General features: G+C 63.0%; 52 protein-coding genes, 1 other RNA gene and 2 pseudogenes (2 of these 55 only partly in view). 23 read left to right on the plus strand and 32 right to left on the minus strand.

Annotated features, from left to right (window positions below; genetic code table 11):
- The 3 genes from modB to mepA form a co-directional block, all read right to left on the minus strand.
- Positions 1-644, minus strand: partial view of a molybdate ABC transporter permease subunit gene (gene modB / locus YH63_RS09195; protein WP_046827861.1) — the 5' portion only. Its footprint begins 52 nt before the window's first position; the window shows 644 of its 696 coding nt (coding positions 1-644); the start codon lies at positions 642-644; the stop codon falls past the left edge of the window.
- Between the two features lie 6 nt (positions 645-650).
- Positions 651-1,415, minus strand: a complete 765-nt coding sequence (gene modA, locus YH63_RS09200; RefSeq protein ID WP_246658130.1) for a molybdate ABC transporter substrate-binding protein — start codon at positions 1,413-1,415, stop codon at positions 651-653.
- Between the two features lie 233 nt (positions 1,416-1,648).
- Complete coding sequence (mepA, locus tag YH63_RS09205; RefSeq protein ID WP_046827860.1) at positions 1,649-2,587, minus strand: penicillin-insensitive murein endopeptidase; 939 nt, start codon at positions 2,585-2,587, stop codon at positions 1,649-1,651.
- A gap of 339 nt (positions 2,588-2,926) precedes the next feature.
- Between mepA and YH63_RS09210 the strand changes: the two genes are divergently transcribed.
- Entirely contained in the window at positions 2,927-5,137 is a 2,211-nt protein-coding gene (locus YH63_RS09210; protein WP_046827859.1) for a putative bifunctional diguanylate cyclase/phosphodiesterase, read from the plus strand.
- 141 nt (positions 5,138-5,278) lie between these two features.
- Here the strand turns inward: YH63_RS09210 and YH63_RS09215 are convergent.
- The 4 genes and pseudogenes from YH63_RS09215 to lepA all read right to left on the minus strand — a co-directional run.
- Positions 5,279-5,467 (minus strand): annotated as a pseudogene (locus YH63_RS09215) (YegP family protein); the annotation flags it as partial.
- A gap of 105 nt (positions 5,468-5,572) precedes the next feature.
- Positions 5,573-6,055 (minus strand): hypothetical protein, encoded by a 483-nt coding sequence (locus YH63_RS09220; protein WP_205717110.1) that lies wholly within the window; start codon positions 6,053-6,055, stop codon positions 5,573-5,575.
- Between the two features lie 548 nt (positions 6,056-6,603).
- Entirely contained in the window at positions 6,604-6,885 is a 282-nt protein-coding gene (locus tag YH63_RS09225) for a GIY-YIG nuclease family protein (protein ID WP_046827857.1), read from the minus strand.
- Between the two features lie 155 nt (positions 6,886-7,040).
- Entirely contained in the window at positions 7,041-8,846 is a 1,806-nt protein-coding gene (gene lepA / locus YH63_RS09230) for a translation elongation factor 4 (protein ID WP_046827856.1), read from the minus strand.
- Between the two features lie 162 nt (positions 8,847-9,008).
- Between lepA and YH63_RS09235 the strand changes: the two genes are divergently transcribed.
- Positions 9,009-10,721 carry a glycosyltransferase family 39 protein gene (locus YH63_RS09235; protein ID WP_046827855.1) on the plus strand — a complete coding sequence of 571 codons (1,713 nt, stop codon included), beginning with the start codon at positions 9,009-9,011 and terminating at the stop codon, positions 10,719-10,721.
- A 112-nt stretch (positions 10,722-10,833) separates the two neighbouring features.
- On the opposite strand, the gene YH63_RS09245 is transcribed toward YH63_RS09235, so the two are convergent.
- The 5 genes from YH63_RS09245 to YH63_RS09265 form a co-directional block, all read right to left on the minus strand.
- Entirely contained in the window at positions 10,834-11,148 is a 315-nt protein-coding gene (locus YH63_RS09245; protein WP_046827854.1) for an HPr family phosphocarrier protein, read from the minus strand.
- Positions 11,145-11,546 (minus strand): PTS sugar transporter subunit IIA, encoded by a 402-nt coding sequence (locus tag YH63_RS09250; RefSeq protein ID WP_006022367.1) that lies wholly within the window; start codon positions 11,544-11,546, stop codon positions 11,145-11,147. Before YH63_RS09250 ends, YH63_RS09245 begins: the two co-directional genes overlap by 4 nt.
- Before the next feature lie 208 nt (positions 11,547-11,754).
- Positions 11,755-12,201, minus strand: coding sequence for an HPr kinase/phosphorylase (locus tag YH63_RS09255; protein ID WP_046827853.1), 447 nt, complete (start codon positions 12,199-12,201; stop codon positions 11,755-11,757).
- On the minus strand, positions 12,198-14,027 hold the full coding sequence (locus tag YH63_RS09260; protein ID WP_046827852.1) for a sensor histidine kinase: 1,830 nt from the start codon (positions 14,025-14,027) through the stop codon (positions 12,198-12,200). The genes YH63_RS09255 and YH63_RS09260 overlap by 4 nt, the downstream gene beginning before the upstream one ends.
- Before the next feature lie 100 nt (positions 14,028-14,127).
- Positions 14,128-14,829, minus strand: coding sequence for a response regulator transcription factor (locus YH63_RS09265; protein WP_046827851.1), 702 nt, complete (start codon positions 14,827-14,829; stop codon positions 14,128-14,130).
- Between the two features lie 229 nt (positions 14,830-15,058).
- On the opposite strand from YH63_RS09265, the gene YH63_RS09270 reads away from it, so the two are divergent.
- Positions 15,059-15,790 carry a HugZ family protein gene (locus tag YH63_RS09270; RefSeq protein ID WP_046827850.1) on the plus strand — a complete coding sequence of 244 codons (732 nt, stop codon included), beginning with the start codon at positions 15,059-15,061 and terminating at the stop codon, positions 15,788-15,790.
- Positions 15,791-15,823: 33 nt separating this feature from the next.
- Here YH63_RS09270 and YH63_RS09275 read toward each other — a convergent pair whose 3' ends face one another.
- On the minus strand, positions 15,824-16,219 hold the full coding sequence (locus tag YH63_RS09275) for a RidA family protein (protein WP_246658033.1): 396 nt from the start codon (positions 16,217-16,219) through the stop codon (positions 15,824-15,826).
- 430 nt (positions 16,220-16,649) lie between these two features.
- Here YH63_RS09275 and YH63_RS09280 point away from each other — a divergent pair, with 430 nt between their 5' ends.
- The gene (locus YH63_RS09280) at positions 16,650-18,266 is read left to right on the plus strand and encodes a phosphoenolpyruvate carboxykinase (protein WP_046829636.1); all 1,617 of its coding nucleotides are present in this window, start codon (positions 16,650-16,652) and stop codon (positions 18,264-18,266) included.
- Positions 18,267-18,366: 100 nt separating this feature from the next.
- On the opposite strand, the gene YH63_RS09285 is transcribed toward YH63_RS09280, so the two are convergent.
- On the minus strand, positions 18,367-19,098 hold the full coding sequence (locus tag YH63_RS09285; RefSeq protein WP_046827849.1) for an adenylate/guanylate cyclase domain-containing protein: 732 nt from the start codon (positions 19,096-19,098) through the stop codon (positions 18,367-18,369).
- 191 nt (positions 19,099-19,289) lie between these two features.
- Between YH63_RS09285 and YH63_RS09290 the strand changes: the two genes are divergently transcribed.
- The 4 genes from YH63_RS09290 to YH63_RS09305 are packed head-to-tail and all read left to right on the plus strand — an operon-like array spanning position 19,290 to position 22,373.
- On the plus strand, positions 19,290-19,499 hold the full coding sequence (locus YH63_RS09290) for a TOBE domain-containing protein (RefSeq protein WP_046829635.1): 210 nt from the start codon (positions 19,290-19,292) through the stop codon (positions 19,497-19,499).
- Positions 19,500-19,507: 8 nt separating this feature from the next.
- Positions 19,508-20,581: an iron ABC transporter substrate-binding protein gene (locus YH63_RS09295; protein ID WP_046827848.1), complete on the plus strand. Its 1,074-nt coding sequence runs from the start codon at positions 19,508-19,510 to the stop codon at positions 20,579-20,581.
- Positions 20,578-21,600: a FecCD family ABC transporter permease gene (locus tag YH63_RS09300; RefSeq protein ID WP_046827847.1), complete on the plus strand. Its 1,023-nt coding sequence runs from the start codon at positions 20,578-20,580 to the stop codon at positions 21,598-21,600. The genes YH63_RS09295 and YH63_RS09300 overlap by 4 nt, the downstream gene beginning before the upstream one ends.
- On the plus strand, positions 21,600-22,373 hold the full coding sequence (locus tag YH63_RS09305) for an ABC transporter ATP-binding protein (RefSeq protein WP_046829634.1): 774 nt from the start codon (positions 21,600-21,602) through the stop codon (positions 22,371-22,373). Before YH63_RS09300 ends, YH63_RS09305 begins: the two co-directional genes overlap by 1 nt.
- 78 nt (positions 22,374-22,451) lie before the next feature.
- Here the strand turns inward: YH63_RS09305 and YH63_RS09310 are convergent, their stop codons facing one another.
- Together YH63_RS09310 and YH63_RS09315 are read right to left on the minus strand one after the other, a co-directional pair.
- Entirely contained in the window at positions 22,452-23,339 is an 888-nt protein-coding gene (locus YH63_RS09310; RefSeq protein WP_046827846.1) for a hypothetical protein, read from the minus strand.
- 173 nt (positions 23,340-23,512) lie between these two features.
- Entirely contained in the window at positions 23,513-24,355 is an 843-nt protein-coding gene (locus YH63_RS09315; RefSeq protein ID WP_046829633.1) for an acyl-CoA thioesterase, read from the minus strand.
- A 144-nt stretch (positions 24,356-24,499) separates the two neighbouring features.
- Between YH63_RS09315 and YH63_RS09320 the strand changes: the two genes are divergently transcribed.
- Both YH63_RS09320 and YH63_RS09325 read left to right on the plus strand, forming a co-directional pair.
- Positions 24,500-24,949, plus strand: a complete 450-nt coding sequence (locus YH63_RS09320) for an SgcJ/EcaC family oxidoreductase (protein WP_170978675.1) — start codon at positions 24,500-24,502, stop codon at positions 24,947-24,949.
- Between the two features lie 130 nt (positions 24,950-25,079).
- Complete coding sequence (locus tag YH63_RS09325) at positions 25,080-25,511, plus strand: hypothetical protein (RefSeq protein ID WP_046827844.1); 432 nt, start codon at positions 25,080-25,082, stop codon at positions 25,509-25,511.
- Positions 25,512-25,712: 201 nt separating this feature from the next.
- On the opposite strand, the gene YH63_RS09330 is transcribed toward YH63_RS09325, so the two are convergent.
- The 4 genes from YH63_RS09330 to pyrE form a co-directional block, all read right to left on the minus strand.
- Positions 25,713-26,489: a DUF2865 domain-containing protein gene (locus YH63_RS09330; RefSeq protein ID WP_046827843.1), complete on the minus strand. Its 777-nt coding sequence runs from the start codon at positions 26,487-26,489 to the stop codon at positions 25,713-25,715.
- A gap of 129 nt (positions 26,490-26,618) precedes the next feature.
- Positions 26,619-27,524 (minus strand): ketopantoate reductase family protein, encoded by a 906-nt coding sequence (locus YH63_RS09335; RefSeq protein WP_046829632.1) that lies wholly within the window; start codon positions 27,522-27,524, stop codon positions 26,619-26,621.
- A 54-nt stretch (positions 27,525-27,578) separates the two neighbouring features.
- Positions 27,579-29,060, minus strand: a complete 1,482-nt coding sequence (locus YH63_RS09340) for a sodium:proton antiporter (RefSeq protein ID WP_433995094.1) — start codon at positions 29,058-29,060, stop codon at positions 27,579-27,581.
- Between the two features lie 91 nt (positions 29,061-29,151).
- Positions 29,152-29,715, minus strand: a complete 564-nt coding sequence (gene pyrE / locus YH63_RS09345) for an orotate phosphoribosyltransferase (protein WP_046827841.1) — start codon at positions 29,713-29,715, stop codon at positions 29,152-29,154.
- A 108-nt stretch (positions 29,716-29,823) separates the two neighbouring features.
- Between pyrE and YH63_RS09350 the strand changes: the two genes are divergently transcribed.
- Positions 29,824-30,450, plus strand: a complete 627-nt coding sequence (locus YH63_RS09350; RefSeq protein ID WP_046827840.1) for a glutathione S-transferase family protein — start codon at positions 29,824-29,826, stop codon at positions 30,448-30,450.
- Positions 30,451-30,626: 176 nt separating this feature from the next.
- Here YH63_RS09350 and polA read toward each other — a convergent pair whose 3' ends face one another.
- Both polA and YH63_RS09360 read right to left on the minus strand, forming a co-directional pair.
- On the minus strand, positions 30,627-33,695 hold the full coding sequence (gene polA / locus YH63_RS09355) for a DNA polymerase I (protein WP_046827839.1): 3,069 nt from the start codon (positions 33,693-33,695) through the stop codon (positions 30,627-30,629).
- A gap of 69 nt (positions 33,696-33,764) precedes the next feature.
- Positions 33,765-34,823 carry an acyltransferase family protein gene (locus YH63_RS09360; protein WP_046827838.1) on the minus strand — a complete coding sequence of 353 codons (1,059 nt, stop codon included), beginning with the start codon at positions 34,821-34,823 and terminating at the stop codon, positions 33,765-33,767.
- A gap of 147 nt (positions 34,824-34,970) precedes the next feature.
- Here YH63_RS09360 and YH63_RS09365 point away from each other — a divergent pair, with 147 nt between their 5' ends.
- From YH63_RS09365 to YH63_RS09375, 3 genes are all read left to right on the plus strand, one after another.
- On the plus strand, positions 34,971-36,281 hold the full coding sequence (locus YH63_RS09365; protein ID WP_046827837.1) for a UDP-glucose dehydrogenase family protein: 1,311 nt from the start codon (positions 34,971-34,973) through the stop codon (positions 36,279-36,281).
- 302 nt (positions 36,282-36,583) lie between these two features.
- A complete protein-coding gene (hrpB, locus tag YH63_RS09370) occupies positions 36,584-39,187 on the plus strand; it encodes an ATP-dependent helicase HrpB (RefSeq protein ID WP_046827836.1) in 2,604 nt (867 codons plus the stop codon).
- Between the two features lie 161 nt (positions 39,188-39,348).
- A complete protein-coding gene (locus YH63_RS09375) occupies positions 39,349-39,888 on the plus strand; it encodes a TIGR02281 family clan AA aspartic protease (protein ID WP_046827835.1) in 540 nt (179 codons plus the stop codon).
- Between the two features lie 9 nt (positions 39,889-39,897).
- Here the strand turns inward: YH63_RS09375 and YH63_RS09380 are convergent, their stop codons facing one another.
- Positions 39,898-40,500, minus strand: coding sequence for a DUF938 domain-containing protein (locus YH63_RS09380; RefSeq protein WP_046827834.1), 603 nt, complete (start codon positions 40,498-40,500; stop codon positions 39,898-39,900).
- Between the two features lie 149 nt (positions 40,501-40,649).
- On the opposite strand from YH63_RS09380, the gene YH63_RS09385 reads away from it, so the two are divergent.
- Positions 40,650-42,149, plus strand: coding sequence for a phosphomannomutase/phosphoglucomutase (locus YH63_RS09385; protein ID WP_046827833.1), 1,500 nt, complete (start codon positions 40,650-40,652; stop codon positions 42,147-42,149).
- Positions 42,150-42,214: 65 nt separating this feature from the next.
- On the opposite strand, the gene YH63_RS09390 is transcribed toward YH63_RS09385, so the two are convergent.
- The 4 genes from YH63_RS09390 to YH63_RS09405 all read right to left on the minus strand — a co-directional run bounded on the left by YH63_RS09390 (position 42,215) and on the right by YH63_RS09405 (position 45,288).
- A complete protein-coding gene (locus YH63_RS09390) occupies positions 42,215-42,724 on the minus strand; it encodes an Lrp/AsnC family transcriptional regulator (RefSeq protein WP_046827832.1) in 510 nt (169 codons plus the stop codon).
- Positions 42,725-42,816: 92 nt separating this feature from the next.
- Entirely contained in the window at positions 42,817-43,767 is a 951-nt protein-coding gene (locus YH63_RS09395) for a sugar kinase (RefSeq protein WP_046827831.1), read from the minus strand.
- An 82-nt stretch (positions 43,768-43,849) separates the two neighbouring features.
- Positions 43,850-44,791, minus strand: a complete 942-nt coding sequence (nudC, locus tag YH63_RS09400) for an NAD(+) diphosphatase (RefSeq protein WP_046827830.1) — start codon at positions 44,789-44,791, stop codon at positions 43,850-43,852.
- A gap of 74 nt (positions 44,792-44,865) precedes the next feature.
- The gene (locus YH63_RS09405; RefSeq protein ID WP_046827829.1) at positions 44,866-45,288 is read right to left on the minus strand and encodes an HIT domain-containing protein; all 423 of its coding nucleotides are present in this window, start codon (positions 45,286-45,288) and stop codon (positions 44,866-44,868) included.
- A 202-nt stretch (positions 45,289-45,490) separates the two neighbouring features.
- Between YH63_RS09405 and ffs the strand changes: the two genes are divergently transcribed.
- The 5 genes and pseudogenes from ffs (at position 45,491) to YH63_RS09430 (ending at position 48,958) form a co-directional block, all read left to right on the plus strand.
- Positions 45,491-45,587: signal recognition particle sRNA small type (gene ffs, locus YH63_RS09410), an RNA gene on the plus strand.
- 89 nt (positions 45,588-45,676) lie between these two features.
- Complete coding sequence (locus YH63_RS09415) at positions 45,677-47,560, plus strand: DNA polymerase III subunit gamma/tau (protein ID WP_046827828.1); 1,884 nt, start codon at positions 45,677-45,679, stop codon at positions 47,558-47,560.
- Positions 47,561-47,577: 17 nt separating this feature from the next.
- Positions 47,578-47,904, plus strand: a pseudogene (locus YH63_RS09420) (YbaB/EbfC family nucleoid-associated protein); the annotation flags it as partial.
- Between the two features lies 1 nt (position 47,905).
- Entirely contained in the window at positions 47,906-48,511 is a 606-nt protein-coding gene (gene recR, locus YH63_RS09425) for a recombination mediator RecR (RefSeq protein ID WP_046827826.1), read from the plus strand.
- Between the two features lie 36 nt (positions 48,512-48,547).
- Positions 48,548-48,958 (plus strand): hypothetical protein, encoded by a 411-nt coding sequence (locus YH63_RS09430; RefSeq protein WP_046827825.1) that lies wholly within the window; start codon positions 48,548-48,550, stop codon positions 48,956-48,958.
- Here YH63_RS09430 and YH63_RS09435 read toward each other — a convergent pair.
- Positions 48,955-50,331: an AmpG family muropeptide MFS transporter gene (locus tag YH63_RS09435; protein WP_046827824.1), complete on the minus strand. Its 1,377-nt coding sequence runs from the start codon at positions 50,329-50,331 to the stop codon at positions 48,955-48,957. The genes YH63_RS09430 and YH63_RS09435 overlap by 4 nt on opposite strands.
- A 209-nt stretch (positions 50,332-50,540) precedes the next feature.
- Positions 50,541-51,755: a DNA recombination protein RmuC gene (locus tag YH63_RS09440; protein ID WP_046827823.1), complete on the minus strand. Its 1,215-nt coding sequence runs from the start codon at positions 51,753-51,755 to the stop codon at positions 50,541-50,543.
- 171 nt (positions 51,756-51,926) lie between these two features.
- On the opposite strand from YH63_RS09440, the gene def reads away from it, so the two are divergent.
- Genes def through truA form a run of 3 tightly spaced genes read left to right on the plus strand, consistent with a single transcriptional unit; the run spans position 51,927 to position 54,141 of the window.
- Entirely contained in the window at positions 51,927-52,442 is a 516-nt protein-coding gene (gene def / locus YH63_RS09445; RefSeq protein ID WP_046827822.1) for a peptide deformylase, read from the plus strand.
- Positions 52,443-52,468: 26 nt separating this feature from the next.
- Complete coding sequence (fmt, locus tag YH63_RS09450) at positions 52,469-53,404, plus strand: methionyl-tRNA formyltransferase (RefSeq protein ID WP_046827821.1); 936 nt, start codon at positions 52,469-52,471, stop codon at positions 53,402-53,404.
- Positions 53,404-54,141 (plus strand): tRNA pseudouridine(38-40) synthase TruA, encoded by a 738-nt coding sequence (gene truA / locus YH63_RS09455; protein WP_046827820.1) that lies wholly within the window; start codon positions 53,404-53,406, stop codon positions 54,139-54,141. Before fmt ends, truA begins: the two co-directional genes overlap by 1 nt.
- 205 nt (positions 54,142-54,346) lie before the next feature.
- Here the strand turns inward: truA and YH63_RS09460 are convergent, their stop codons facing one another.
- The 3 genes in view from YH63_RS09460 to dapE are tightly spaced (at most 12 nt apart) and all read right to left on the minus strand, a layout consistent with a single transcriptional unit that may run on beyond the window.
- Positions 54,347-54,727 (minus strand): RidA family protein, encoded by a 381-nt coding sequence (locus YH63_RS09460; protein WP_046827819.1) that lies wholly within the window; start codon positions 54,725-54,727, stop codon positions 54,347-54,349.
- Positions 54,728-54,739: 12 nt separating this feature from the next.
- Positions 54,740-55,297 (minus strand): 5'-methylthioadenosine nucleosidase, encoded by a 558-nt coding sequence (locus tag YH63_RS09465; protein WP_170978738.1) that lies wholly within the window; start codon positions 55,295-55,297, stop codon positions 54,740-54,742.
- Positions 55,298-55,308: 11 nt separating this feature from the next.
- On the minus strand, positions 55,309-55,651 hold the 3' portion of the coding sequence (dapE, locus tag YH63_RS09470) for a succinyl-diaminopimelate desuccinylase (protein ID WP_046827817.1). 815 nt of this gene lie beyond the right edge of the window; the window shows 343 of its 1,158 coding nt (coding positions 816-1,158); its start codon lies off the right edge, out of view; the stop codon is at positions 55,309-55,311.

Below are 55,651 nucleotides of genomic sequence, written 5' to 3' on the forward strand. Positions count from 1 at the left end.
ATCAATGCGGCCATGGCAATCGCAATCGATACGATCACCAGCCGCAGCGCGGCGGTGTCGCCATCTGGCGTCTGGGTCAGCGAGTAGATCGCCGCCGAAATGGTCTGTGTTTCACCCGGAATGTTGGACACGAATGTAATGGTCGCGCCGAATTCGCCGATGGCCTTGGCGAAGCCGAGCACCATGCCGGCGACGATGCCCGGCAGCGCGAGCGGCAGCGTTACGGTCAGGAACACGCGCCACGGCGCCGCGCCGAGCGTACTGGCGGCCTGTTCGAGTTTGCGGTCCACGGCTTCGATCGACAGCCGGATCGGGCGCACGAGCAGCGGAAACGACATCACGCCGCACGCCAGCGCAGCGCCGGTCCAGCGGAACGCGAACACGATGCCGAGCGTATCGGCGAGCCACGCGCCGACCAGTCCCTTGCGTCCGAATGTCAGCAGCAGCAGATAGCCGGTGACGACGGGCGGCAACACCAGCGGCAGATAGACCAGCGCATCGAGCGCGGCCTTGCCCCAGAAATCGCGCCGCGCCAGCAGCCACGCCACGGCGATGCCGAGCGGCGTGGCAATCAATGTAGCGACGGCGGCGACCCGCAATGAAAGCAGGATCGCCGTCCAGTCCTCGGGAGAGAGCTCGAACATGCGGCCTTAGGAGATAGGCTTGATCAGGAACGTGAAGCCGTACTTCTCGAAAATCGCCTTGGCCGCTCCCGAGCGCAGAAAAGCGAGATAGCCGTTCGCGTCGGCTTTCGCGTTCGTTGTCGCGGCGACCGGATAGATGATCGCGGGATGCGAATCCGCCGGGAAGGCGCCGACGATCTTCACGCCGGGTTCGACCTTGGCATCGGTCTCGTACACGATGCCAACATTGGCTTCTCCACGAGCCACCAGTGCGAGTGCCGCACGTACACTTTCAGCCATGGCGAATTTCGGCTCCGCCGCCTGCCACGCGCCGAGCTTTTCCAGCGCCGCCTTGGCGTACTTGCCGACCGGCACGGCCTTGACGTCGCCGGTTGCAATCCTGCCGTCGCCCGCGAGCTTGGCGAGATCGAAGCCCGGTCCGATCATGACGTTCGCGATCTTGGAATCCTTCGGCGCGATCAGCACGATCTTGTTGCCGAGCAGATTGACCCGCGACGGCTCGCTGATGGTCTTCTTTCCGGCGGAGTAATCCATCCAGTCGGTGTCGGCGGAGATGAAGATGTCAGCGGGTGCGCCCTGTTCGAGCTGCTTGGCGAGCGCCGAACTGGCGGCGTAGCTCACGACGATCTTGGTGCCGTATTTCGCGGTGTAGGCGGCATCGACATCATCGAGCGCGTTCTTCATGGACGCGGCTGCAAAGATCGTGAGGGTCTTGTCCTGAACCGCGGCTGGCGACGCGCCTGATGGCTTGGCGTCCTGTGCGTGAGCCATCGAGAAAAGCGGCGCGCACACAAGCGCGGTCAGCACGAAAAAACGGGGCATAAAAGTCATGGGGCGCTCCATACCGCGCGCGAGGCGCACGTGTTCGTCAACCTGGATTGTTCATGACGACAAGCGGAAGCGCCGTTCCGGCAACCCCGACAGCGCGCAGCATGACGGAGCATCGTTGGCCGCGACCATATCAGGCGTGGCTTCTGCGTAAAGTCCTGGAATCTGGCTTTCTGCTAAGGCGCCATCAGAACCTGCCGGCATTCGGCGGGCAGATTTGCAAGCGTCATCGGAGGCTTCGGCTTGGGCGGCTTCACCGGCGGCTTCGGATGCAGCACCGCGTCACTGAACCAGTAGGCGAGATCGCCCGTGCTGCAGCCCTCGCCGTTGTTCGGCGGCGGTTGGGCCTCGCAGTTGGTGCTGCCCGGCGGACACTTCATGCGGATGTGGAAATGGTAGTCGTGTCCGTACATCGGGCGCACTTTCGACAACCAACTCCGGTCGCCGTTCGCTTCCCGGCACAACGCCTTCTTGATCGCGGCATTGACGAAAATCCGCTCGACCTGCGGCTCCTGCGCGGCGGCGCGGATCACCGGAAGATGTGTCGGCGTCCACGTGGCTGAATCGATGTCGAGCCGGTCCTTGCGCACCATCATCACTGCCGAGGTTTCCTCGCGCTCCTCGCGCGAAAGCTGCCGGTTCGGCATCGGCGTCAGCCAGATGTCGGCGTCGAGGCCAATCTGGTGGCTGGCATGGCCGGTCAGCATCGGCCCGCCGCGCGGCTGCGACATGTCGCCGACCAGCAGTCCCGGCCAGCCTGCTGTCTTCTGAGCCTTGGTGGCGACTCGTTCCAGCAAGGCGATCAGATCCGGATGTCCCCAGTTGCGGTTGCGCGATAGCCGCATGACCTGCCATGCCGGTCCGTTGATCGGCAATGCGACCGCGCCCGCGATGCAGCCCTTGGCGTAAAAGCCGATCGGCTGCGGCGCGAGTTTTGCGGGCAGCGGCTTGCGGCCGAACAGCTCCTTGGCGGCGACATTGGGATCGTTGGGATTGGCGAGCGGCGGAAGCGGCTTGGGACTGACGCTTCCCTTGTCCTGCGCTGACGCCGGACTTGCCATCGACACGACGGCTGAGATCAGGGCGAGCGCGAGAATCAGACGGTGTCGCTTCATGGCGCCTCTTATAGCGGAAGGCCGCACCGGCGACGAGACGGCGCGATCCTTAACACGACGTTAGCCATGCTGGAGAGTGACGCAAATTGGTGCGGAATGCTATTTCCGGGCGCATTGTTGAGCGTTCAGCGTGCGATGGCCGCGATAGCCCGGTAGCAAATGGCGGTATCTGGCGCTGCGATCCGCCATTCTGGTCCCGGCAAAGCCTTGCAATTGAGCATTTTTGTTTGCCCGGCATGCATCAATTCCGGCCGGAGTCTGACGCAGGCGCCGAGAGATACCATTTTTTCAGACACTTATAGCAAGACTGCTGCCCGCAGAATGCGAGGATGCGAGGAAATGCCGATCAATCGGCCAAAATCAAAAACCAGGACCGCAAAGTCAGCACATACACGGGGTAGGTTGTCGGTTCGCCGGCCAAAGGCCGTGCCGAAGCTGTTGAGCAAGGGCCGCAAGATTTCCGAAATCGGCGAGATCGTGCGCACGCGCGCGGAAGCCGAAGCGGCGATCGCGGATGCCGCGCGATCCAATGCGCGCCTGCGCGAAGCGATCGATATCCTGCCGCAGGGCATCGTGTTTCTCGACGCCGATGGCCGCTACATTCTCTGGAACAAGAAATACGCCGAGATCTACAGCAAGAGCGCCGACCTTTTCGAAGAAGGCGCGATGCTGCACGATACGTTGAAAGTCGGCGTTGCGCGCGGCGATTATCCCGAAGCCGTCGGCCGCGAAGACGAGTGGATCACCGAGCGGCTCGAGAAGCTCTATCATCCCGGTCACCGCCACGAGCAGACGCTGTCCGACGGCCGCTGCATCCTGATCGAGGAACGTCTCACCGGCGATGGCGGTGTGATCGGTCTGCGCGTCGACATTACCGAACTGAAACAGCGTGAAGCCTCGTTCCGGTTGCTGTTCGACGGCAATCCGGTGCCGATGATCGTCTGCTCTCAGGACGCCGAGCGCATCATCAGTGTCAACGACGCGGCAGTCGCGCATTACGGCTATTCGCGGGAAGACTTCGAGAGGCTGAGAATCTCGGACGTGCAGGCCTTCGATCAGGCTGCGCCATGGACCGGCGACCAGACCACCGAGGAACGCGCCGCGCGGACCTGGAAGCACGTCAAGGCCGACGGCTCGCTGATCGACGTCGCGATCTACTCGCGCCTTCTGGTCTTCGAGGGCCAGCCGGCGATGCTGCTGGCGCTGATGGACATCACCGAGCGCAAGCGCGCCGAGGCGCGGCTCGCCTTCATGGCGCAGCACGACGGCCTGACCGGATTGCCGAACCGCATCCTGCTGCGCCAGCGGCTGGACGAATTGCTGGCACACACGCGCCGCAGCGGTGACAAGGTCGCGGTGCTGTTTCTCGATCTCGACAATTTCAAAGGCATCAACGACACGCTGGGTCATGCCATCGGCGACAAGCTGCTGAAGGGCGTGACCAAACGCCTGCGTTCGTCACTGCGCGAGGAGGACGCCATCGCGCGCCTCGGCTCCGACGAATTCGCCATCGTCCAGGCCGGCGTGAGCCGCCCTGAAGAAGTGGCGTTCCTCGCCCGGCGCCTGATCGACGCCATCAGCGAGCCCTATCTGCTCGACGGCCACACCATCATCAGCGGCGCCTGCATCGGCATTGCGATCGCGCCCGGCGATGGCGACGACGCCGAGAAACTGCTGAAGAACGCCGACATGGCGCTGTCGCGCGCCAAGAGCGAGGGCCACGGCACGTTCGGCTTTTTTGAGTCGGAAATGGACGCCCGCGCCCAGACGCGCCGCCGCATCGAGATCGATCTGCGCGCCGCCATCGAAAACAACGTGCTTCAGCCGCACTATCAGCCGCTGGTCGATCTCAAGAGCGGATCGATCACCGGATTCGAGGCGCTGGTGCGCTGGCCGGACAACGAACGCGGGATGATTCCGCCGTCGGAATTCATCCCGGTCGCGGAAGAAACCGGCCTGATCAACGCGGTCGGCGGACTGATGCTGCGGCGCGCCTGTATGGACGCGGCGCAATGGCCTGACGACGTGCGTGTCGCGGTCAACCTGTCGCCGCTGCAGTTCCGCGTCGGCAACCTGTTGTCGGTGGTGATGGACGCGCTGAAGACATCCGGCCTGTCGCCGAAACGGCTCGAACTGGAAATCACCGAAACCGTGCTGCTCGACAAGAGCGATCAGGTGCTGGCGACGCTGCATGCGCTGCGTGCGCTCGGCGTGCGGATTTCGATGGACGATTTCGGCACCGGATATTCGTCGTTGAGCTATCTGCGCAGCTTTCCGTTCGACAAGATCAAGATCGACCGTTCATTCGTGCAGGATCTCGATTCCAATCACGACGGGCAGGCGATCATTCGCTCGATCATCTCGCTCGGCATCGGTCTCGGCGTCACCATCACGGCGGAAGGCGTCGAAACCGAAGCCGAATTGAGCTGCCTGCGCGCCGAAGGCTGCCACGAAGGACAAGGTTTCCTGTTCAGCCGCGCGCGGCCGAATGCCGAGATCACCGCGCTGCTGCAGGCCCAGCGCAACGCGACTGAGGTTCGCGTGGCGTAACGCCGTCGATCCGTGTCCGCCACAAAACAAAAACCCCGGCTTTGAACCGGGGTTTTGCTTTTTGCGGCCGGGCCGCAGACATCACTTCTTCTTTTTGGACTTCGCCTTTTTCGCCTTCTTCGGCTTAGGCGCGGCCTTCACGGCCTTGGAGACGTCATCGATCTCGGCCTTGCCGACATTCTTGATGACCGACTTGATGGTGCTCTTGGCGGACGCCTTATTGGAATAACCTTCCGAGGCGAACATCTTCTCGCCATTCGGCGCGCGGAAGCGGAAACGGAATTCGCCGGACTTGTCTTTGTAGATTTCAAATTTGTAGGACGCTGCCATCATTGTCTCCGATGATTAAATAGGACGTGCGCACGTTATGCGTGCGGCGCACCGGAGACAAGTGCAGGTTGTGCGTTACCCTCAATGTGTTCGTTTCGGTTGGAATTATTCAATGACGATTTCGCCGGTCATGCCGTGATCGGCATGGGTTCGTCCGTCGCTCGCAGTGATGCCGCAACGCAGATCGTTGACGCGGCCGGCTGCGACCGGCACGAACCACCATTCGGCGGATTGTCCCGGATAAACCTCGATCTCGCGGATCGCGCCCTTGAACTCTGCGAGCGTGATCGTCTTGCCGTCGCGGCTCTGCGTCACCTGCACCTTGCGCGTCCAGATCATTTGCGAAAAGCCATGCGAGGTGAAGTAGTGCGGATCGTTGCTCGCATTGCGCAGCACCAGCTTGTAAAGTTTTCCGGTCTCGAAGCGCAGCTTGTTCGGCGTGAATTCGTGCTTGCCGGGTGAACCGAGATCGACCGTCACCTCAACCGGTGTCTGCTTCGACAGATCGCCCGCGGCAAGCGCTGCTGTGGCGAACGCGGCGAGCCAAAACGCCAGGCCGAATGCGAATGCTCGTGATGTCCGGCGCATATGATTTTCCCCGATGTGCCCTGTTGCGATTTCCAGTGAGGCTGCGCAGCGCCAGCGTTCACCGGCATGCTCAATTCGCCGAACAGTATTGCGAATGCAAATGAGTTGCAACTATCGCGTGGGTTGGTGCATCCGCTTCACTGGGGCGCGGACGACCCGGTCCCGTTTGCATTTCCTCTGCAAGAAGAAATGGAGCGCCGGGAGGCGCCAGGGGTTTGCGAGACCCCTCATGACGAACCTTGGCGAGAGGTTCGTCCGCGTGCCGTAACGAGAGCGGATTGCGAGTCCGTCTCGCGAGGCGCGCGCGTCATGCATCGATGGGGTTGCGAAGCCCACCGCGCGGACGCTGCGCCTCCCGGCGCTCCATCAGCCGCGCACCAAGTAGGTGGCGGCTGCGGGTTGATCCCTCCGCGTCATGAGCGGGGAAGGATAAAATAGGAATATATTCATCTTAGATTGAAGTCAAGCACATCGGTCAAAAACCAGAGGTGATGAGAGGAAGAATCTCGATGTCGTCCCCGCGCAGGCGGGGACCCATAACCCCTAAATTACCCGATCAAATCGGATCGATCACTCCAATCCGGATTCTCACTCTCGATAAGTCGAATCTTCCAGTCGCGATTCCATTTCTTCAATTGCTTCTCGCGCCGGATTGCAGCTTCGGGTGATTGGTGTTCTTCAAGATGCACGAGACGATGAATTTCATGCTTCTTGACGAACTCCGAGCCGTGGCCGGAGCGGTGCAAGTCCAGCCTTTGCTGGATGCTGTTGGTCACGCCGATGTACAGCGTGCCATGTTTGCCGCTAGCGAGAATGTAGACGTAGTACATGGCGCGGGGACCTGCTGCGCCTGCATGAAACCACTTTCACGATGTCCGGGAAAGCTAGGTTGCAGAAGGTCAATTTTTTTAGAGCGGAAAGCTGATCCAGGGGTTATGGGTCCCCGCCTTCGCGGGGACGACGCCGAGGGTATGACCGCAGTCGCTCAGCTATCCACCTTCAGCGCGGCAATGAATGCTTCCTGCGGGATGTCGACCTTGCCGAACTGCCGCATCTTCTTCTTGCCTTCCTTCTGCTTTTCCAGAAGTTTGCGCTTGCGGCTGATGTCGCCGCCGTAGCACTTCGCGGTGACGTCCTTGCGCAGCGCGCGGACCGTTTCGCGCGCGATCACCTTGCCGCCGATCGCCGCCTGGATCGGAATCACGAACATGTGCGGCGGGATCAATTCCTTCATCTTCTCGACCATGGCGCGGCCGCGGCCTTCGGCGCGCTGGCGATGCACCAGCATCGACAATGCGTCCACCGGCTCGCTGTTGACGAGGATCTGCATCTTCACCAGATCGGCCGGCTTGTAGTCGGTCAGGTGGTAGTCGAACGAGGCGTAGCCCTTCGAGACCGACTTCAGCCGGTCGTAGAAATCGAACACCACTTCGTTGAGCGGCAGTTCGTATTTCACCATGGCGCGGGCGCCGACGTAGGTCAGTTCCTTCTGGTTGCCGCGCCGCTCCTGACACAGCTTCAGCACGCTGCCGAGATATTCGTCGGGGGTCAGGATCGTCGCTTCGATCCACGGCTCGTGAATCTCGGCGATCTTGACCACGTCCGGCATGTCGATCGGATTGTGAATCTCGATCTCCTGTCCGTCGTTGAGGTGCATCTTGTAAATAACGCTCGGCGCGGTCGCGATCAGGTTGAGATTGAACTCGCGGCTCAGGCGCTCCTGAATGATTTCCAGATGCAGCAGGCCGAGGAAGCCGCAGCGGAAGCCGAAGCCCAGCGCGGCCGAGGTTTCCATTTCGAACGAGAAGCTGGCGTCGTTCAGCCGCAGCTTGCCCATGGCGGCGCGCAGCGTCTCGAAGTCGTCGGCATCGACGGGAAAGAGTCCGCAGAACACGACGGGAATGGCCGGCTTGAAGCCCGGCAGCATTTCGGTGACCGGCTTCTTGTCGTCGGTGATGGTGTCGCCGACGCGCGTATCAGCGACTTCCTTGATCGCCGCGGTGATGAAGCCGATCTCGCCGGGGCCGAGTTCGTCCACCTGCGTCATCTTGGGCGTGAAGAATCCGACGCGCTCGACGTCGTAGGCGGCACCCGTGCCCATCATGCGGATGCGCTGGCCCTTCTTCATCACGCCGTCGACGACTCGAATGAGAACCACAACGCCGAGATAGACGTCGTACCAGCTATCGACCAGCAGCGCCTTCAGCGTCGCGTCGCGGTCGCCTTTCGGCGGCGGCAAGCGGGTGACGATGGCTTCCAGTACGTCGGGAATGCCGAGGCCGGTTTTGGCCGAGATCATCACCGCGTCGGAGGCGTCGATGCCGATCACGTCCTCGATCTGCTGGCGCACCTGCTCGGGCTCGGCGGCGGGAAGATCGACCTTGTTCAGCACCGGTACGATTTCGAGGCCGGCATCAAGCGCGTGATAGACGTTGGCGAGGGTCTGCGCCTCGACGCCCTGCGACGCATCGACCACCAGCAGCGCGCCTTCGCATGCGGCCAGCGAGCGCGAGACTTCGTAGGCGAAGTCGACGTGGCCCGGCGTGTCCATCAGGTTGAAGATGTAGGTCTTGCCGTCCTTCGCCTTGTAATTGAGGCGGACGGTCTGTGCCTTGATGGTGATGCCGCGCTCGCGCTCGATGTCCATGGAATCGAGCACCTGCTCCTTCATCTCGCGCGCCTCCAGTCCGCCGGTGGTCTGGATCAGCCGGTCGGCGAGGGTGGACTTGCCATGGTCGATATGGGCGACAATGGAGAAGTTGCGGACGTTGGAAATAGGCGTGGTTGTCATGGGCGCGGGATAGCACCCGCGCTGCAAAGCGGCAACAAAATTGGGCTGTTCCGGGGCTGACTTCCGCAGAAATCGCAATGATTTGCTGTTGCCGCCGCGGGCTTCACGCTGCTAGCAACGGCGGCAGTATCTGGTGCCAGTTTCCGACACAGGTTGACCGCAATGTCCGATGCTTCATCGACCGAGAGTGGGCGCAGAACCGGAAAGAATCCCGGCCCGCGCACCGGATTGCGGTCCCGGCAAAAGGCGCGCCTGCGCCATGTGCCTGTCACCCGCCGCGTGGCGGCGTGGGTCGCCGCGGTGGCGCATGATCCCGGCACCAGCCTCAGATTCGTCATCGGCTTCGCTGTGGCGCATGCGTTGCTGTGGACCATCATCCTCACTGCGCTAAAGAGCGCGCAGGACGTCCATATGGACGTTGCTGAGGCCTATGCCTGGGGTCAGAAATTCTTTCTCGGCTACGGCAAGCATCCGCCGCTCGCGGGCTGGATCGCAGGCGTCTGGTTCCGGATCTTTCCGGTCACCGACTGGGCGACCTATGCACTGGCGATGACGGTCACAGGCTTTGGTCTGGTGATCTGCTGGCTGATCGCGGTGCGCGTGGTCGATCATCGCCGCGCGATGTTTTCGGTAGCGATGCTGGCGCTGTATCCGATCTTCACCTTCAAGGGCTTCAAGTACAATCCCGATCTCCTGCAGCTCGTGACGCTGCCGCTGTTCGTGCTGGCCTATCTCAACGCCTTCGAGAAGCGCACCGTGCGCTCGGGCATCTGGCTCGGGCTTGCGGCGGCGTTGGCGCTGATGACGAAATACTGGGTGCTGACCATGATCGGCGCCGCCGGTCTTGTAGCGCTGATTCATCCGGACCGGATGCGCTTCCTGCGCTCGCCCGCGCCGTGGGTGGCCTTCGTTGCATGTTTTGTCGGGATGCTGCCGCATCTGTGGTGGCTGAAGCAGGCAGACTTTCTGCCGCTGATCTATGCCGACGATGTCTATGGCGGGCGGACGCTCGGCGCCACGCTTAGGCTGGCGTGGATTTATCTCGCGCATAATATCGGATTGCTGCTGATCCCCGTGGCCTTCGCCTGCATCGCGCTGGCGTGGAAGCTGCAGTGGTGGAAGTCGTTGCGGCGAAGGGGACTGGTCCGCGAGTTCATCGCGTCGGCCAAGCGCCCGTGGGTGCGCGGTCCCAATCCCGGCGTGTACCTCACCCAGGCGCGCAACATCTGGGTCATCCAGATCATCGTCGGCCTGGTGCCGCCGCTCGCCGCTGTGGTGTTCGGCATCTACATGAAAACCGACTGGGGCATCTCGCTGTTCTTCCTGGTGCCGCTGGCGCTGGTCGCGCTCCCCACACTGCGCGTGACGCAGATGGCGCTGATCCGCCTGCTGCTCATGTGGCTGGCGTTCACGCTGATCATGCTGCTGATCTCGCCGATCATCGCGGCGCAGACCGTGCGGCGCGACGGCGAGGCCGGCGTGCCTTTTGCACCGAAGTCCGAGTTCGCGCTGCAACTGACGGAAGCGTGGCGCGCGCGCTTCAACACGCGCTGGGCCGTGGTTGCGGGCACCACCGAGGTCGGCGAGCCGCTGACGTTCTACAGTCCCGACCATCCGGCGCCGCTCACGCCGCGCGAAGTCTGGGCCTCGGGCCTGACCAGTCTCGACGCGGCGAAGCAGTCCGGGTTCATCGGCATCTGCGACACCAAGGATCTGGAGCTGCACAAGTGCGAAGCCTGGATGGCCGAGAACGCGCCGAACGCGGAGCGCGTCGATCTCACCTCACGGCGCTACTTCCACGGTAAAGCGGGACCTGCTGTGAAATGGAAAATCTGGATCGTGGGACCGGAACGAACTGAAGAAGACGACAAGTAAATCGTCATTCTGATCACCGTCATTGCGAGGAGCGCAGCGACGAAGCAATCCAGTCCTTGCCTTATGCGCTGGATTGCTTCGCTTCGCTCGCAATGACGGAAGAAGTACGCGCCTAGCTTGCTTCTTCTTCGCCGAACTTGTTGGCGAGCAGTTCGGTAATGGCGTCCATCGCGGCCTGCGCTTCGCGGCCGCTGGCGGCCACGCTGATCGTGGTGCCGATCCCGGCGGAGAGCATCATCAACCCCATGATTGAGGTGCCGCCGACGCTTTCGCCGTTGCGTGTGACGGTCAGTTCGGCGTCGAACTTCTCTGCCGTCTGCACGAATTTCGCGGAGGCGCGTGCGTGAAGGCCGCGCTTGTTGATGATGGGAAGTTCTCGGACGATAACGCCGGCGGACGAAGACTGCTGCTCCGGCGCGGTGCTCATTTGCCGGCGAGGACCCGGCTGGCGATCGTCACGTACTTGCGGCCGGCTTCCTGAGCGGCGGCGATCGCGTCGGGCAACGGCTTGTCGTCGCGGACCTTGGCGAGCTTGACCAGCATCGGCAGGTTGATGCCGGCCAGCACTTCGACCTTCGGGCGGCTCATACAGGAGATCGCAAGGTTCGACGGCGTCCCGCCGAACATGTCGGTGAGAATCGCTACGCCGTCACCGCTGTCCACGCGCTTGACGGCTTCAATGATATCGCTGCGACACAGATCGGCATCGTCTTCGGCGCCAATCGTGATCGACTCGATTTGTTTTTGTGGACCCATCACGTGCTCAAGCGCAGCCTTGAACTCGTCGGCAAGACGCCCGTGGGTCACCAGTACTAGACCAATCATCCAAAACTCCTCGCGGGCGCTTTTGATGCACCGCACGAAAGGGCCACATGTTGACCATCCAGAGCCCCGGCGCAAGGGGGGATCTTGCCGCGTACCCCCTTAAAAAAGGTGTCCGCGCTGGCCGTCATCAGTGACGAAGGTACGGCTTATATGGCGAGCGGGTGCCGTCCAGCAATCAGCAGAAGGTCGCGGGTTCGCTTTTGAAACCTTAAACTGTCGTAAGGAAGGCCAAAACCAGGGGCAGGGCGGCATACCCCCGGCCGACCGGGATTCGCGGGATTTCCAGCCCCGAAACCTGTGTTTTCAGGGCTTGCGGCGGCGGAAGGCGCTCGGCGTCGGCGGCGTCGAGGTCGATCACCAGCCCGACGCGACCTTCTGCCGCGAAGGCGATGGTCCTGATTCCAAGGCCGCGGATTTCGATCATTCCGGCCAGTTCAGGCACGCCCTGCACGACGAGCCTGCCATTGGCGACCGTCAGGCGAACGCGGTCATCGCCGATCAGGGTTACTGCCGGGATCTGTCCCGCACGCCCCGCGAGGATCAGGTCGAACGCCAGCCGGGATTTTCCGGACCCCGAGGGGCCGCGAATCAGGATGCCCCGATCGCCGACCAGCACCGCCGAGGCATGGATGCTTGCGTCACCGCTTGGGGTCATATGGCGGGCAGCCGAACCGTGAAGCGCGCGCCGGCGATGCGCGCGTCGCCTTCGGCGTCGATCGGACCGGGGCGATTTTCCGCCCAGATGCGTCCGCCATGGGCCTCGACGATCTGCTTGGAGATCGACAGTCCGAGGCCGGAGTTCTGTCCGAAGCCCTGCGCCGGACGATCGGTGTAGAAGCGCTCGAAAATTTTCTCGAGCGCGCCGGGCCGAATGCCGGCGCCGTCATCGTCGATCACGATTTCGATGTCGGATTTCAAGCGGCGGCAGACGATGCGCACCTTGCCGCCCGGATGCGAGAACGACTGCGCGTTGCTCAGGAGATTCGAAATCACCTGACCGAGCCGCGAGTCATGTCCCGGCACCGAGAACGTATCGTTCGGGCGGCCCTCGAACCGAACCTCGACGGTGACGTCGGTGCCGTGCTGGGTTTCGTTCGCCACCGAGACCAGCGTGTTGAGCAGGCGGCGCACGTCCACCGGCTCGACGTCCTGCCGCTGCAACTCGGCGTCGAGGCGGCTGGCGTCGGAAATATCGGAGATCAGGCGATCGAGCCTGCGCACGTCATGCTCGATAACGGCCAGAAGCCGCGAGCGGCTGTCGTCGGATCGCGCCAGCGGCAGCGTCTCGACAGCGGAGCGCATCGAGGTCAGCGGGTTCTTCAGTTCGTGCGCGACGTCGGCGGCGAAGCGCTCGATGCCTTCGATGCGGTTATAGAGCGCGCCGGTCATGTCGCGCAGCGCGCGCGACAAATGGCCGATCTCGTCGCCGCGCGACGAGAAGTCCGGAATTTCCACGCGGGTCTTGGTGCGGCGGCGGACCCGCTCGGCGCTGTCGGCGAGGCGTCGCATCGGGCCGGCGATGGTGCTTGCGAGCAGCAGCGACAGCAGGATCATCACGCCCGACGCGATGCCGAACACCTTGAGGATCGCGAGCCGCTCGGCGGTCACCATCTGGTCGATGTCGTCGCCCTGGGTCGAGAGCATCAGCGCGCCGTGGACCGCGCGGAAACGCTGCACCGGCACCGACACCGATACGATCACTTCGCCGCGGTCGTTGATCCGCACCATGCTGGCCTTGCGGCCGTCCAGCGCCTGCTGCACTTCCTGATAGCCGTTGCCGTTCTCCGGTCCCAGTTCGCGATACGGCGGCAGGTCGCCGCGATTGAGCCAGGTGCGGATCGCGATCATGGTCCTTTCGGCGAAGCCCGGCTTTTCGGCGTTGGGCGGCGCCAGTTCGAAGCGCATCACGTCGCCGCGTCCGTAGAGATTGCGGCTGTCGAGGGTGAGCACGCCGTCGCGATCGTAAATCCGCGCGCGGGTCTTGGTCGGCGAGATCAGCCGCCGCAGCACCGGCGCGACGCGCTCGGGATTGATCGGGAAATCGATGTTGCTGAGGATTTCGTCGCTTGGGCCGTAGGTCTCGCCGGGCTTCAGATCGAGCAGCCGTTCCGGATCGACGGTGATGGCGTTGGTCTCGACGGTGGCCGAGGCCGCGATTGCACCCGCAATGATTTCAGCCTGCACCAGCAAGCTCTGCGCGCGCGCGTCGATCAGTCCGGCGCGGAACTGCGACAGATACAGGATGCCCGCCAGCATCGCGAACAGGCCGATCAGGTTGAGGACGACGATGCGGCGCGTGAGGCTGGAAAACGTCAGTGCGGCGAGATAGCGCCCGGCGCGTCTGACCAGTTCGACAGGGCTGCTCCAGCCCCGCCTCGCGGTTCCGGCGTCCGATGCGGACGGCGCATCGGTGACCGGAGCGAGCGGCGGTGCGCCAACGTCGGCATCGTCGTCGTGATCGTGTTGCGTTCGATCAAGCAATGGCTAAACGCCCGATTGTTGGTTCGCGGTCGGCTTCTTATAGCACCAACCGGCATGCGGGTGACCGTTGATCCCCCCGACCGTGGCGCATGCCGAACGGTCAGGTTTCCTTGAACCGGTAACCGACGCCGTACAGGGTTTCGATCATCTCGAAATCGTCGTCGGCCGCCTTGAACTTCTTGCGCAGGCGCTTGATGTGGCTGTCGATGGTGCGGTCGTCGACATAGACCTGATCGTCATAGGCCGCATCCATCAGCGCGTTGCGGCTTTTCACCACGCCGGGGCGGGTGGCCAGCGCCTGCAGGATCAGGAATTCGGTGACCGTCAGCGTGACCGGCTCGTTCTTCCAGGTGCAGGTGTGACGTTCCGGGTCCATGCGCAACAGGCCGCGCTCCAGCGCCTTGGCGTCCAGTTCCTTCGGAGTGGCGGCCGGATCTTTCGGCACCGCGCGCCGCAGCACCGCCTTGACGCGCTCGACCAGCAGGCGCTGCGAGAACGGTTTGCGGATGAAATCGTCGGCGCCCATCTTGAGACCGAACAACTCGTCGATTTCCTCATCCTTCGAGGTGAGGAAGATCACCGGCAGATCGGACTTCTGGCGCAGGCGGCGCAGCGTTTCCATGCCGTCCATGCGCGGCATCTTGATGTCGAGGATTGCGAGGTCCGGCGGGCTCGTCTTGAACCCGTCGAGAGCCGACGCGCCATCCGTATAGGTCATGATCCGGTAGCCTTCGGCTTCCAGCGCGATCGAGACCGACGTGAGAATGTTGCGGTCGTCATCGACCAGGGCGATTGTGGGCATGAGCCTGCTTTCCAAATCGAGTGTTGTGGGCGTACTGACCGGCAAATCGGATGCCGTGAAATAAGGCGGTGGTCCGCATGCCAACGAGCAATGCAAGCTGGGCTGAAATGTGACCGAGTTCCTGATCCGGGTACCGACTGGAACTTGACGGTTATATAAGGCGATTGTTCCGGGTTATAACCCTTTTTGGCGTAAAAAAGCCCGTTAACCAATGAAATCAGGCAGATAAATGGACCCCTCCGCTACCGTCAAACCGGCTGACCTGACCCGCTCGCTGCTCGCGCGCTCCCGTCAGGGGGCGCTGGCGACGCTTATGCCGCAGAGCGGAGATCCCTATTGCTCGCTGGTCGCCGTCGCCTCGCTGCCGGACGGAATGCCGATCCTCCTGATCTCGCGGCTGGCGGTTCACACCAAAAATATCCTGAACGATCCGCGCGTCTCGCTGATGCTGGACGAACGCGCGCCGGGCGATCCGTTGGAGGGTGCGCGCATCATGCTCGCGGGGACCGCCGAAGAGGCAAAGGACGATACTGAACGCCTGAAGCGGCGCTATCTCGCGGCGCATCCGTCGGCCGAGGACTTCGCGGGCTTTCGCGATTTCTCGTTTTTCCGGATCAGGCCGAGCGGCGTGCATCTGGTGGCGGGGTTCGGCCGCATCGTCGATCTCGCGCCGCGCGATTTTCTCACCGATCTGGCGGGCGCGGAGGCGCTCCTTGAAGCCGAGCCGGATATCGTCGCGCACATGAATGCAGATCACACGGACACGATGAATCTGTATGCGGTGAAATTGCTGGGGGCCACGGAAGGCGCGTGGCGCTGCACCGGTTGCGATCCGCAGGGCCTCGATCTGCAGGATGACCGGCGCACGCTTCGGCTCGATTTTCCCGACCGGATCGTCACGCCGGGCGCATTGCGGCAAGCCCTGAAGGCTCTGGCCGACCGGGCGCGGGCAGGCGTGTAACAAGAAGCCTGCCCGAGCAGTCCGGCACAGATTTTACGGATGCACCGCGATGGCGGAAATCTCCACCTTCGCATCCAGCGGCAGCCGCGCGACCTCGACCGTGGCGCGGGCTGGCGGCGCATTCTTGAAATACGTGCCATAGACCCCGTTCATTTTTCCGAACTCGTTCAGGTCTTTCAGAAACACGCCGGTCGAGACGACGTGATCCATCGTCAGGCCGTCGGCCGCGAGTACGGCTTTCAGATTGTCGAGCGCCATTTTGGTCTGTTCTTCGATGGTGCCGTTGACGAACTGCTTGGTTTTCGGATCGATCGAAACCTGTCCGGCCAGATACACGGTCTTCCCGGCGCGGATGGCCTGCGAATACGGCCCGATCGCCGGCGGCGCATCCGGCGTTGCAATCACTTTCTTCTCTTGGGCGTGGGCCACCCCTGCTATCGCCAACATCATAACGCTCGACACAATGCTCAAACACTTGCGCATCAGACGCTCCCCGTGCTGCCGTTCCCGCGCGCGAACACGCGCAGTTATGGCCTGATTACATCGACGCGCGGCGACGGGAACAAGGTCGCCCTCCAGCGGCATCGCGCCGCGCCGTCCGCCTGTGCTGCGCTGCGGCAAGCCCAGAGGTGATGGCCGGGCCACGCAAAGGGGCCGCCAAGCCAGTGAAATCCAACCTGTTTTCGTCGGTCCCGGCGATCTTTACCGCTTTATGACGGACCGACTTGGCAAGCCGGGCGTTGCCCACTAATAAGTCGCCGGATTGAGGCCCGGGAGCTATGATCCCCGGCATCCGCGACAGGGCGTTTGGCGATTAGCCGCGCGAAACGATACGCGGTCTTTGTGGGAGATTCTGAAAGTGCAAGAGACGGGTGTGCGCAACGGTGCTTTCGGCGCCGATAAATTCGGTTTTAAAAATCTCAAACAGGTGAACTGGAATCTCGGCACCGCGCCGCTTTATGAGCATTCGCTGCGCAACAATGAAGCCGAGCTGTCAGCCGGCGGTGCGCTTGTCGCAGAGACCGGCGTGTTCACCGGCCGCTCCCCGAAAGACAAGTTCACGGTGCGCGACGCGCTGACCGACAAGACCATGTGGTGGGGCGGCAACCAGTCGATCACCTCCGAACAGTTCGAAACGCTGTATCAGGATTTCCTCAAGCACTGCGAAGGCAAGAGCCTGTTCGCGCAGGATCTCTACGGCGGCGCCGATCCGAAATTCCAGATCAAGACCCGCGTGTTCACCGAAATGGCGTGGCACTCGCTGTTCATCCGCACGCTGCTGCGCCGTCCCGAGATGGCCGAGCTTGCGAACTTTGCGCCCGAACTGACCATCGTCGATCTGCCGAGCTTCCGCGCCGATCCGAAGCGTCATGGCTGCAAGTCCGAGAACGTCGTCGCGATCGATTTCACCCGCAAGATCGTGTTGATCGCGGGCAGCCAGTACGCCGGCGAAATGAAGAAGTCGGTGTTCACGACGCTGAACTACTTCCTGCCCGCGCAGGGCGTGATGCCGATGCACTGCTCGGCCAATGTCGGCCCGAACGGCGACAGCGCCATTTTCTTCGGCCTCTCCGGCACCGGAAAGACCACGCTCTCGGCCGATCCGAACCGCACGCTGATCGGAGACGACGAGACCGGCTGGGGCCCGGATGGCATCTTCAATTTCGAAGGCGGCTGCTACGCCAAGACCATCAAGCTGTCGCGCGAAGCAGAACCGGCGATTTATGACGCCAGCATCTGCTTTGGCGCAGTGCTCGAGAACGTCGTGCTCGATCCGGTCACGCGCGAACCCGATTTCGACGACGGCTCCAAGACCGAGAACACCCGTTCGGCGTATCCGCTGGAAGCGATCCCGAACGCCTCGCTGACCGGCCGCGCCGGTCATCCGAAGAATCTGGTGATGCTCGCCGCCGACGCGTTCGGCGTGATGCCGCCGATCGCCAAGCTGACGCCGGCGCAGGCGATGTATCACTTCCTGTCGGGCTATACCGCCAAGGTTGCGGGCACCGAACGCGGTCTCGGCAACGAGCCTGTGCCGGAATTCTCGGCCTGCTTCGGCTCGCCGTTCCTGCCGCGCGATCCGGCCGAATACGGCAAGCTGCTGAAAGAGCTGATCGCCAAGCACAATGTCGATTGCTGGGTGGTCAACACCGGCTGGACCGGCGGCAAGTACGGCACCGGAAGCCGCATGCCGATCAAGGTGACCCGCGCGCTTTTGACCGCGGCCCTGAACGGCTCGCTGCGCAACGCCCAGTTCCGCACCGACAAGTATTTCGGCTTCGCGGTGCCGACGGCTCTGGAAGGCGTGCCGAGCGACATTCTCGATCCGGTCAACACCTGGAAGGACAAGGCCGAGTTCGACAAGACCGCGCGTGCGCTGGTCGGCATGTTCCAGAAGAACTTCGAACAGTTCGAGAAGCAGGTCGACGCGGACGTCCGCGCCGCCGCCCCCGAGGTCAAGCTCGCGGCGGAGTGATCGCTTCGACGAGCATATGTGAATCAGAAAGGGCGGCTCATAGGGCCGCCCTTTTTGTTGGATCGCGCGTTGCTCGCGCCCAAGGCTGCCTGATCGTCTTTCAGGCGGAGAAAAGCCGCACCGGCTGCTCGAAGCCTTTCAGCGCATAATTATTTCCGTCGCCGGACACCATGTCGCCGACACGGTCGCGCACCGCGCCGGTCACAAGTATTTCGCCGGCTTTCGCGGCCGCCTGTGCCCGGGCTGCGCGGTTCACCACGGTGCCGATCGCCGTCAGATCGCGATGGGCGTGGCCGAATTCACCGAAGTTCGTCTGGCCGCAATCGATGCCGATGCCAATGCCGATGTCTGCATTCTTCACGCCGATGGCCTGCACGAGTTGATCGTGTTTCTCCCTGAAGCTGTGCTGAATCTCGCGGGCGGCCAGCAGCGCCTGCGCGGCATGATCGGATTGCTTCACCGGGAAATTGAAAATCGCCAGCACGGCGTCGCCCAGGGTCTTGTTCAGGAGGCCGTCATATCGCCAGATCGCGGCGGAGCAATCATCATAGAATGTGTCGAGCAGCGACATCATCTCCTGGCGTTCGATGCTCTGCGAGAGCGCGGTGTAGCCGCGCAAATCGGCGAACATCACCGTGGCGTCGATCGTCACCGCGCGGGCTTTCATGACTCGCGTGAAGGCCATTTCGCAGATGGTGCAGGTGTTCGGATTCATGCGGCTCGGCCGGATGCCGAACAGGCGAAACGGCACGGAAAGCGGGCCGCGCAGGGGCACCGGCAAATGCAACTGCTGCCAGCAGCCGAGACAGATCGTGGCGGGCTCCGGAGTCATCTCGCCAGCCCTTGGATCATGGAGACTGGCGCATGCTACAGCAATTCGGCCGCCGTCGAAACCTCGCAATCGGCGCGATCCCGAATAGCGGACGCGCCGCAGCGCCAGAAACGGGTGGGCGCGTTCGCGAATGGCTTGATAGGATGGGGAGCAGGCCGCTGTTCGGCTGGCTGGATCCGGGAGACAATGGAATGAAAATCAGCGCGCGCAATCAGCTCAAGGGAAAGATCGTCGCCATCGATCACGGCGTCACCACCAGCCATGTGAAGATCGATGTCGGCGGCGGCAGCATCATCACCTCGGCCATCACCAAGACCTCGGTCGAGGAATTGAAGCTCGAGGTCGGCAAGCAGGTCTACGCCATCGTCAAGGCGAGCGACGTGATGGTGGGCATCGACTGAGGACGGCTATGACCCGCATCGACCGGCGATCGTTCGTTGCTGGCGCCAGCATGATGCTGCTGGCGCGGCCGGCGCACGCCGCACGCACGGTCACGGATTCCGCCGGACGCACGGTTACGCTGCCCGACCGCATCGATCATGTGTTCGCCGCGGGCGGCCCCGCCTCGGTGGTGGTCTATGCGGTGCGGCCGGAGACCATGGTGGGCTGGCCGCGCGCATTGCGCGCCGAAGAGCGTCCGTTCATCGCACCGGCGCAGCGCGATCTGCCGGAAATCGGTCTGCTGACCGGGCGCGGCGACACCGCCAATGTCGAGACCGTGCTGAAGATGAAGCCGGACCTGATCGTCGATTACGGTTCGGTGCGGCAGACCTTCGCGACGCTGGCCGACAGCGTGCAGCAGCGCACCGGCATTCCCTATGTGCTGATCGACGGACGCTTCGAGGCGTCGTCGTCGTCGTTTCGGCTGCTCGGCAATATTTTCGGCGTGCCCGAGCGCGGCGAGGCGCTTGCGACGTATTCGGACGATCTGTTTAAGAACCTCGATACGACGCTCAAAGGCATTCCGGAGGAGCAGCGTCCGCGTGTTTATCTCGCGCGCGGCCCGGACGGACTTGAGACGGGTCTCAAAGGCTCGATCAATACCGAGATCATCGAGCGGGCGGGCGGGCGCAATGTCGCCGATGCGCAGGACCAGCGGCGCGGCATCGCGAATGTGTCGCCCGAGCAGATTCTCGCCTGGAATCCCGACGTCATCGTCACATGGGATCGCAACTTCCACGACAAGCTCGCGAAAGGCGGCGATCCGCTGTGGCAGGGCGTCAAGGCGGTGAAGGACGGCCGCGTATATCTCGCGCCGACCGCGCCGTTCGGCTGGATCGATCGGCCGCCGTCGATCAACCGGCTGATCGGGCTGCGCTGGCTTGCCAACCTGTTTCACGGTGCGCGCTTTCCGTTCGACATCCGGCAAGACACACGCGCGTTCTACAAGCTGTTCTATCATGTCGATGTCACCGATAGCGATCTCGACACCCTGATCGCATGGGCTGACGGCAAGCCGCCCTCACGTCCGGCACGCCGATGACGGGACCGCGGGCGGCACCGCAAGCCTCCTGGATCATTCCCGGCCTCGCGGTGCTGGCGATTGCAGTCGCCGCGGCGGCGCTGACCGTCGGCGCGTTTCCCGTGACGCTCGAGGGATTCATCCGCGCCGTAAAAAATCTCTGGTCAGGCGATCTGCCGCAGACGTCCGAGGAGCGGGTGCTGTTCGGCATTCGCGGTCCACGCATACTGGCGGGCCTGATCGTCGGCGCGGCGCTGGCGGGCGCGGGTGTGGTCTATCAGGGACTGTTTCGCAACCCGCTGGTGTCGCCCGATGTGCTCGGCGTGTCGGCAGGCGCGGGCCTTGGCGCGGTGATCGGCATTTTCCTGTCGCTGCCGGTGTTCGCCATCCAGATGCTCGCTTTCGGCGGCGGACTTGCGACCGTGGGACTCGTCTATTTGATTGCTGTCGCGGTGCGCGGGCGCGATCCGACGCTCGTGCTCGTGCTCGGCGGCGTCGTAGTCGGCGCGCTCGCAGGTGCGGCCATTTCATTGCTGAAGATTCTGGCGGACCCTTACGACCAGTTGCCGGCGATTACGTTCTGGCTGCTCGGCAGTCTCGCCAGCGTGCGGGGCGGCGATCTCTGGAATGTCATGCCGGCGGTACTGATCGGCCTCGTGCCGCTGGTGCTGCTGCGCTGGCAGATCAATGTGCTCTCGCTCGGCGATGAAGAGGCGAAATCACTCGGCGTCGAATCCGGCCGGCTGCGCGTCATCGTGATTGCCGCGGCGACACTGATGACCGCCAGCGTGGTGGCGATCTCGGGCGTGATCGGGTGGGTCGGTCTCGTGATTCCGCACATTGCGCGGATGCTGGTCGGCCCGAACTTCGAGCGGCTGCTGCCCGCAGCGATGCTGATGGGCGCGAGCTACCTGGTGCTGGTCGACACGCTGGCGCGGTCGCTGGGGCGCGTTGAGGTGCCGATTGGAATTCTCACCGCGGTGGTCGGCGCCCCGTTCTTTCTGTGGCTGCTGTGGCGCGGCCGGCACGGGTGGTCGTGATGCGCCTTACAGCCCACGATCTTGCATTCGGTTATCCCGAGCGGCCGGTGGGGACTGGTCTGAATCTGAGCGTCGAGGCCGGCGAGGTGCTGTGTCTGCTTGGGCCGAACGGATGCGGCAAGACCACGCTGTTCAAGACGCTGCTTGGCCTGCTGCGGCCGCAGGGCGGCGGCGTTACGCTCGGCGGTGACGCGCTGGCAAATTTGCCGCGCGCGGAGATCGCGCGCCGCATCGCCTATGTGCCGCAGGCGCAGGACACGGCGTTTCCCTACACCGCGTCCGATCTGGTGCTGATGGGCCGGGTCGCGCATCGCGGCATGTTCGCCGCGCCGACAACTGAGGATCGGACAATCGCGCAGGAGTCACTTGCCGAACTTGGCATTGCCGAGCTGGCGGCGCGCGAGGTGACGACATTGTCGGGCGGGCAGCGCCAGCTGGTGATCGTGGCGCGGGCGATGGTGCAGGCCGCCCGCCTGATCGTGATGGACGAGCCGACCGCCAGTCTCGATTTCGGCAATCAGGTCGCGGTGCTGGCGGAAATCCGCAAGCTCGCTGCACGTGGCACCGGCATCATTCTCTCGACCCACGATCCCGATCAGGCTTTTGCCGTGGCGAGCCGCGTTGCGCTGATGCAGGACGGGCTGATCGTCGCGCAGGGAACGCCGTCCGAGGTGCTGACCGCCGCGCGGCTCAAGGCGGTCTACGGGATCGACGTCACCGTCGAGCGGCTGGCCGGTGGGCAGACGGTTTGTGCGCCGGTTTATCCGCGCTGACTGGACGTCGCGTGCTTGAATCGGAAAGGGCGGCTCATCGAGCCGCCCTTTGTTATTTACGAGACGTGTTGAGACAACTTAGCGTGCCGTCGCGGTTGTGGTGCCGGTGGTCTTGCCGGTGGCGACGTTCAGGATCGAGCCGTTCTGAAGGTCGATCCGGTAGACTTCGCGCAGCACGTTTCCGGCAAAACCAAGTTCAACGATGGAAATGGTCTTGAACGAGACCGGGATGCCGTCGGGCAGGATCTGGTTGAACTCGGTTGCGGTCTGATCCATGTCCTTCTGCAGCTCCGGCGTGAACTTCACATTGCTGTAGACCAACGTGTTGTGCGGATTGTGCGAGCGCAGCTCCTTGCCGTCCTTTACGACGTTGACGCCGCTGACGCCGACCGTTTTCACCAGGTCCTTCGCGGCATCGCTCATGGCGGCGTAAACCGGACCCGTGCAACGCGGCAGCGGGCCGTCACGCAGCGGCGCGAGCGCGGCGGTGGCGGTGGTGTTGAACGCCATCATGGCTTCGAAGTCCGCACCTTCCTTGACGATGCCGAGATCCAGCCACCACGGCTGACCCGCGCCCTTGGCAGCTTCGGTGTTGTAGAACTTCTTCAGAGTGACATTGAGAACGCCCGGCAGCTTCGGCAGCGCCTTCAGCATCTTGTCAGGGGTGGTGGCGTCGGCGTTGTGGATATGAACCACCGTCACGTGTGGAATGTTGTGCCGTGCGGCCTCGTCTTCGAGCTTCGCGTTCAGCAGCTTTTCACGCAGCATGCCTTTGGTGGTCAGGTCGAGGGTGTCGTTGACGTCTTTCGGCAGCGTGTAGACCAGACCGAAGGTCCGCACATGCGGACGGAAGCCGGGCGCGGAGAGCGAGCTGTTGTCGATCTCGGCCTGCGCGGCGAACGCAAACACGGATGTTGCGGCGGCGACGGCAACGGCCGCGAGCCGATGGGACAATTTTTGAATCATAGACAATCTCCGGTTGGGCTGGTGAGTGCCCGTTAGAACCGGAAATCGCGGTGGGACCGCAGTCACAAATGCCGGATCGCGAGCAGTGGCCGGACCATGCACGCGGAATGTGACAGCTGGATTGGGCCGCAGCGCGCTGCGGCAATTCGTCTCTCGTCGCGGGCGGTGGAATTTCAGGCCTTGAAGTACACGGTCTGCGAGGTGGTCGCGAGCAGGTGTCCGCTCGGGCTCCACAATTCGCCGGTCTGGTCGGCGAAGCTCTTGTGAAAGACATTTGCGTCGGCGGCACCGAGCACCATCGTGATGTCTTCGGCGGCCAGATCCTCGGCGTCGGCATGAAACGCCGTCGTCATCGACACAGTGCCGATCGGCACGATCGTGCCGCGGACATGGAAGATGCGCGCGAAGAAAGTGTCGGACATCGACAGCAGCGACAGGAAATCGATCCGCCGGGGCGTGGTGTCGCTGAGCCACATCCTTGAATACGCGCTCGCCGGCACATCGTGCGGTGTCTTGCTGTAGCTCGGCATCCCCTCCACGAAGCGAAACTGATACTGCCGCACCCAATTTGCGATGCCGCTGTCCGGTAACGGTTTGATTGTGTCGAACGGAGGGGCCTCCGGCATCGTCGCTGACTGATGTGACCATGAGGGGCGGCGAACCGCGAACACGGCAGTCATGAAGGCCGCGACCTCACCGTCTTGCAACAGTTCGACCATCCAGTGCTGCGTCGAGCGGGTCGCCTTCATCAGGCGCACAGTGAGATCGAACGTGCCGCGCGCCACCGGCGCGCACAGGTTCACGGTGACCGACAGCGGATCGCCGATGCGCTCCGGCTGCACCATGATCGCGCGCAGCATGGTCGCGGCGGTGGCGCCGCCAAACGGACCGACAAACGCGAAATAATCCTCGCTGGCCGTGCCGCGCCAGCGGCCGTCCACGGCGGTGACCTGCGTGGCGCGGTCGAACGGATGGACGGTGTCGTTCACGGTGGTCTCAGGCGTCTTCTCAAGCATCGATAGCTCCCACATGCAGGCTGAACTCTGCGCAGGACCGGCGCTGAATTCAATGACGTGCGAGGTAATGGCGGTTATGCGCGTGGATGCCGCCCGTCTCGGCCTGTGCTAGATTGACGCGGTATGTCGAACAGGGAGGTCAGGATGAGGGCTTTCGCGTGCGTACTCTTCGCAATGCTGGTGATCATGGCTCAGGGCAAGGCCATTGCCGGCCCGGCGGAGGAGGCGAATGCGGTGATCGACCGCTGGTCGGCAACCTACAGCGCCAACGACCGTGATGCGCTGGTGAAGCTTTACACGCCGGATGCCATCCTGCTCGGCACCACCAGCCCGATCGTTTCGAAAGGAACCGAGGGGCTTCAGAAATACTTCGAGGCGTTACCGGGCAGCGGGCGAAAGAACGCCATCACCGAGCGTTACACGATTGTGCTCAACGACGACGCTGTGGTCGGCACCGGCCTCTATACGTTTAGCCGGGCGGCGGAAAACAATACGCCGCGGCCTTCGCGCTTCACCATGCTGGTGGTCAGGCGGGACGGCAAATGGATGATCGCGCATCACCATTCCTCGCCGCGCGCGGAAACGCGGCAATAGCCATTGGGCCGACTGCTTCGTCTTGCGTTTAGAACAAATTAAGAACACTTTAGCAAGTCATTGATATATCATTGTGATTCGGCGCGTCGCGCCACCACATCTAGGGTCTGTCATTGGTCTTGAGGACTACATGTCCAATATCGCTTTCGACAACACGGCGCTGACGCGCATCGCGGACTTCGCCCGGACGCTGTCCCGTCTCCATACCGCCGCCCGGACGCGGCTGGTGGACGACGATCATATCGACCGCGAGTTCAATGCGGTCTGCATGTCGGTATGGGGCTACACCACCGACGATTTCAGCGACGACCTGTTCTCGCTGAAGGACCATGAATTCCTCGATTCGCTGGACGAGGCGCGGGCGCGGATCTTCGCCGCCGAGCACGGCTACGATCTGATCGACGACACCGGCATCCTGACCGACTGGTGGGGCTATTGCTGGATGATCCTGGCCGAACACCGCGGGCTGCTGACGCCGGAGATCAAGGCGCGGGCGCGCATGGAGATGGAAGAGAAATATCTCGCGGCACCGAACGTGATCGGGGTCATCGTCGGGCGGTGAAGAGTCTCATCGGCTTACAGTCTCAGCGATTGCGTTTATCTGCTGTGTCGTCCCCGCGAAAGCGGGGATCCATGCTCGCTGAATTCTCAAATCTTGAGGGATGTTTGCCTCGACATCGTCCCCACAACACGAAGCCGGTGGTTATGGGTCCCCGCTTTCGCGGGGACGACAGCTGAGGCGTTCGCGAATTCGCGTCTCGTATTACATCCGCGCGCGGGGTTTCGGCGCGGCAGTCTTCGGCGACGCCACGACAGCAGCCTGTGGCGCTTCGGGCTGCGCCAGCGATCCGGTGATGTCCTGCGACGAATAGGTATCCTCAGGAAGTTCGGCGGCCACCGGCGCGACCTTCATCTCGCCGAGCCGCGCGCGCAGCGCCAGCGTCAGGCCCGGATAGTTGTTGACCGGCGTGAACTGGGCGGTCTGGCCGTTGGCGGAATTGCCGGAGTAGGCGACAAGCCCGTCCGAGGTTGCAATGATGTCGCCGGGGCGCAGCGTGGTGTCGAGCGACAGATCGACCGGCGCAAGACCCGCAGGGTCGCGGCCGTTGCAGGTGCAATCCGCCTTCAGCGCCTTGCGGTAAGCGAACGCGTTCGGCGTATCGACATAGCGCTCGCCCATGTTGCCGACCGCATAATCAATGCTGTTGCCGGAGAAAACCTTGGTCTGGCTGGCCGGGCAGAACGACTGGCACATCTGCGCAGGCGTGCCGCCGCCGCGCGAGGTCAGCGGGAAATACCGGCCGTCGCAGCTCCGCACGCAATAGGTGGTGAAGCGTCCGCCGGACGAAGCCGACGGCGCGGGCGCTGGATCGGGATTGAACAGGCCGAACGGATCGGCGGAGGCGTTGCTTGGCGCCTGCTGCGACGCTTTCCGCTCCGGCTTGTCGCTGCCGAACAGGAAATCGAAAATGCCTGCGGACGCCGCGCGCGGCGCAAGCGCCACGGGCATCGCCAGCATGAGGGTGAGAACAAGCGTCATGCGGCGCCGCACGCGCGAAGTACGCAACTGTTTACGCAACACCGACGGCCCCACTCACGCAACGCTGACACCCGCGGCAGGATTATGCCGCAGCGTCAATGACCTTAGGGCGTGATGGTAAACGCGAGGTTAGGAACGCGAATGTTGCAGATGCGCTTCGCGCAACTTGACCATGACATGCAGCGTGAGATTGGTCGGCGTCGCGATGCCGAGCTCTTTTCCCTTTCTCACCACGTACCCGTTCAGATAGTCGATCTCGGTGAGCTTGCCACGCGCCAGATCCTGAGCGGTGGATGAATATTGGGCCGGCATCGCTTCGGCGAGCGCCAGCGTCGCGTCGCGCAGAGTTTCGGGAAGTGGGACATTGAGCGCCTGCGCGACGGCGGTGCATTCGTCGATGACGGTTGTCATCACGTCGGTGACGCCCTCGACCTTGAGCATTGGCCCATAAGGCAGGTCTGCAACCGCCGACAGCGCATTGTAAGCGCAGTTCGTAATCAGCTTGACCCACAGATCACCGATGACGTTGGCCGAGACCGTCGTCGGTATCGCAGCGTCGTTGAACTGCCGCGCGATCTCCGCGCTGGCCGGAGATGTGCCGACAATCAGTTCGCCCCGTCCGTGGTGTTTGACATGGCCCGGGCCCGCCATCTCGGTGGCGACGTAAACAACGGCGGGAACCGCGATTTGCCGGATTGTTGCCTGCAGCCGCTCAGCATTGTCCACGCCGTTCTGAAGACAGAGGACCGTCGCGTTCGGCTTCAGGAAGGGAGCGATCGACTGTCCTGCGGATTCTGTATCCGCCGATTTCACGCAGAGCAGCACGATGTCGGCGCCTTCGACACCCGAAGCCTCGGTTGTGGCCTGCACCGGAACCGCGCCGTTGAAGCTGCGGCTCTCGAACGTCAGGCCATGCTGCCTGATGGCTTCGACGTGTTGAGGCCGCGCGATCAAGGTTACGTCGTGCCCGGCTCGCGCCAGCATCGCACCGAAGTAGCAGCCGACCGCTCCGGCTCCCATCACCGCAACTTTCATCAGGACTTCTCCGCCAGCGGACTTCTTCGTCACGTCCGAAGCCGAGGCTTGCGCCTACGGCTTGAAGAACAGGAACGTCGTCAGCACGAAGGTCGGCACCAGCACCAGCATCGACCAGACCATGTAGCCGAAGAAGCTCGGCATCTTCACCCCGGCCTGTCGTGCGATGGCGTAGACCATGAAGTTCGGTGCGTTGCCGATATAGGTGTTGGCGCCCATGTAGACCGCGCCGGACGAGATCGCGGCCAGTGTCGCGGCCTTCGCTCCCATCAGCACCTGCGGATCGCCGCCCGCGAGCTGGAAGAACACCAGATAGGTCGGCGCGTTGTCGAGGAACGACGACAGGATGCCGGTCAGCCAGAAATAGGCGGCGGCGTTGTTGCTGCCATCGGCGTTGGTGACGAGGCCGAGCAGAGCGGCGAACGGTCCCTGGGCGCCCGCCTGCAACATCGCCATCACCGGCACGATGCAGATGAAGATGCCTGCGAACAGGATCGCCACTTCCTGGATCGGTCCCCACGAAAACCCGTTGGCCTCGCGATCCGATTTCCTTGTCCATGCCATGGACGCCACCGCAACCGCCACGAAGATAACGTCACGAAGCAAATCCTGAATTTGCAGTTCGACGCCCGCGACGTTGAAGGCAATGCCGGGCTTCCACTGCGCGCTCATCAGGATGGCGGCGATGATGACTGCGATCAGCGCGAGGTTGATCTTGCCGTGCAGCTTGAGCGGCGAGTCGGGCGTCGGATCCTTCTTCTTCGAGAAACGGCCCTCGCGGTGGTGCATGTAAAGATCGATCACCATGAAGACCGCGAGCACGACGCCGCCCACGAACAGCGTTTCCTGCCAGAGATATTTCGTGGTCCAGAAGAAATCGACGCCCTTGAGGAAGCCGATGAACAGCGGCGGATCGCCGAGCGGGGACAGCGCGCCGCCGATATTGGCGACGAGAAAAATGAAGAACACCACGACGTGCGCGTTATACCTGCGGCTGTCGTTGCAGCGGATCAGCGGGCGGATCAGGATCATCGCCGCGCCCGTGGTGCCGACGATGCTGGCCATCACCGAACCGACCGCGAGCAGCACGGTGTTGGTGAACACACTGTCATGCAGGTTGCCTTCGAGATAGATGCCGCCGGCCACCACAAACAGCGCCAGCAGCAGCAGGATGAACGGCATGTATTCCAGGAGCGCGGTGTGCGCGAGCGTCGTCGTCACAGTGGAAACGTCGGCGGTCGCGAACAGCGGGATGACGATCAGCGCCGCCCAGAACGCGGTAAACTTGCCATAGTGATGCTCCCAGACGTGGGGATAGAACACCGGACCTGTGGCGATACACAAAAGGATGCCGACGAACGGCAGCGCCCAGAGGATCGACAGCTTCGCGCCATCCAGTCCTTCGGCGGCAAACGCGGGTGCGGGGAGCAGCAAAAGCAGGACGCAGGCGAGGATGCTTTTCGCGGTCGTCCCGGCGAAAGCCGGGACCCATAACCCCCGAAGTCGGTGGGGACGGGGAGATATCTGCATTCTCATCTCTATTCCGTGGTTATGGATTCCGGCTCGCGCTCGCTTTGCTCGCTTGGCCGGAACGACCGAGAATTCTCAGTGGTGAGGAGGAGCGACATCAGCCTTTCAGAAACTCGCCCGCCTTGTAGAGCGCGCGGAACGGAATGCCGGCTTCGGTGAACGCTTCGGTCGCACCTTCGTCGCGGTCGACCATGGTGAACACCATCACGACCTCGCCACCGGCGTCCTTCACCGCGTCCACCGCCTTGATCGCGGAGCCGCCGGTGGTGGTGACGTCCTCGACGATAACGATGCGTTTGCCGCTCAGGCTTTCGCCCTTGGCGAGGCCTTCGACCGCGAGCCGCGCGCCGTGTTCCTTCGGCTTCTTGCGGACGAAGAAGGCCGCAATGGGATGTCCCTTGAGCCACGACAGTTGCGCGATCGCGCCGGCGATCGGCACCGCGCCCATCTCTAGCCCGCCGATGTAATCGACCTGATCGTCCTTCAGTGCGTCGAGCGACAATTCCGCAAGAAGAGCAGCGCCTTCCGGATCGAGCATGGTGGGCTTCAGGTTGAAGTAGAAATCGCTCTTGCGGCCGGACGCCAGCGTGATTTCGCCGCGCCCGAACGAGCGTTTGCGGATGATGTCGGCCAGGCGGGCGCGGGACGCTGATTTGGACAAGGCGATCTCTTCAAGCTACGGGGAATTGCGGGAATTTATCCTCTGCGACGTGGACATTCCACAGGGGATCGCCCACCGTCAACAGCGCAAGATCAATAAAGGCAGCAAATGACCATCGATCTTTACACCTGGAATACGCCCAACGGGCGCAAGATCAGCATCGCGCTGGAGGAAATGGGCCTGCCCTACAAGGTGCATCCCATCAACATTTCCAGGGACGAGCAGTTCGCGCCGGACTTCCTCAGGATCAGCCCGAACAACAAGATTCCCGCCATCGTCGATCCGGACGGTCCGCACGGCAAACCGGTCAGCATTTTCGAATCCGGTGCGATCCTCCTGTACCTCGGCGAGAAGACCGGAAAATTCCTGCCCCGGGATCTGGGCGAGCGGATTCCGGTGCTGGAATGGCTGATGTGGCAGATGGGCGGCTTCGGCCCGATGCCGGGCCAGGTGCATCATTTCATCGCGCTGGAGAACGAGCAGGACCGTCGCTACGGCCTCGAGCGTTTCATGAAGGAAACACGGCGGCTCTATGCCGTGCTGGATCGGCGTCTTGAGGGGCGCGAATTTGTCGCGGACAAAATCTCGGTCGCTGACTTCGCCATTCTCGGCTGGGCGTGGCGGCATGAGCGTCACAAGGTCGCGCTCGCCGATTTTCCGAACGTGAAGCGCTGGTACGCAACGATGATGGCGCGTCCGGGTGTGACGAAGGGGTTTGAGGTGAAGCTGGGTTGAGCTTTACCCTCTCCCCTTGTGGGAGAGGGAAGAAAGAAGATCACGTCGTCCCCGCGAAAGCGGGGACCCATACTCCCTAAGCCAGCGGCTCTTTCAACGATCCTCACCACCTTTGGTGGTTATGGGTCCCCGCCTTCGCGGGGACGACATTTGCAAATGATGCGGTGACAGAGGCTCTAATGCGCCTCGTCCCAATTGTTCGCCGCCCGCGCATCGACCTGCAACGGCACCGACAGCGACACCGCCGGGAACGGCGCGTCCTGCATCACATGCTGGACCACCGGCAAGGTCTTGGCGACTTCATCGTCCGGCACTTCGAAAATCAGTTCGTCGTGCACCTGCAGCAGCATCTGCGCGGAAAGCTTCTTCTCGGCGAGCGCGTCTTCCATCCGGATCATGGCGCGGCGGATGATGTCGGCGGCGGAGCCCTGCAAGCGTGCGTTGATCGCCGCGCGCTCGTTGAACGAGCGGATCGACGGGTTGCTCGCCTTGATGTCCGGGTAGTGGCATTTTCGGCCAAAGATGGTTTCGACATAGCCATGCTCGCGGCAGAAATCGCGCGTCGCATCCATGTAGGCGCGGATGCCGGGGAAGCGTTCGAAATACTTCTTGATATACGCGCCGGCTTCCTCGCGCGGAATGCCGAGCTGGTTGGCGAGGCCGAACGCCGAGATGCCGTAGATGATGCCGAAGTTGATCGCCTTGGCGCGGCGGCGCACTTCACTCGGCATGTCCTTGATCGGTACGCCGAACATTTCCGACGCGGTCATGGCGTGGATGTCCAGCTTGTCCTGGAACGCCTGCTTCAGCGACGGGATGTCCGCGATCTCGGCGAGCAGCCGCAGTTCGATCTGGGAATAGTCTGCCGAGACCAGCTTGTAGCCCTTGGCGGCGATGAAAGCCTTGCGGATCTTGCGGCCGTCCTCGGTGCGCACCGGAATGTTCTGCAGGTTCGGCTCGTTGGACGACAGCCGGCCCGTGGTGGTCGCGGCCAGCGCGTAGGTCGTGTGCACGCGATGGGTCTGCGGATTGACGTATTCCGGCAGCGAATCCGTGTAGGTCGATTTCAGCTTGGTGACCTGCCGCCATTCCAGAACATGTTTCGGGAATTCATGCCCGGCCTCCGCGAGTTCGTCGAGAATCTGCGCGGAGGTGGACCATGCGCCGGTTTTGGTTTTCGCGCCGCCGGGCAGGCCCATCTTGCCGAACATGATGTCGCCGAGCTGCTTCGGGCTGCCCGGATTGATCGGCTCGCCGGCCATTTTCTGGATGTCGGCTTCGACGCGCGCGGCCGTCTGCGCGAATTCGCCGGACAAGCGCGACAGCACCTGGCGGTCGATGGAAATGCCGCGCCGCTCCATCCGCGCGAGGACGGACACCAGCGGACGCTCCAGCGTCTCGTAGACGGTGTTGACGCGATACGCCATCAGGCGCGGCTTCAGCACGCGCCAGAGCCGCAGCACGATGTCGGCGCGCTCGGCGGCGTATTCGGTGGCCTTGTCGACCGGCACCTGATCGAACAGAATCTTGTTCTTGCCGGTACCGGTCAGCTCCGTGAAGCCGATGGCCTTGTGGCCGAACCAGCTCTCGGCCAGCGACTCCTGATCGTGGTTGGCGCGGCCCGCGTCGAGCACGTAGGAAATCAGGATGGTGTCGTCGATCGGGGCCATGTCGATGCCGTGCTGCGCCAGCATCACGGTATCGAACTTCAGATCGTGGCCGATCTTGAGAACGCCGGGGTCCGTCAGCAAGGGCTTGAGCGCGGCCAGCGCGTCGGCCGCCTTGATCTGGTCAGACGCAAGCCCGCCGGCGAACAGTCCCGAGCCGTCGCCGGGCTTGGTGTGCGCAAGCGGCACGTAACAGGCTTCATTAATGCCGGTGGCCAGCGAGATGCCGCAGATCTCCGCCTGCATCGGGTCGGCGCTGGAGGTCTCGACCGTCACGGCGACCTGGCCGATGTCGAAGGCGCGCGCAATCCGCCGCTGCAATTCGTCGAGGGTTTTGATCGTCGCGTAGGCGGCGCGATTGAATTTGGCGCTGCGCGCTTCGGCGGCACGGGCATCGGCCAGCGCCTTTGGCGTCTGAGGTCCCGCGCCATTGGTTGCGGATTGCTTCGGCTGCGGCGTCGATCCCGCCCACTGGCCGGCGTTGGACGTTCCGCCCGACGTCCCTTTGGCAAACAGGTCAGGCTCGCCGCCCAGCGGCGGTGTGGCCGGTGACGGAGTCGCGACATCGGCGGGTGCGAACGCGCTCTTCATTCCGGCGTCGGCTTCGACATCCGACGGATCGATCTGGGCATACTCGCCGACGCGACGCGTCAGTGTCGAGAATTCCATCGCTTTGAGAAATGCGATCAGCTTGCGCGAATCCGGCTCGTGTACGGCGAGATCATCCAGCGGCACGTCGAGCTTCACGCGGTCATCGAGCTGCACGAGTTTTTTCGAGATGCGCGCCTTCTCGGCGTGCTCGATCAGTGCCTCGCGCCGCTTCGGCTGCTTGATCTCTGGGGCGCGCTTGAGCAGCGTTTCGAGGTCGCCGTATTCGGTGATGAGCTGCGCGGCGGTCTTGATGCCGATGCCGGGAACGCCGGGCACGTTATCGACCGAGTCACCCGCCAGCGCCTGCACCTCGACCACCTTCTCGGGCGGCACGCCGAATTTCTCGATCACCTCGGGAATGCCGATGCGGCGATCCTTCATGGTGTCGTACATCGACACGCAATCGGTCACGAGCTGCATCAGATCCTTGTCGCTGGAAACGATGGTCGCGGTCGCGCCGCGCTCGCAGGCTTCGCGCACATAGGTGGCGATCAGGTCGTCGGCCTCGAAGCCGGACTGTTCGAGGCACGGCAGATCGAACGCGCGCACCGCCTCGCGGATCAGCGCGAACTGCGGAATGAGGTCGTCGGGCGCGGGCGGACGCTGCGCCTTGTATTCGGGATAGAGTTCGTTGCGGAACGTGACCTCGGACTTGTCGAAGATGATGGCGAGGTGGGTCGGCCGGTTATCCGGTGGCATGTCACGCATCAGCTTCCACAGCATGTTGCAGAAGCCGAGCACGGCGTTGACCTGCAGGCCGTCGGACTTGCGGTTCAGCGGCGGCAGCGCGTGATAGGCGCGGAAGATGTAGCCCGAGCCGTCCACCAGAAAGACGTGATCGCCCTTGGCGGGGGCCTTTGCGGCTGGCGCTTTGGCGGCGGGTTTCGTGGCGGGCGATTTCGCAGGGGATGCAGGCTGTTTCGGCATGGGCGCAATTTAGGGATTTCTCCCGAAATTGACACCCGGCAACGCCTAGTTCCTCACGGAAATGTTGAGCTATTCCGCCGCCTGCAACGTGGATCGCGACTTCTTCGGCGCGATCCAGAACATGGCGGGCCGTTCGAACAGGAAGTTGAGCCCGGCGCGTTTCGCGCCCCACCACATCAAGAGCGCGCCGAGTACGCCCGCAATGGTGTCGATCAGCGAGATCATGCCGATGTCCGGAATGATACCCGTCTTCAGCAACACAACGCGCGTGATTGCCATCGGCAGGAAGAACGCCAGATAGATCACGATGGAGTGTTCGCCGAAATAACGCAGGAAGCCGAGCCAGTTGGCGCGGGCGAGCAATGTGCCGGTGACGATGACGGCGCAGGCGCCGGCAAATCCGAGCACCAGCGAAATCACCGGGCGGTCGCCGAAGCCTGCGAACATCAGAACGCCATTGATCAGCGCCCAGGTCGCAAGGCCCGCCAGCGCGAGGTTTGGTTTGTCGCGTGCACGATCGGCCAGCGCGAATACATAGTTCGCGAACAGGTAGCCGGAATAGAAATAGACGAAGCGCGCGGCGAATTCGTCGATCACGGTCCAGCCGGTGGCGATATGCGCGGCCTCAAGCAATGCGGCGATCAGCCAGATCAGCGCTGCGGGGATGCGCAGCGTGGCTTTGGTCACCACGAAGAACACCGGCAGCAGGTAGATGAACCACAGCGTGCCGAACGGCTCGATGAAAGATTGCAGATACATGACACCGACATGGCTCCAGCCCTGCTCGGCGGCGAAGCCGGGAGCCTTGAAGCCGAACTGGATGGTGACCCATAGCACGTAGAAGTAGGCGAAATGGACCACCTTGCGGTCCAGATAGGTGCGCCAGTCGCGGTCGATCACCCGCGCCAGGAACAGCCCTGAAATCAGGAAGAAATCCGGCATCCGGAACGGCTTTGCGAACTCGACGAACAGGTGCATGAAGCCCTGCTTGCCCGCGGCCGCCTCGACGCCCAGCGTCGAATGCATCATCACCACCATGATGATGCAGATGCCCTTGGCATAGTCGACCCAGTCGATCCGCTCGGAGGCGGGGGACAGGAGCGCGCCGGATGTGCCGTTGTTGCTCATCGTGTCTCGTTTCGGTCCAACTGCGCGCCATCATGGGGCGCATGGGTTTCTTTCTCCTTTATTCGTACAAATGTTGTGCCCACTTCACGCGGAATTGGGCTAAAAGCGCCCGCGACAACAACATCGTTAACTTGAGCGGGTAAATACATGCGGATTGCCATGATTGGCACGGGCTATGTGGGGCTGGTGTCCGGGGCTTGTTTTGCGGATTTCGGCCATCGCGTGACCTGCGTCGATACCGCTGCCAGCAAGATCGCCGCCCTTAACCGCGGCGAAATTCCGATATTCGAGCCCGATCTGGACCGGCTGGTGGCCGCCTCCGTGAGCGCCGGGCGGCTCGATTTCACCACCGATCTGGCCGGCCCGGTTGGCGAGGCGGACGCCGTGTTCATCGCGGTCGGCACGCCGTCGCGGCGCGGCGACGGCCACGCCGACCTGACCTATGTGCATGCCGCCGCCCGCGAGATCGCCAAGGCCTTGCAGGGCTTCACCGTGGTCGTGACCAAATCCACCGTGCCGGTCGGCACCGGCGACGAAGTCGAGCGCATCATCCGCGAAACCAACCCGCAGGCCGATGTGGCCGTCGCGTCCAATCCGGAATTCCTGCGCGAGGGCGCGGCGATCCGCGACTTCAAGCATCCGGACCGCATCGTGGTCGGAACGTCGGACGAGCGCGCGCGGAAAGTTCTCGGCGAGGTCTATCGCCCGCTGTATCTCAATCAGGCGCCGATCATGTACACCGAGCGGAGAACGGCAGAGCTGATCAAGTACGCCGCCAACGCATTTCTCGCGACCAAGATCACCTTCATCAACGAGATGGCGGATCTGTCGGAGAAGGTCGGCGCCGATGTGCAGGAGGTTGCGCGCGGCATCGGGCTCGACAATCGCATCGGTCCGAAGTTTCTCAACGCCGGTCCCGGTTTCGGCGGCTCGTGCTTTCCGAAGGACACCCGCGCGCTGGTGAAGACCGCGCTGGATCACGATGTACCCTTGCGCATTGTCGAGGCGGTGCTCGCCGTCAACGACAATCGAAAACGAGCCATGGCGCGCAAGGTCGCCAGCGCGCTCGGCGGCAACCTGCGCGGCAAGACCATCGGTTTGCTCGGGCTGACCTTCAAGCCGGACACCGACGACATGCGCGAAGCGCCGTCGATCCCGCTGGTCACCGGGCTGCTCGATCTCGGCGCGAAGGTGCGCGCGTACGATCCGGTCGGCATGGAGCAGGCGAAGGGCGAATTGCCGGATATTACGTATTGCGAAGATCCTTATGCGGTCGCCAAGGATGCCGATGCGCTGGTGATCGTCACCGAATGGCGGCAATTCCGCGCGCTCGATCTGACGCGGCTGAAGCGCGAGATGGCCAATCCCGTGATGGTCGACCTGCGCAACATCTATCGCCGCGACGAGATGGAAGAGTTGGGGTTCACCTACGAGAGCGTCGGGCGCGGGGCGATTTGAACGCTGCTCCCTTAAAAGATTCTTGCGTTTCATTTACGATGTCGTCCCCGCGAAGGCGGGGATCCATAACCCCTGAATTCACAATTGTTATCGTTGCGTGCTTCGGACGCATCGGCCATCGATGCTGAACAATCACGTTGGGAGTATGGGTCCCCGCCTTCGCGGGGACGACGCAGAAATTTTTGCAAATGCCGACGTACTAAATGCGCAGCAAGACGTGGATGGCCGGGAGCGCAGACAAGTTTACGTAGTCTGCGCAAGGCAGACTACTATGCCCGGCCATGACGCATTATAGAAACAGCATGAACTTCTCCACGCCCCTTCCCATCGATGCGGTTCTCGATGAACTGACATCGACGCTCGTGCGCAGCAACACCGCCGTGCTGGTCGCGCCGCCGGGAGCGGGCAAGACCACGCGGGTGCCGCTGGCGTTGCTGGATGCAGGATGGATCGGCACAAAAAAGATCATCGTGCTGGAGCCGCGCCGGATCGCCGCGCGCGCCGCCGCCGAGCGCATGGCACACACATTGGGCGAGCGTGTCGGCGAGACCGTCGGCTATCGTGTGCGCTTTGGCTCGAAAGTCTCGCGTGCGACGCGGATCGAGGTGGTCACCGAAGGAATTTTCACGCGGCAGATTCTCAACGATCCGGAATTGTCCGGCGTCGCTGCGGTGCTGTTCGACGAATTCCATGAACGCTCGCTCGATGCCGATCTGGGCCTTGCGCTGGCGCGTGATGCGCAAACCGGACTGCGCGAAGATCTGCGCATCCTCGTCATGTCGGCGACACTCGACGGTGCGCGGGTGGCGAAGCTGCTCGGCGATGCGCCGGTGATCGCCAGTGAAGGCCGCGCGTTTCCTGTCGACACCCGCTATCTCGGCCGCAAGCCCGATATGCAGATCGAACGTCAGATGGCGGACGCCATTGCGACGGCGCTGCGTGCCGATACCGGATCGGTGCTGGCGTTCCTGCCCGGTGCCGCCGAAATCCGCCGCACGCAGACGTTTCTCAATGAACGCGTCAGCGACCCCAACACCGAGATCGTGCCGCTGTTCGGCGCGCTCGATGCCACCGTACAGGATCGCGCCATCTCGCCGCCGCCCAAGGGACAGCGCAAGGTGGTGCTGGCGACGTCCATCGCAGAGACATCGCTGACCATCGAAGGCGTGCGGATCGTGGTCGATTCCGGCATGGCGCGGGTGCCGCGCTATGAACCGGACATCGGCCTGACGCGGCTGGAAACCATCCGCGCCTCGCGCGCTGCGGTCGATCAGCGACGCGGCCGCGCCGGACGTACCGAACCCGGTGTTTGCTATCGGCTGTGGGACGAGCCCCAGACCGCATCGCTGGAAGCCTACACACGCCCGGAAATTCTCTCGGCCGATCTATCGTCGCTGGTGCTGGACCTTGCGCATTGGGGCGCGACCGATCCGTCAACGCTGGCGTTTCTCGATTCGCCGCCGCTGCCGGCGCTGACCGAGGCGCGCGCCCTGCTGCGCGAACTGAACGCGCTCGATGAGTCCGGCCGCATTACGCCGGAAGGCAACAGCCTGCGTGCGCTGGCGCTGCCGCCGCGCCTCGCAAGGATGATCGTGGATTCGCATCGGCTGGGTTCGGGCGAAGAGGCTGCGCTGATCGCTGCCGTACTTACCGAGCGCGGTCTTGGCGGTGACAGCGCCGACCTCGATGCACGGCTGGATAACTTCCGCCGCGACCGTTCGCAGCGCGCGCAGGCTGCGCGGCAGTTGGCGGAGCGCTGGACCAGGCAGGTTGCGGCGAATGAGGATGATGGCGGGGCGCGGACTTCTTCTTCTCCCTCCCCCCTTGCGGGGGAGGGTCGGGGAGGGGGGACTCTGTCTTCGAGAGCGAGAAAAACTACCCCCAACCCCTCCCCGCAAGGGGGAGGGGAGTCGATCAGTTCGTCGCAGTTTGATTCAGAACTCTCCACGGGCCTCATGCTGGCGCTGGCATTTCCGGATCGCGTGGCGCGCAATCGTGGCAATGGATCGTTCGTGCTGGCAAACGGGCGCGGCGCGAGCGTCGAGCAGACCTCCGCGCTGGCGAAATCGCCGTACATCGCCGTCGCCGAATTGACGGGGACGGCGGCGAACGGGCGCATCCTGTTGGCGGCGCCGATCACGCAGGCCGAAATCGAGGCGCAGTTCGCCGATCACATCCAGACCGATGACGAGATCACGTTCGACAGGTCCGCGATGGCGCTGCGCGCACGGCGCAGGAAGAAGCTGCACGCGATCACGCTCTCGGAACAAACCCTGCCGGTCTCGCCCTCGGCGGACACTGCGCGCGTGCTGGCGGACGGCCTTGTCGCTTTGGGGTTGGATCGCCTGCCGTGGTCGAAGCCGCTCAAGCAGTGGCGCGACCGCGAGATGTTTCTGCGCGCGGCCTCGCCCGAGGATTGGCCCAATCTCTCCGATAGCGCGCTGGCGGATACGCGCAACGACTGGCTCGCGCCTGCGCTATTCGACAAGACCTCGCTGGCGAACTTTTCCGCCGGCGATCTGTCCGATGCGCTGATGAATCTGCTGCCATGGGATCAGCGCGCGCGGCTCGACCGCGAAGCGCCGACCCATTTCGAGGCGCCGACGGGAACGTCGCTGCCGATCGACTATGAAGCCGAGCAGGGACCCACCATTGCGGTTCGTTTGCAGGAACTGTTCGGGCTCAATGTTCACCCGTCGATCGCGAAGGGCAAAATTCCGCTGGTGCTCGAGTTGCTCTCGCCCGCGCATCGCCCGGTGCAGGTGACGCGCGATCTGCCGGGCTTCTGGCGCGGGTCCTATGCCGCCGTGCGCTCCGATTTGCGCGGGCGCTATCCGCGCCACCCCTGGCCGGAGGATCCGGCATCCGCGCCGCCGACCCGCCGGGTCAAGCCGCGCGGGACGTAAAGCCTCCTTCGGGGCGGTTCCTGAGGCGCGCTTTAATACTTCCCTCACCCTTATCTCGGAAAAAGCCCTCTTCGCCGGGACCGGACAGTCAACTTTCGGCCCGTTGTGATGTGGTTCCCATAAACTTCGGCGCGGGACCGGTGAGTACAGGCGTATGCGTTATGCGTAGCATCATGATTCTGGCGGCCATTCTGATCGTGTTCGGCACGTCCATGGCGAAAGTCGCGGACACGATCACTACCGAAAAGGCGCAGGCCAAGTCGGTCGACAAGGCCAAGGCCATGAACGCCTTCGCGTCGGTGCAGCCGATGACCACCGGCAATGCTGCCCTCCGCAGCGTCACCATTCCGCGCGACAGTCGCGGCCATTTCCAGACCGAGGGCCGCGTCGATGGCCGCCGGCTGGGCTTCATGGTCGATACCGGCGCGTCGGTGATCGCGCTGAACGAATCGTCAGCGGCGGAGATCGGTGTCCGGCCGCGGCCCAGCGATTACACCGCAAATGTTTCCACGGCGAACGGATCGATCAAGGCCGCTCGCACGCGGCTTGCGATGGTCGACATCGGCGGGCTTGTCGTGCGCGATGTCGATGCCCTGGTGCTGCCCGACGAGGCGCTGTCGGAAAACCTGCTCGGCCTGTCGTTCCTGTCGAAGCTCAGGCGCTATGAATTCGCCGGCAGCAAGCTGGTGATGGAGCAGTAAGCTTCGCTCTCACACCCGCCGGAACACCACGCTCAGGTTGTTCGCCGGCATTTCGGTGATCACCGGCGCGGAGAATCCCACCGAACGCGCCAGATCAGCGACCGTTTCCAGATCGCGCAAACCCCACTCGGCATTCCGTGCCTTGAGACTCGCATCGAACGCCTCATTGCTCGGTGCGGTGACGATATCCGCGCGCCGATAGGGCCCGTACAGATACAGCGGCGCGCCGCCGGGCAGCAGTTTCGCTGCGCCATGGAACAGGCCCTCGGTCGCCTGCCACGGCGCGATGTGAATCATGTTGATGCAGAGAACAGCGTCTGCCGCGGTCACCGGCCAGTGGTTTGACAATGCGTCCAGCATCACCGGCGGCCGCACGTTGGCGAGGCCAGTGTCCTGCGTCCACGCCTTGATGCTTTGCAGGGCGGCGTCCTCGGGATCGGAGGGCTGAAACGTCAGGCCGGGAAACGCCCGTGCGAAATGTACGACATGTTCACCCGATCCGCTGGCAATCTCGAGCACCAGACCGGAGGCGGGCAGCACGCCGCGCAGCACATCGAGAATGGCGTCGCGGTTGCGCAAGGTGGCGGGATACTCAAGGCGGCGGTCGGTCATGCGTATCCGATCTGAATGAAAGCTGTATGGGTTGGCTGCCAATATGCCGCAATTCGTTCGTAAATGCTTGGCTCCCGCCTTTCCACGGTTCCAAGCATTCGCTAAAGCTGCTGGATATCGCCCGCCCGCATTGTCACGAGGCCATCTGAATGTTTCCGAAGCCGAAGCCCGAACTGATTCCGAACACCTATGCCTATGAATCCGAGCCGATGGTGAAGGCGACCGGCTTCCGCGAATACGACGCGCGCTGGCTGTTCGGGAAAGAAATCAACCTGATGGGAATTCAGGCGCTGGGCATGGGCCTCGGCACCCTGATTGGCGAGATGGGACAGAAGCAGGAGATCGTCACCGCGCACGACTTCCGCAGCTACTCGGCCTCGATCAAGTATGCGCTGGTTTCGGGCCTGCTTGCGTCTGGCTGCAAGGTGCATGACATCGGCCTTGCGGTGACGCCGATGGCGTATTTCGCGCAGTTCGAACTCGACGTGCCGTGTGTGGCGATGGTCACCGCCTCGCACAACGACAACGGCTGGACCGGCGTGAAGATGGGCGCAAATCGTCCGCTGACCTTCGGGCCGGATGAAATGAATCGCCTCAAGGAGATCGTGCTCAACGCCGATTTCAAGCTCAAGCCCGCGGGCTCGTATCACTTCGTCGAGAATTTTCCGGCGCGCTATATCGCCGATCTCACCAAGCGGCCCAAACTCAAGCGCAAGCTGAAGGTCGTGGTTGCCTGCGGCAACGGCACGGCAGGTGCGTTCTCGCCGCAGGTGATGGAAGCGATCGGCTGCGAGGTCATTCGCCTCGACACGGAACTGGATCATACCTTCCCGAAGTACAATCCGAATCCCGAAGACATGGAAATGCTGCACGCGATCCGCGATGCGGTGCTTGAGCACAAGGCCGACGTCGGGCTCGGGTTTGACGGTGACGGGGACCGCTGCGGCGTGGTCGACAACACCGGCGAGGAAATCTTTGCCGACAAGGTCGGCGTGATGCTGGCGCGCGACATGTCCGCGATTCACAAGAACGCGCAGTTCGTGGTCGACGTGAAGTCGACCGGCCTGTTCGTGACCGATCCGGTTTTGCAAAAGCAGGGCGCGCACACGACCTACTGGAAGACCGGCCATTCCTACATGAAGCGCCGCACCCATGAGCTGAAGGCGCTGGCGGGCTTCGAAAAGTCCGGCCATTTCTTCTTCAATGCGCCGATCGGTCGTGGCTATGACGACGGCCTCGTCTCCGCCATTGCGATCTGCGACATGCTGGACCACGCGGCCGGCAAGACCATGGCGGACCTGAAGGACGCGTTGCCGAAGACCTGGTCGTCGCCGACCATGTCGCCGCACTGCTCGGACGAAACCAAGTACGGCATCGTCACGCAGGTGGTGAAGCATTTCGAGGATCTGAAGGCGAAGGATGCCAAGGTCGCCGGTCAGCCGATCCGCGATCTGGTCACCGTCAATGGCGTGCGCGTCACTTGCGAGGACGGCAGCTGGGGCTTGGTGCGCGCCTCGAGCAACAAGCCTGAGCTGGTGGTTGTGGTGGAAAGCCCGGTCTCCGAACAGCGCATGCGCGACATGTTCGAGGCGATGGATTCGGTGCTGCGCACCCATCCGGAAGTCGGCGAGTACAATCAGAAGATCTGAGACCGATAAAATGCTCAGGCCGTCTCCGTCTTCGCGGAGACGGCCTGATCTATTTGAACGGATGATTAAGCCGCGCTGATTGCAGGCACCGGCAGCGCCGTCACCGACTTGATCTTTTCCATCGCGAAGCGCGAGGTGACGTTCTTCAGCGCCACGGCGCTGATCAGCTTCTTGTAGAAAATATCGTAGCTCTGCATGTCGGCGACGACCACGCGCAGCATGTAGTCGACGTCGCCGGCCATGCGATAGAACTCCATCACTTCAGGCATGGCGCTGACGGCGTCGGCGAATTTCTTCAGCCAGGCGTCGGAATGGTCGCCGCTTTCCACCGACACGAACACCGAAATCCCGAGACCGATCTTGTTCTGATCGACCAGTGCCACGCGGCGCAGGATGATGCCCTCGGCCTCCATGCGCTGGATGCGCTTCCAGCACGGCGTCGAGGACAGCCCGACCCGGTCGCCGATTTCGGCCACCGACAGCGAGGCGTCGTCCTGGAGTACGGTCAGAATCTTGCGATCGATGGCGTCAAGGCGGCGCGGGGCGTCAGCGATGACAACGGCGGCGTCGGACATGGAAAGAACTTTCTTCCATAATTGAGGATTGAAACCCTCATATATAGAAAATTCTTCTCAGACAAGCCCAAATCCTGGCCTTTAGAGAGCCTCTATGCCATCGCCTCGACCGGGTTGGATGCTAAAAACTCTTCAACTTCAATGCGTTGCGGGGAGCCAAAGGCCCCGCCGAAGCGCGTGCATTTGAGTGCAGCCGTGGCCGAGGCGAAACGCATCGCCGCTTCCAGCGCAAGGCCTTCGGCGATCGCCAGAGTGAACGCGCCATGGAATGCGTCGCCCGCGCCCAGCGTATCCACGGTATGGACCGGGAAAGCCGGCATTTGCCGCGGCTCACCCTGCTGATCGAGCCATGTCACGCCCTTGGCGCCCGACGTGACGCCGAGCAATGCGGGGGTCACTAGTGCCAGCTTGCGCAGCGCGGTGACATCGTCGCTTTCGCCGGCGGTGGCGTGCAGTGCCTCTGCCGAAAAGATGATGTGCGAGGCAACCTGCAACAGCCCTTCACGCATCGACATCAACCGGTCGCCGTCGATGACGACGGGAATGCCGCGGCGACGCGCTTCGGCGCACACATCGGTGCCGAATTCCGCGCAGCGGCTTTCGATCAGAATAGCGTCGCAATCGGCAAGCAGGGTTTCCGAAGGCGGCAGTGCCACGGTCCATAGTTTCGGATCGCGGAAGGTGATGATGGTGCGCTCGCCGCTGGGATCAATCATGACGCTGGAGATCGGCGTGACCACGTCATCGACGATCACAAGGCCGCTGGTATCGATGCCTTCACTCCTGAACTGATCGTCGATGATGGCATTGCTCGCTGCCAGCGCGCCGCCGATCGGGCCCGAGAGCAGAACACGGCCCCCGAGGCGCGAAATCGAAATGGCGGCATTCGGCGAATTGCCGCCCGCGACCTCGACGAACTCGCTGGCATATTCCTTGTTGCCGCGCGCAGGCACGTCGGCCACGCGGAATATCAGATCGCGCACCGGCATACCGATGCAGAGGATTCGTGGAGATTTCTTGTGTGACTGATTGTGGATGTTCACTGACACTGCGCCTCGCCCGAAATGGCTGTGACCAAGACAATCGATGACACGCGATGCGGTTCCTTGTGCGGAACCGCAATAACTATGCTGTTTCCGCGAGCCAGTTCGCCAGAAGGTGGTGTGCGATTGCGACCGGATGAGGGCCTGTCATGCCCTCGGGATGAGTCTTGGCGAGCATCTTCACGGCCTCGTCCCGGCTGAACCAGCGAGCATCTTCAAGCTCGGTTTTGTCCACGACGATGTCGGTGGTGGTGGCACGCGCGGTGCAGCCGATCATCAGCGATGACGGATAAGGCCACGGCTGCGTCATGTAGTAGCGCACGTCGGTGCAGTGGATGCCGGCCTCTTCCAGAATCTCGCGTTGTACCGCGTTCTCGATGGTTTCCGCTGCTTCGACGAATCCCGCAAGGCAGGACCACATCGTCGGTGGAAATTGCGACTGGCGCCCCATCAGGCACTTGTCACCCGCTGTGACCAGCATGATCACGACGGGATCGGTACGCGGAAAATGCTCGGTCTTGCAGGTAGGACATACGCGCTTCCAGCCGCCGTCCGCCATGGCCGAGCGCGCGCCGCAGTTGGCGCAGAAGCCATGACGCTGATGCCAGCTCACCAGCGACTTTGCCATCGCTATCGTGGAGAGTTCGCGCGCCGGTATAGCGCCGCTCGCGGCGACGGCGCGCAGGTTTTCCACGCCGACATCCTGACGACCCATCAGGTCCTCGGCGGCTGTGGCGCTGATGCCCATGCCGAAAATCGCCGCGCCCTCGTGCAGGCCGAGAAAGATGGTGCCGGGATTGGCGCCGAACTTCTGCGCCTCTTCCAGCGTCAGCAATGCGCGGGGACCATCGGCGCCGAGGGTGACCACGAGCGAATCGCGATGCACCACATAGGCTCGCGCGTTGCGATGGGTTTCCAGTGCGAACAGTTTCTCGGCGTCGGTGCGGACATGCGCCGCGCGGTCGATCGGATGGGACACGAAGCCCGGTTGTCCGAGCGGAAAGGGATCATTTTTTGTTGTCATTGATTTTCAGCCTGAGTTTCAATTTTGGGCATGATCTTTTCCGAAAACCGGTGCCTACTTTCGGGATCATGCCCTTAGCTCAGCCAGATCTTGCGGCGAAGCGCGGCGATGAATGTTTCGACTTCCTGCGGATCGTGGACCAGTGGAGGCACCACCCCCCAGACCGGCCGCGGCCACGCCGCGTCCGAGGTCCGGCGTGCAATGATATGAACATGCAACTGCGGAACGACATTGCCCAGCGCCGCGATGTTCATCTTGTCGGGTTTGGTGACCTCCTTCAGCACGCGCGCGACGCGGTTGATCTCGGTCATCAGCTGCGCCTGTTCGACTTCATTCAGGTCGATGATCTCGATAACGTCCGCGCGGCGCGGCACCAGCAGCAGCCACGGATAGTTCGCATCTTTGATGACGAGCACACGCGACAGCGGCAGGTCGCCGATATTGATGGTGTCTTTTTCGAGGGTTGAATGGAGTGACCAGGCGGAGGAGGAGGACATTTCGCCAATTTTGCAGAGTGCGGGGTTGCAAACAACACCTGTCATGCCCGGCTTTGCGCGGGGCATCCATGTCTTTGTTCCATCGGGGCGGGACCCGCTGACGCCAGCCCCGGCGCTTGCCAATTTCATCAGCCGTAACAACGTGGTGCGAACCGCCGTCGCGCGCTTGCTTTCCGTCGGTTTTGGCCCCAAATAGGGACCGGGAGATTGGCGGTGGACGAGCCACTCGCCAACCGGGTCAGGTCCGGAAGGAAGCAGCCCTAACGAGGTCCGGATCGGGTCGCTCGTCAGTCTCCTACTTCTCTTTTTCGCGCGCCCAGCGTGCTAACGCCGGCTTTCCGCAAGACGCTCTCTTTTCAAGAGCCTTGCGACAATCGCGGATCGATTGATGACCGATGCTGATATTGCCGGCGCGACTGCGGACGATCAGCCGGGTTTTGAACTCGGCGGAGCGCCAGCCTCTTCACCGGCGTCAGGCTCTGCATCGGGGGCCGGCTATCGCGTGCTCGCGCGCAAATACCGTCCCGGGACATTCGAGGATCTGATCGGCCAGGAAGCGATGGTTCGCACCATCTCGAATTCGTTCGAGGCGGGGCGCGTTCCGCAGGCCTGGATTCTCACCGGCGTCCGCGGCGTCGGCAAGACCACGACCGCGCGCATTCTCGCCCGCGCGCTGAACTACGAATTGCCGGACGGGTCGGTCAAAGGGCCGACCATCCACATGCCGAAGATGGGCGTGCATTGCCAGGCGATCATGGAAAGCCGGCACATCGACATCCTCGAAATGGACGCTGCCTCGCATACCGGCATCGACGACGTGCGTCAGATCACCGACGGCGTGCGCTATGCGCCGTCGAGTGCAAGGTACAAAGTCTACATCATCGACGAAGTCCATATGCTCTCGGAGAAGGCGTTCAACGCTTTCCTGAAGACGCTGGAAGAGCCGCCCGAGCACGCCAAGTTCGTGTTCGCCACCACCGAAATCCGCAAAGTGCCGGTCACGGTGCTGTCGCGCTGCCAGCGCTTCGATCTCAGGCGCGTCGAATCCGATGTGCTGATGGCTCATCTGGCGAGCATTGCGGATAAGGAAGGCGTCAAGACTGAGCCGGAGGCGCTGGGCCTGATTGCGCGCGCCGCCGAGGGTTCGGTGCGCGATTCGCTGTCGCTGTTCGATCAGGCGATCGCGCATGCGGCGGGCATGGTGCGCGCCGAGGACGTGCGGCAGATGCTGGGTCTCGCCGATCGCACCCGCGTGATCGATCTGTTCCAGTCGCTGGCGAGCGGCGACATCGCCGCAGCCTTCAAGGAGTTCCGCGATCAGTATGACACCGGCGCCGATCCGGTGGTGGTGCTGAGCGATCTCGCCGAATTCGTGAACTTCGTGACGCGGGTGAAGGTCGTGCCGGCGACGGCGGACAATCTGGCGCTGGGCGAAACCGAGCGCACGCGCGGGCGCGATTTCGCGGCCAAGCTCTCGATGCGGGTGCTGTCGCGGATGTGGCAGATGCTGCTCAAGGGCATTGCCGAAGTACAGGCAGCGACACGGCCGCAGGCTGCCGCCGAAATGGTGCTGGTGCGCATCGCCTACGTGTCCGATCTGCCGACGCCGGATGAAGCGATCAAGATGATCGACGCCAACGGCGGTTCGTCGCCGATGCTTGGCGGCAATGTGGTCGGCAACGCCGCGCCGCGCGGCTCGTCCGCGATGCTGTCGTCAGGTGGCGATGACGGTTCGCAACTGCGCGCGGTGGCATCCAGCACACGGCCCGCCCTCGATACCTCGCCGCGTCCACAGATGAGCGCTCCTGCGCCCGCACCTGTTGCGGTTGAGGCTGCGCCGGTGCTGCGGCTGAACACGTTCGCTGAACTCGTCGCTCTGACCGGCGAAAAACGCGATTTGCAGATCAAGTCAGCGCTCGAAGCCGACATGCGGCTGGTGCGCATGGAAGACGGCAGGCTCGAAGTCTCTTTGGAACGCAGCGCCGCGCGCTCCGTTGTCAATGAATTGTCGCGCAAGCTCGAACAGTGGACCGGACGGCGCTGGACCGTGATCGTGTCTAACGAGGCCGGCCAGCCGACGCTGCGTGCGCAGGCGCAGGCGGCGAAGGAAAAACTCACCGACGGCGTTCATGCCGATCTGCGGGTGCAGGCGGTGATGGCGAAATTTCCGGGCACGCAGGTGATCGATGTGCGGCGCATCGCGCCGGATACTGGCTCGGGCGCGGATGACTCCGGACCCGTCGCTGCGGCCGAAGAAGACGACGATCTCTAACTCAATTCGATAAAGGACCGTTCATGGCTGATTTTCTCGGCATGATGAAACAGGCGGCGCAGCTTCAGTCGAAGATGAAGGCGCTGCAGGACGAACTCGAAACCATCGAGGTTGAAGGCACCTCCGGCGGCGGGCTGATCAGCGTGCGCATGACGGCGAAGGGCGAAGTGAAAGCCGTGAAAATCGACCCGTCGCTGGTCAAGGCGGACGAGCGCGAAATTCTCGAAGACCTGCTGGTGACGGCGCATAACGATGCGCGGCGCAAGGCCGAAGCTGCCATGCAGGAGAAAATGCAGACGCTGACCGGCGGCCTCGGCCTGCCGCCGGGATTGGGTCTCGGTTAATATGCCCACCGCTGTTGCCGGTCCCGAGATCGAACGCCTGATCCAGCTGCTGGCGCGGCTGCCGGGGCTTGGCCCGCGCTCGGCGCGGCGCGCGGCGCTGCATCTGATCAAGAAACGCGAAGCCCTGATGACGCCGCTGTCGTCGGCTCTGCAAGTGGCGATTGAGAAGATTCAGGTCTGCAACACCTGCGGCAATATCGATACGCAGAATCCCTGCACGGTCTGCACCGATACACGGCGCGACTCCTCGATCATCGTCGTGGTGGCGGATGTCGCCGATCTTTGGGCGCTCGAACGCGCTCATGCCACAAATGGTTTTTATCACGTGCTCGGCGCGACGCTGTCGCCGCTCGATGGTGTCGGTCCGCAGGACCTGACCATCGATGCACTGGTCCAGCGCGCACTCGACCCACGGGTCACCGAAATCATCCTCGCGCTCAATGCAACAGTCGATGGCCAGACCACCGCGCACTACATCACCGACCTGTTGCAGGATGCCAACGTCAAGGTCACCCGGCTGGCGCATGGCGTGCCGGTCGGCGGCGAGCTTGATTATCTCGACGAAGGAACTTTGTCGGCTGCCATGCGGCAGCGGACGCTGTTCTGATCTGCCCTGAAACTGAATTCACAACATGGAAGCCGCATGATTCTCCGCCTGTTCGCGAATGTGCCCGCAATGCTTGCCGCGGGCTGCCTTGCTGTCCTGATGTCCTCCGACGCGTTCGCGCAGCAAAAGGCCAAGCCGATCAACACCGGCGAGGTGCTGTCGGGCGAACTGACCGCGATGCGTTCCGGCCCGAAGAAGAAGCGCGTCATTACCTATCAGCTGACCAGCGAACCGCGGCGGTTGCCGGGTCCGACCGGCCTGTGCAATCTGGAAACCGGCCCCGAGACGTTTCAGATCGTGACCAACAGCGACGCGGAAGCAGCGGCGCTAAAGCCCTTTATCGGCAAGAGCATTGCGCTGAAGGCCAATGAGATGGCCTGTGCGCAGGCCGCCGGGCAGTTGAGCGACGCCATCGTCACCAAGTGGAACGTCGTGACCAGGCACTAAGCGTCGGCTGGAACGGCGTCGCGCCGTCGCAATGTCTCAAAATGTCCGCGCCGCTGCAGCCACGCCAGCAGGATCAGGCTCGGCACCGCGACCAGCACGCTGAGCACGAAGAACGCCGGCCAGCCGGTGGCCTGCGCGACATAGCCGGCGCCCGCCGAAAGATAGGTCCGGCCGATCGCCGCGAACGCGGTGAGCAGCGCATACTGGGTCGCGGTATGCAGCGGGCTCTGGCACAGCGACGACAGATAGGCGACGAAGATCACCGTACCGATCGCGCCGGTGAAATTCTCCACCGTGATCGCCAGCGCCAGCGCCCATTGGTTCAACCCGACATAAGCGAGCCACGCGAAGGCGAGATTTGAGATCGCCTGAAGCACGCCGCCGGTCCACAGACAGGCTTCCAGCGACCATGCACGCGCGAGGAATCCGCCGGCAAAGCCGCCGATCAGCGTCGCGGCCAGCCCAACGCCCTTGACGATGGCGGCGTAGTCGTTGCGCGTGAATCCGAGATCGATCACGAACGGCGCGGTCATGGTGCCGGAAAACGAATCCGTGAACTTGTAGAGAATGACAAATGCAAGAACCGCCCAGACGTCCTTGCGGATCAGGAATTCGGTGAAAGCGCCGACAGAGGCGTTGGTGACGCGTGTGATGGCGCTCTCGCCGCTGGTTGCTTCCTTGGCGCGGCGCGACTGTTCGGGTTCGGTGGCGATGAGCGCTGCGATCATGCCGATCAGCACCATCGCCGCCATTGCGATGTAGCCCCACATCCAGGCGATGGATTTGGTCAGGCCGGTGGCTTCAAAACCGCTGACCAGAAACAGCGCGCCGGCGGTCGAGATCAGCATACCGACACGATAGGCCGCGACGTATGAGGCCATGCCGGCGGCTTGTTCTCTCTCGGGCAGGCTCTCGACGCGGAAGGCATCGACCACGATATCCTGCGTGGCGGATGCGGCTGCGACCAGCAACGCACCGAGTGCGACATAGAACGGCGATTTCGCCGGATCGGTAACGGCGAGCAGTAAAATCGCGGCGATCAGCAACAATTGCGCGAACACCAGCCAGCCGCGCCGTCGCCCCAGCCACTTCGTCAGCAGCGGTACGTGCAGCGCGTCCACCAGCGGCGCCCAGAGAAACTTCAGCGTGTAGGGTGTGCCGACCAGGGCGAACAGGCCGATGGTGCCGAGATCGACGCCGGATTCGCGCATCCATACCAGGAGCGTCGAGCCGGACAGCGCCAGCGGGAGGCCGGATGAGAAGCCGAGGACCAGCACGATCAGCACGCGAGGCTGCAGATAGACCGCCAGCGCTTCACGCCACGAGGTGCGGGCAGAAGCTGGCGTCGGTTTGACGGTTTCAGGCGCTGTCATGCAGGGGTGTTAGCAGATTCGGGCGATCTTTCCCCGCGTCGTCCCCGCGCAGGCGGGGACCCATAACCACCGGCCCAGGTTGTTTTCCCGGATGCTGCGCCGAGGACTTATTCAGGATCGTTAGTTCAGGGAGTATGGGTCCCCGCCTGCGCGGGGACGACATCGTGTATGTGGCCAGCACCGCGGGAAGGTCGCGGAAGAGGCTGACGCTACTCCCCCGCCTGCAACTTGCGGAGCGGATGGGTGGGAAACAGATCGGGTCCGCCGGACGCAACGACGCGCGGCGTCTCAGTGGGCTCGCTGGCTTTGCTGAAATCCAGTTCCTCGATACGGCCGGCGCGCTTTTCGATCTTGTCGGCGGAAATCAGGATCTGGCGCACGTCCTCGTTCACGTTGCCGAAGTCCTTCTGCAACTTGACGACGCGCTCGCGCAGCCGGGCGAGGTCGTCCGACATGTGCATCACTTCGGTGCGGATCTGATCGGCCGCGTCGCGCATCCGCGCGTCCTTCAGAATTTGCTGCATCACCTGGATGGCCAGCATCAGCAGTGACGGCGACACCAGCACGATGCGTGCGCGGTAGGCCTTCTGGATCACGTCGTCGAAACCGTCGTGAATTTCTGCGTAGACCGATTCCGACGGCACGAACATCAGGGCGGTGTCCTGCGTTTCGCCGGGGATCAGGTATTTGTCGGCGATGTCCGTGACGTGCTTCATCACGTCCTGCCGCAGCCGCTGGGTGGCGAATTTCTTTTCCTCGTCGCTGCGCGCGTCGCGCAGTGCGGTGACAGCCTCCAGCGGGAATTTCGCATCGACGCACAGCGGCCGCTGGTCCGGCAGGAATATCACGCAGTCCGGCCGCTTGTTGTTGGACAGCGTGTGCTGGAACGCGAAAGAGCCCTTCGGCATGCCGTCCTGCACGATGGCTTCCATGCGGGCCTGGCCGAACGCGCCGCGCGACTGCTTGTTGGCGAGCACGTCGCGTAGCGTCGTCACCTGCGAGGTGAGGTCGGTGAGATTCTTGTGCGCGTTGTCGATGATGCCGAGGCGTTCGTGCAGCACGCGCAGGCTATCCATTGTGTTGCGCGTGGTCTGTTCCATCGACTGGCCGACGCGGTGCGTCACCGAATCCAGCCGCTCGTTGACGGCGCGGGCCATCTCCGCCTGCCGCCCGACCAGCGCCTGTCCCATTTCATGAACGCGGCCGGTGGATTCGCTCTGTAGCCGCAGCACCTCGGCCAACCGCTCCTCGAGCTCGTCGGCGCGCACGGCCTGTGCCATGGCCGCCTCCGCACCCTTGCGGCCAGAGCGGGCGATGACGATGGCGATGGCCAGCAGCAAAAGCAGCGCCAGCGCGCCGAATGCGATGAGGGCAGCGCTCATGCGGACCGGCACATCGCCGACAATGAAAAGGATCTCGTTCATGTCGCCGTTGTAACCCGATTCGGGACCAGATGCGAACGAATGGGGAACATTTATGGTTAACAACTCCCTGATTTTTATGGTTAATCACCGGTTAACGACTTTCGCTTCCGGCCAAGCGCCTGATGTCACGCCGGGTTTGACCGCGGCGGGCGCTCCCATTACATCGCGCCCATGGCCAATCGTGACATCATCATCCTACCCGACAAGCAGCTGCGGCTGATTTCCAAGCCGGTCGAAAAGATCACGCCCGAGATCCGGGCACTCGCCGACGACATGTTCGAAACCATGTACGAGGCGCCGGGCATCGGTCTCGCCGCGATCCAGATCGCGGTGCCGCTGCGGCTGATCACCATGGACCTCTCCAAGAAGGAGGGGGAGAAGGAACCGCGCGTTTTCATCAATCCGGAAATCCTGTCGGCGTCCGAGGAACTCTCGGTCTACGAAGAGGGCTGCCTTTCGATTCCGGAATACTACGAAGAGGTGGAGCGGCCGGCGCGGGTGCGCGTGCGCTTCATGGACATCGATGGCAAGATTCACGAGGAAGATGCCGAGGGACTTTACGCCACCTGCATCCAGCACGAAATCGACCATCTCAACGGCGTTCTGTTCGTGGATTATCTCTCCAAGCTCAAGCGCGACCGCGTGATGAAGAAGTTCACCAAGGCCGCCAAGCTCGCGGCGAAATAAATCCAGTCGCCGAAAGCGATTTTTGCATGCCGCTTCGTCTGATCTTCATGGGCACGCCGGACTTCGCGGTGCCGACGCTGCTGACGCTCGCGGACCACGGTCACGAGATCGCGGCGGTGTATACGCGCGCGCCGAAGCCGGCAGGGCGCGGCATGAAATTGCAGGCGACCCCGGTGGAGCAGGCCGCGCGGCAGCTAGGCATCCCGGTGCTGACGCCAAAGACCTTGAGGACTCCGGAAGCCGAAGCGGAGTTTCGCGCGCACAATGCCGACGCGGCAGTGGTGGTCGCCTACGGCATGATCCTGCCCGCAAACATTCTCGACGCCGTATCGCTCGGCTGTTTCAATCTCCACGCGTCATTGCTGCCGCGCTGGCGCGGTGCCGCGCCGCTCAACCGCGCGATCATGGCGGGCGATGCTGAGTCCGGCGTCATGGTCATGAAGATGGACGTCGGGCTCGACACCGGCGATGTCGCGATGGCCGAGCGTCTGCCGATCACCGACACGATGACCGCACAGGACCTGCACGACACGCTGGCGCCGCTGGGCGCTGACCTGATGGTGCGGGCGATGGGCGGGCTGTCACGCGGCGGCCTGCAACTGACCAAGCAGAGCGAGCAGGGCGTCACTTACGCCGCGAAAATCGACAAGGCCGAAGCGCGGATCGACTGGAGCAAACCTGCCCGCGAGGTGCTGCGGCATATTCACGGCCTGTCGCCGTTTCCCGGCGCGTGGTTCGAGATCGTCATCGATGGTGAGCCGGTGCGTATCAAGGTGCTGCGTTGCGAGCTGGCGAAGGGCTCTGGCGCGCCAGGCGATTTGCTGGATGACAAGCTGACCATTGCTTGCGGCGATGGCGCGATCCGGATTCTGGAATTGCAGCGCGCCGGAAAACCACCGATGAAAGCCGATGCATTTCTGAATGGCACGCAATTGAAGCCGCCGGCGCGGGTCGTGGTTTGATGCCCCGCTACAAACTCATTATCGAATATGACGGCACGCCCTACTGCGGCTGGCAATATCAGGACAACGGCCCTTCCGTGCAGGGCGCGCTGGAGGCCGCGGTAAAGGCCATGACCGGCGGCGATGTCCGCGTCAACGGTGCGGGCCGTACCGACGCGGGCGTGCATGCGCTCGGGCAGGTCGCACATATCGACCTCGTGAAGGATTATAGAGCGGACCGTGTGCGTGATGCGCTCAATGCGCATCTGCGGCCAAATCCCATCGGCGTGCTGTCAGCAGAGATTGTGCCGGAGACGTTCGATGCGCGGTTCTCAGCGACCAAGCGTCATTACATTTACCGGATTGTCAATCACCGGGCCAATCTCGCGCTTAAGGTCGGGCATGCGTGGCGTGTGGCGCGGCCGCTGAATGTCGAGGCGATGCAGGAGGCCGCACAGGTGCTGGTCGGCAAGCACGACTTCACCACGTTCCGCGATACTGAATGTCAGGCGAAGTCGCCGGAGAAGACGCTCGATGCGCTCGACGTGACGCGCGATGGCGACGATGTGAACATCATCACCTCGGCGCGGTCGTTCCTGCACAGTCAGGTGCGCTCGATGGTCGGCTCATTGGTGTGGGTTGGTCACGGGCGCTGGAAAGCCGAGGATATGCGGCGCGCGCTTGAGGCTCGCGATCGCGCCGCGTGCGGCCCTGTCGCGCCGCCGGACGGGCTTTATCTGGTGCGTGTCGAGTATTAGGTGAGCCGGATGCTGCGCTCACTTTCCCTCTCCCCTTGTGGGAGAGGGTGCCCGAGCAAAGCGAGGGCGGGTGAGGGGTAAATGCGCTCGTGTGTAAACGGAGATTACCCCCTCACCCGGCTCGATTTCGTTTCACTCAATCTCGCCACCCTCTCCCACAAGGGGAGAGGGTCCAAGAGCCGCAAGAGCGGGGCGAGGGAGGAGTTTACGCCGCCGCTGTGGCTTCGATTTCCAGCAGCCACTTGCTGTCGAAAATGCCGGCGATGATCACCGTCATGGCCGGGGCAAGGGTGCCGAGGACGCTCTGGCGAACGGTACGGTTCTCCAGCGCGTACTTCCGGTCCGACAGAAACACCGTGACCTTGACGACGTCGGCGAGGGTCATGTCGACGGCCTTGAGCTGGCTTTCGATATTGGCCCAGATCAGCCGGCATTGCGCCTCGAACGTCTCCGGCACGGTGCCATCCACGGTTTGTGGAATCTGTCCGCTGACGAAGGCCAGGCGCTGCGCGCCGCTGACCTCGCAGACCTGCGCATAGCCGAAGGGTTGCGGGGCGTCGGCGGCGTTGATGTTGCGGCGTTGCATGGGCATTCCCCGTTACGATAGCGTCTTCATCACATCCCAGAACAAATCCTCGCCATTGGCAACGTTTTCGTTCCAGTGGTCGGCGGCGTTTTCATCGGCGGCATCGGTGATGAACTTGAATGCCCGCCATGGTACGCCGTGGCGCTGGCAGACATGAGCGATGGCGAACAGCTCCATGTCGACAATGTCGATGTTGTTCTCGACCAGCCATGGATCGACGGACGTAACGAAGCTGTCGCCGGTGCCGCAGACGACGCTGCCGTGACCGGAGGACAGCCGGTCCATCTCCGGCGAGAACGGCGTGCGGCCGCGCGGCGCCAGCGGCATCGCCGCCATGTCGCGCTGAACAGTGTGCGCGACCTCCACAAGGCCGTTGTGGATGTGGGCGATCTTGCCGGCGGTGCCGTAGTTGACGATGAGCTTCGGCTGCAGCGCCATCACCGCCAGCGTCGCGATGCTCGCCGCATTGATCTTGCCGACGCCGGTGTAGATCACCTCGACGCCCTCAGGTGCGCGCGCCTTGTTCAGCTCGGTGTCGATCGCACTGAGAATGATAACGTGACCGCTCATGCTTTCAGCACTCATGCGAAGTAGCGATCCAGCACGCCGCGATAGATTGTCGTAAGCTTGTCGAGGTCGGACACCGGCGTGCGTTCGTCGATCTGGTGCATGGTCTGGCCGACAAGGCCGAATTCCAGCACCGGGCAGTAATGCGTGATGAAACGCGCGTCGGACGTGCCGCCGCCGGTGTTGAGGTCCGGCTTGCGCCCGGTGACATCTTCGATGGCCGCGGCCACGAGATCAGTGAACGGTCCCGGCTTGGTCCGGAACACGTCAGCATTCGACGGCTCCCACGCGATATGCGCCTTGATGCGGTTGCCGCTTGCCTTTGTCACGCGCTCTTCGATCAGCGCACGCAGGGAT

The organism is Afipia massiliensis, from assembly GCF_001006325.2.
GTDB classification, from domain to species: Bacteria; Pseudomonadota; Alphaproteobacteria; order Rhizobiales; family Xanthobacteraceae; genus Afipia; species Afipia massiliensis_A.

What these genes read in the sequence shown, in the direction of transcription:
- YH63_RS09310 (WP_046827846.1), bottom strand. Translation starts at nt 23,339, where the DNA reads ATGATTCAAAAATTGTCCCATCGGCTCGCGGCCGTTGCCGTCGCCGCC.
- YH63_RS09220 (WP_205717110.1), bottom strand. Translation starts at nt 6,055, where the DNA reads ATGCGCCGGACATCACGAGCATTCGCATTCGGCCTGGCGTTTTGGCTC.
- YH63_RS09335 (WP_046829632.1), bottom strand. Translation starts at nt 27,524, where the DNA reads ATGAAAGTTGCGGTGATGGGAGCCGGAGCGGTCGGCTGCTACTTCGGT.
- YH63_RS09360 (WP_046827838.1), bottom strand. Translation starts at nt 34,823, where the DNA reads ATGAGCAACAACGGCACATCCGGCGCGCTCCTGTCCCCCGCCTCCGAG.
- YH63_RS09210 (WP_046827859.1), top strand. Translation starts at nt 2,927, where the DNA reads ATGCCGATCAATCGGCCAAAATCAAAAACCAGGACCGCAAAGTCAGCA.
- YH63_RS09245 (WP_046827854.1), bottom strand. Translation starts at nt 11,148, where the DNA reads ATGAGCACCGCGCCGGAGCAGCAGTCTTCGTCCGCCGGCGTTATCGTC.
- YH63_RS09300 (WP_046827847.1), top strand. Translation starts at nt 20,578, where the DNA reads ATGACGGGACCGCGGGCGGCACCGCAAGCCTCCTGGATCATTCCCGGC.
- YH63_RS09330 (WP_046827843.1), bottom strand. Translation starts at nt 26,489, where the DNA reads ATGACGCTTGTTCTCACCCTCATGCTGGCGATGCCCGTGGCGCTTGCG.
- fmt (WP_046827821.1), top strand. Translation starts at nt 52,469, where the DNA reads ATGCCGCTTCGTCTGATCTTCATGGGCACGCCGGACTTCGCGGTGCCG.
- YH63_RS09270 (WP_046827850.1), top strand. Translation starts at nt 15,059, where the DNA reads ATGGACCCCTCCGCTACCGTCAAACCGGCTGACCTGACCCGCTCGCTG.
- YH63_RS09440 (WP_046827823.1), bottom strand. Translation starts at nt 51,755, where the DNA reads ATGAACGAGATCCTTTTCATTGTCGGCGATGTGCCGGTCCGCATGAGC.
- modA (WP_246658130.1), bottom strand. Translation starts at nt 1,415, where the DNA reads ATGGCTCACGCACAGGACGCCAAGCCATCAGGCGCGTCGCCAGCCGCG.
- mepA (WP_046827860.1), bottom strand. Translation starts at nt 2,587, where the DNA reads ATGAAGCGACACCGTCTGATTCTCGCGCTCGCCCTGATCTCAGCCGTC.
- YH63_RS09430 (WP_046827825.1), top strand. Translation starts at nt 48,548, where the DNA reads ATGATTCTCCGCCTGTTCGCGAATGTGCCCGCAATGCTTGCCGCGGGC.
- recR (WP_046827826.1), top strand. Translation starts at nt 47,906, where the DNA reads ATGCCCACCGCTGTTGCCGGTCCCGAGATCGAACGCCTGATCCAGCTG.
- YH63_RS09235 (WP_046827855.1), top strand. Translation starts at nt 9,009, where the DNA reads ATGTCCGATGCTTCATCGACCGAGAGTGGGCGCAGAACCGGAAAGAAT.
- hrpB (WP_046827836.1), top strand. Translation starts at nt 36,584, where the DNA reads ATGAACTTCTCCACGCCCCTTCCCATCGATGCGGTTCTCGATGAACTG.
- truA (WP_046827820.1), top strand. Translation starts at nt 53,404, where the DNA reads ATGCCCCGCTACAAACTCATTATCGAATATGACGGCACGCCCTACTGC.
- YH63_RS09285 (WP_046827849.1), bottom strand. Translation starts at nt 19,098, where the DNA reads ATGACTCCGGAGCCCGCCACGATCTGTCTCGGCTGCTGGCAGCAGTTG.
- YH63_RS09365 (WP_046827837.1), top strand. Translation starts at nt 34,971, where the DNA reads ATGCGGATTGCCATGATTGGCACGGGCTATGTGGGGCTGGTGTCCGGG.
- YH63_RS09320 (WP_170978675.1), top strand. Translation starts at nt 24,500, where the DNA reads ATGAGGGCTTTCGCGTGCGTACTCTTCGCAATGCTGGTGATCATGGCT.
- YH63_RS09250 (WP_006022367.1), bottom strand. Translation starts at nt 11,546, where the DNA reads ATGATTGGTCTAGTACTGGTGACCCACGGGCGTCTTGCCGACGAGTTC.
- YH63_RS09350 (WP_046827840.1), top strand. Translation starts at nt 29,824, where the DNA reads ATGACCATCGATCTTTACACCTGGAATACGCCCAACGGGCGCAAGATC.
- YH63_RS09255 (WP_046827853.1), bottom strand. Translation starts at nt 12,201, where the DNA reads ATGACCCCAAGCGGTGACGCAAGCATCCATGCCTCGGCGGTGCTGGTC.
- YH63_RS09465 (WP_170978738.1), bottom strand. Translation starts at nt 55,297, where the DNA reads ATGAGCGGTCACGTTATCATTCTCAGTGCGATCGACACCGAGCTGAAC.
- def (WP_046827822.1), top strand. Translation starts at nt 51,927, where the DNA reads ATGGCCAATCGTGACATCATCATCCTACCCGACAAGCAGCTGCGGCTG.
- YH63_RS09295 (WP_046827848.1), top strand. Translation starts at nt 19,508, where the DNA reads ATGACCCGCATCGACCGGCGATCGTTCGTTGCTGGCGCCAGCATGATG.
- YH63_RS09315 (WP_046829633.1), bottom strand. Translation starts at nt 24,355, where the DNA reads ATGCTTGAGAAGACGCCTGAGACCACCGTGAACGACACCGTCCATCCG.
- YH63_RS09325 (WP_046827844.1), top strand. Translation starts at nt 25,080, where the DNA reads ATGTCCAATATCGCTTTCGACAACACGGCGCTGACGCGCATCGCGGAC.
- YH63_RS09435 (WP_046827824.1), bottom strand. Translation starts at nt 50,331, where the DNA reads ATGACAGCGCCTGAAACCGTCAAACCGACGCCAGCTTCTGCCCGCACC.
- YH63_RS09415 (WP_046827828.1), top strand. Translation starts at nt 45,677, where the DNA reads ATGACCGATGCTGATATTGCCGGCGCGACTGCGGACGATCAGCCGGGT.
- YH63_RS09405 (WP_046827829.1), bottom strand. Translation starts at nt 45,288, where the DNA reads ATGTCCTCCTCCTCCGCCTGGTCACTCCATTCAACCCTCGAAAAAGAC.
- YH63_RS09340 (WP_433995094.1), bottom strand. Translation starts at nt 29,060, where the DNA reads ATGAGAATGCAGATATCTCCCCGTCCCCACCGACTTCGGGGGTTATGG.
- YH63_RS09460 (WP_046827819.1), bottom strand. Translation starts at nt 54,727, where the DNA reads ATGCAACGCCGCAACATCAACGCCGCCGACGCCCCGCAACCCTTCGGC.
- lepA (WP_046827856.1), bottom strand. Translation starts at nt 8,846, where the DNA reads ATGACAACCACGCCTATTTCCAACGTCCGCAACTTCTCCATTGTCGCC.
- YH63_RS09390 (WP_046827832.1), bottom strand. Translation starts at nt 42,724, where the DNA reads ATGTCCGACGCCGCCGTTGTCATCGCTGACGCCCCGCGCCGCCTTGAC.
- YH63_RS09375 (WP_046827835.1), top strand. Translation starts at nt 39,349, where the DNA reads ATGCGTAGCATCATGATTCTGGCGGCCATTCTGATCGTGTTCGGCACG.
- YH63_RS09380 (WP_046827834.1), bottom strand. Translation starts at nt 40,500, where the DNA reads ATGACCGACCGCCGCCTTGAGTATCCCGCCACCTTGCGCAACCGCGAC.
- YH63_RS09225 (WP_046827857.1), bottom strand. Translation starts at nt 6,885, where the DNA reads ATGTACTACGTCTACATTCTCGCTAGCGGCAAACATGGCACGCTGTAC.
- YH63_RS09305 (WP_046829634.1), top strand. Translation starts at nt 21,600, where the DNA reads ATGCGCCTTACAGCCCACGATCTTGCATTCGGTTATCCCGAGCGGCCG.
- YH63_RS09265 (WP_046827851.1), bottom strand. Translation starts at nt 14,829, where the DNA reads ATGCCCACAATCGCCCTGGTCGATGACGACCGCAACATTCTCACGTCG.
- YH63_RS09385 (WP_046827833.1), top strand. Translation starts at nt 40,650, where the DNA reads ATGTTTCCGAAGCCGAAGCCCGAACTGATTCCGAACACCTATGCCTAT.
- YH63_RS09290 (WP_046829635.1), top strand. Translation starts at nt 19,290, where the DNA reads ATGAAAATCAGCGCGCGCAATCAGCTCAAGGGAAAGATCGTCGCCATC.
- polA (WP_046827839.1), bottom strand. Translation starts at nt 33,695, where the DNA reads ATGCCGAAACAGCCTGCATCCCCTGCGAAATCGCCCGCCACGAAACCC.
- nudC (WP_046827830.1), bottom strand. Translation starts at nt 44,791, where the DNA reads ATGACAACAAAAAATGATCCCTTTCCGCTCGGACAACCGGGCTTCGTG.